The sequence below is a fragment of the Trichocoleus sp. FACHB-40 genome, assembly GCF_014695915.1.
Classification (GTDB): Bacteria; Cyanobacteriota; Cyanobacteriia; order Cyanobacteriales; family FACHB-T130; genus Funiculus; species Funiculus sociatus.
Map to the genome: position 1 here is coordinate 1 of NZ_JACJPF010000068.1, position 57671 is coordinate 57671.

Consider the following 57671-nt stretch of genomic DNA (forward strand, 5'->3'; position numbering starts at 1 on the left):
GGCTGTGACTGACCTCGAGGTCATGGACATCTACCGATGCCGTTGGGGAATTGAGTTGTTATGGAAATTTTTGAAGATGCACTTGAAACTCGATAAACTGATTACCAAAAATCTCAACGGAATTGCTATACAGATTTATGCAACATTAATTGCTTATTTGATACTACAAGTTATAGAAATTCCTCAACAATGGGGGCAAAAGCTACTTGATAAACTTCGCTATCTTCAGGCGTGTATGTGTCAAGAAATCAGCTATGTACACTGGATGACTAAGTTAACTAAATGTTAACTCAAAGCTCTTAGATAGGAAGAGTCTATTCGACTATGTAAAGTTTTGTATCTAGATTCAACATTTCTGGGTAATTACCTTTGTCTAAGTGCACTGAGATTATTAGGACTTAGGCAACTAGCTACGATATCTAGTAGATGCAAGGAAATTCCTGAATTCCCTTGCATCTAGTGTGAGAATTCAGCCAATCCTTGCGTTCTCGCAGAGCAAAGTTCCAGACTTTCCGGCACACCGTTAAGGTGTGTTCAATCATCTCGACTTGTTCTGGCGTTGGAATCGCCTTGTACTCGAATGTCAGACTTAACACGTTAACTCACCTCCTACAAAGAATTTCGACTCCGCGATCGCTACGGCACAGCATTAGGTAGAGGAGTTCGCCAGTTCTGCCGAAGAAGCGGCGATCATTGGTTATCTGAGTGCCACTGATCTACAGCCCACATACTAAGGTGAAAACCTTTGAGTATTCAGTTTCTAGGGTGTATCTTGAGAATCATTTAGTAAATTCAGTTAATCCTTATAACCGTTTCTTTTGACGTAATCATCAATGTCCATTGCGTTGTAAATCTCCTTGATCGCAACAATGGTTTTAGCTGTGCCGTGAACTGGATTCCGCCACAGCTTATATCTGCGATGCCATGTTTCAAACACCCTGCCAGTGAGGTCTTTAACTTGAATTGTGTTTTTGTCGCAGCCTCGCGTGTTACGAAGAGTTATTACAGTTAGGGTGTAGTCCAATCCCTGAATATCTCTAACATTCATAGCCTTACTCCCCTCTACTGGCAGAAACATCAAATATGATGATGAATTTCTCTGTAGGAGAGAGACGACGAAGGACTCTCAAGCACTCATCAGCATCATTCCGGCAGCGAAATCGCTTCACCACGAGATTCTGCATATTCGGAAGCTGACGAATGATTACCCAAGGATAAAGAAGTGTTGCGTAGCTCATCGAGTTCGACTCCCTGACACTGGGAACTAATTGGCTGACAAATATTATACAGTGATGGAAGCCAATTAGTTGCCATTTACACTTTCATGCTTCTCTGACACGATCAGAAGCATGGGAAAAGCAGGTAAAGTTTTAGGGCAAGTCTTAGCGAGCTATGGCATCAGCCAAGGCAACTTAGCGGCTGCGCTTGGCATAGCACGATCTAACGTTCATCGATGGGTGAATGAGGTTAGAGATCCAAACTCGGAAACTGTGCAAGGCATTATTACGGCGCTTCAAGCAATCAACCCTGATGCAGCCGAAGAGTTTATCAGCTTGTATGCTTCAGATTTAGCTCTAGGACAAAATTCTGTATCTTCTGTCAGTTCACAAGACATATCGGTTAATCCTGTTCGCGTAGGATTTGGACGGCTACCTGAAACAGCAGGTTTGAATGTTGCTGCTTTGTCTAGACTTTTTGATAAGACTACAACTTCTTATAAGTACGTCTTCTTCCTGTCATTACTAGACATTTTGAGAAAACGGAATTTTGATGCTGCTTCTCCGATTAGCCTCAGAGAACTGGTTATTGAAATGTTGGTTAATGCTTGGTATCCGCACACTTATTTTAAGTTGTCGTTTGGCAGAGAAGATAAGATCACTACTAAGCTAGACTCTTTAGAATTAGACCTTGATGAACCAGCTTTTGATGAATCGGAAAAGGAAGCACTTAGAGAAGAAATATCAAAGCGAAACCTAGAAAGTGTGTTGGTCGGTAAGGAATCCTTAATGAGATATGTCCCTTTTCGATTGATTACACCTTTTCTATCGCAGGAACTGAAAGCCTATAAAAGCCAAAACAGAGGTACTCCAAGAAATGATGATCTTGAAAATGAGCTCATAATTCTTTTGGCTGAACGATATTTTGATACAGTTAAGCCTCTATATAAATTTGATGGAGATTCCCCTAAATCTTGTAAGTCCATCTACTTATGCTCTCAATGGGTTTCCTACATCGGGGTTAACTATTCCATAGTAAGAGGCTGGGTTGCTTGGGAATGGTTACAGTATATGCAAAGCCGTAACCCTAATACTCCGGCTATCTCAAATAAATTGTTTCCTCAAATTAGAAGAAATGCGCTGACATCACACACAAAGTATTGGCAGGTAGTTCTAGAACATACCACTGAGATTAGCTGTATCTATTCAAACCGACCTTTAACAGTAGATTCTAAAATTTCCCTTGATCACTATCTTCCCTGGTCATTTATTGCACACGATCAAATCTGGAATTTAGTTCCAACCTTTGGTGATATTAATTCATCAAAATCAAAAATTATACCCTCATCTATATATTTTGATTCTTTTGTGAGGGTACATTATCTCGGCTTAAAAGTTTGGAAAGAAAAAATGAGTAGAAGTGGAGAATGGAATAAATTTATTGATGCCTATATTTCTGATCTTAGACTGCATACACGAGATGATTTGACCGACTTTGAGACACTGAGTAAAGCCTTTAATTCTACATTTCAACCTCTAATCTCTTTAGCTACGAGCTTAGGTTTTGAAGCAGGTTGGATCTACTCTCAAAGTTGTGGGAATCCGATCGGGTAACTGAGCATCCATCCAGTAGGCAATCAGTCCATCATAGCTGGCAATTGAACACCGTAACTCTGTCAAATTGGTCAAGCTATCTACAAATCACTGCTCAAAATAACGCAATGTCCCTGTCGTCGTGTAGTGACGCTCAGCTACTAGCGGCTTCAAAGGACGAATTGCTGAAAGTAACTCAGCCAGAGGAGTTCGCTCCGGCTCGATAAACGAGTAGATAGCAGCTTCAACGTTAAAGTCCGAACCTTCCCAAATCCGTAACTCATCAAGCTGGCTTCGGTACGTAATCAGCCCATTCTGTTGGAGCTTTTTAATGATGTCTTGCCAGTGCTTCTGCTCCGTCTGGTCGTCTGCTCGGTTACACAGTGCCAATGTTACAAACTGAGGCGTGGCTCGCAGAACACCTGTAGACGTGACCAAGTAGTAGCTTCTGGTTTATCCGAGAAGTCATGCAGTATGCGCCAGACTGTGTGGTGGTGTCGCCGGAGCCCGTGCGCGAACGAGTAAAGGAGGAATTGCGATCGCTCTTGGAACAGTACGATATGCAAATATAACCTTTACTTTAACCGCCGCCGCCACACACCGATCGCGATCGCTACGACAAGCGTCAACAAAGCGATCGCGATTGGTGTATGCAGGTCAGCGCTACTCCCCCCTTCTTTATCTGCCAAGCTATTCTGGGCAACTTGCTGCGTTGTCTGTTGACTAACTTTTGGCACCTTTGCCCCAGCTGCCACGGTGACGGTAAACTTCAGCTCAAACGGTTTAAAATCTGCCCCAGATGCTGGTGTTCCACTCAGTTGCAACTGATAAGCCCCAGGAGATGGGAAGACAACAGAAGCACCAGGAATCCCTTGATAACCTTCTGTTGAAATGGCTTTTAGTGGTGGTGAAAGTAACGGCGTTGTCTGTTGGGTGCGGGGTTGCGAGTATACGGACAATTTGCAATTACACTCTTGCAAAGGGATGACTTGACCGCCTTTGCGTGTAAGCGCCACCCAAGCTAGAGATGGTTCGCCAGCTTTGGGGTTGTCGTTGGGTTCGATATGGAGAGTACCACCCACATCTTCTGCTATCTGTACTTTATGGGCAGATGCGGGTGTAATCAGCAACGTTAGGAGTATTAGTGTTTCCGCAATTGTTGGCAACAACCTTTGATTCCCCCTGGGAATGCCTACTATGAGGTGCCTCAATTCCTGGGCTTTGTTAGCTATTGTAGGTGCCTCCAGAATTCGTTCCCAATCTCTGACTGGGAACGAGGAAGCGAGACTTTTATCGGGATTGGCTAGGGGGGACATATAATTTTTCTAGAGATAAAAGTGACCAAATCCCACGGTAGCGCAGCAGCAAAACCAAGAGCGTCACAACTCCCAGTAGCACTGTCAGCAGTTTGTTACTCCAAATTTGTTGCATTCCGCCAAGGTAATGAGAACCAATTAGCACTGCATGAACTGCACACAGGAGAAAAGCTGGAAGGCTTAACAGATGAATTTGTCGCCAGCGTTTCCCTAAAAGCTGCTGCATCCGGTCAAAACTGGTGAGTGCAGCTGGAGTCATCAATACTAAACCTACTGCTCCTGCACTCATTCCCAGTTGATGCGTCGGCAGCATAAAAGGTATCGCTTGAAAATTCCAGTTCAGAGTATGCTCTAGCATATGTGCCGTATGAGCCAAAGCCAGCACGTATGCGCCTACTCCCAAGACACGACGATAACGTAATGGGGCGCTAAAGAAGCGGCTGATGGGGCGCGCAATCAGCGCTAAGATTAAACACAGCAATGCCGCGTGTCCAGTGTAATCTACCATTGTGTCGCCAGTTCGCAGCAGCGCGATCGCTCCAATGGTGAGTGTCACCCAACCGCCCAACCGAAACAACTGGCTGCGTTTATCAGCACTAACTCGGTTGGCAAAAACGCCGACACCGAGCATTATTGGTAGCGTTCCCAGTCCAAACGCCAACATAGTTGTCGCACCTTGAACAAGATTTCCGGTTTCAGCTGCCTTGATTTGGGCAGCATACAGAAAACCGCAGGGAATTAAACCCCAGACCAGTCCTAATAAAGCTGGTGTCAAAAAGTTAGATTTCAGCGACAGCTTCATCATCGCCGCACTGAGTCGATTGTGCAAGCCGCCTTCTTTGAGGGGGTGTAACACTGGCAGACGTGGCAGGAAATCTGGTTTTATTTGCACTAAGCCAAACCAAATCAGCATGATTCCGGTGAAAATAGCGATCGCTCTTCGCAAGTCACTCCCAATTCCCGCCAGCTGTCCCCCAGCAATTAACATCGAACCCATACCGCCCAGAAATGCACCTGTCAAGGCATAACTTGCAATTCGCCCCAAGTTCAGCAAGATGTGAAAATAAAATTGTTGTCGCCAGTTAGCAGGAGTCTGTTGCTGATGTCCAAGGGAAAATGCCACGGTAAGAGGGCCACACATTCCCGCGCAGTGACCAAAACTCCCAAGGAATCCCAAAGCCATGATTAGCAACAAATCCAGCATTTTTTAATTATTAGTCCTTAGTCCGAACGGGCGGGACACCTGTGAATTCCCAATTCTCAGCAGTCAGTCTCCCTCAGTCGTTATTGTAGGACTGGAACGGGGGTGGTGATAAAGGAATGGAAATTTAAGGTACAAAAAATGAGGAAATGGATATTTTCGGTGGTTTTGGCGCTGTTAGCGATCGCAGTAGTATTAAGTAGCAGCAAATTTTTCCAGCCGCGTCCGGAGCTAGTAACTAAAAGCTCTGTGGAGAACATTAGCGAACCGCCGACTCGTTTCAATGTGGCGGTAGCATCTGAAGAACCAGTCAACGCTCCTGATGTAGACTCAAAGCGACTAATGGCGCACGTTCAGGCGTTGAACTATCAGCGGTATACACAACAAGAACGCGATCGCGCCAAAAATTACCTCACCCAATCCCTGCAAAAACTGGGATGGTCGCCAAATTTACAACAATTCGAGGGCGGGGTCAACATCCTTGCAACTCGCCAAGGCACCGACAAACAAGCCGGAACAATTATCGTAGCCGCGCACTACGACAGCGTTCCCGTCTCCCCTGGTGCCGATGACAACGCCAGCGGAGTTGCCGTAGTTCTGGAACTGGCGCGTCTTTTCGCCTCCCGTCCCACACCCCGCACCTTGCAGCTAGTCTTCTTTGACCAGGAGGAGGCAGGACTCCGGGGCAGTATTGCCTTTACCACTAATAAAGCAAATTTGCAAAACCTGCACGGTGTCATTGTCATGGACATGGTAGGTTACGCTTGCTACACCGCAGGTTGTCAAAAATACCCGCCCGGATTGCCTGTCACCCCGCCTACCGACAAAGGGGACTTTCTGGCGGTAGTTGGCGACATAGAACACTTGCCATTGCTAAATGTCTTTCAAAAACCGGGTAAGCCTGGTTTGCCAACCGTTGTGACGTTGCCAATTCCCCTGAAAGGAATGCTGACACCTGACGTTTTACGCAGCGATCATGCGCCATTCTGGTATCAGGGAGTAGGCGCGGTACTCGTCACCGATACGGCAAATCTGCGTACACCCCACTACCATCAGCCCAGCGATACCCCAGAAAATCTCGATCGCTCGTTTTTCCAAGGAGCCGCCCAGATTGTGATAAATACGACCACAGCGCTGCTGGAAAGCCGAGAACTTTTAAAGTCACCTCCATCAACCACTCCATAGTTAGTGAAAAAAGCAGCAATTGGCATTTCCTGATGCCGACTCTATTAAGGACTGTGCCTCTATAAGAATATAAATTTTGCGAAATTTATATTCTTATATCCAAAACCAGCTAATCCAAAGATTGGGTACACAAACTAACCTATAATCATCTATCTAAAGGGTGAATAAAACCCCAAGCCTCCATAAAAGCTTAGCCGGGTAGAACTTATGAGTCAGTTGAGCGTGGAAAATATGGGTGTTGATGAACTTGTCAGACTATATGCAGCCGGACAAAGAAATTTTCATCGGGCAAAGTTGGTTGGGGTAGACCTGAGAGGCTTAAACCTGCGTGGAGTAGATTTAAGTGGAGCCAACCTAATTGCGGCAAACTTGGCTGGAGCTGATTTGAGCGAGGCAAACCTAAGCCAAGCAAACCTGACTTTGACAGATATGAGTCGGGCGCACCTGAATCAGGCAAACCTGTGCGATGCACACTTGAGCGCTACAAATCTGAGCCGAGCCAACTTGAGTGGAGCCGACTTGCGTGGAGCAACTCTCAGCCGTGTAGACCTGAATGGTGCAAATTTAACTGGGGCGCAAATGCCTGAGAGAAAACTTGTAACGTTCTCCCCCGCTAGTTAGCTATGACGGGGGTGATTAGTTTCTGGCTGTATTTCCAGTCTAAGCTGAGCGCAGAGATTGGGAAAGCCAATGGCGCTGTTGTAGCTGGTACATATGGTTAAACAACTGCCAGCAATATTGTTCTGGGAGTCCGCAGGTTAAGGCACCGCGCAGAACAACGTTGAAGTACCAGTCGTTGGGCGCGAGTTCTTCTGTTAATTTGTTGACGACGACGTAAGTACGGACACTTGTGTAACTCTGTCCCTGACAAGAAACATTTACCATTTCCTGACGGTAGCCGCCTTGGGGTACTTCTTCGCGTTCATCTAAGCGATCGCTTAATCTCCAGGGTAATCTATACAAGACCCCTTCCACTGAGGCTGATGAATCTTTTACCATATCGAGTACGCCACAGTCTCGAAGAGCTGAACGACGATAAAAGCCTAGTCTATACCCCTTGAGTGTTGCATTACCAACCACATAAACATGGGTATTCTCGCCCAGCGTCCGCTTCAAATCCACTGGACACATACAAGAGCCATAGGCAAAGTAGTAAAACTCAGGCTCGGCTTTGCTTCTAGCAATTTCCAGAGAAGCTTGTGTCGGTAAATCTTGTAAGTGTTCAGACTGAACGCTCATGAATTGCCTTCAAATGCTACTTGTTGTCTATTGACTAGGCATTCTAGCAAAGTTACTTGTAGAATACAACATATCCCGATAGGGAAACCGTAGATTAGGGACTGGGGACTGGGGATTGGGGATTGGGGATTGGGGATTGGGGAAAAGGAAGGCGGTGATGGTAGTTGATATCAAAGGGATTGGGGACTGGGGACTGGGGATTGAAGAAGAGGGCGGCGGTGATGGTAGTTGATATCAAATCCGGTTGATTGCCCATAATATAAAGAACCCTAAGAGAGCCACAGCCGCAGGCGGTGGCTCTCCTCTAGGTTCTTCGGGGAAGGGCTGGGGTGAGCTGAGTCTTAATTGTGGGTAATTACCGAATTTGATATGACTTGTCTCAGGTTTGGATTCTTTCCCAATCCCCAATCCCCAGTCCCCAATCCCCAGCCTCCAATCCCTAAGCTCTGATGATTTGGTTCCAACCTTGGATGACTTCCTTTAAAGGCTCAGGCAAACGGTCTTGTACCATATCCACATAGCGGGTTGTACCTTGCTTGCTGGAGATGGTGACGGTGATATAGTCAGCAGCACCTTGGGAAGCAGGGTAACTGAGTTGGTTGAACTTCGCTAATTGCGCCTGATTGAGTATCTGTTGAAACTGTTGCAGTTCGCGGCGGGAAATTTGGTATTTTTGTTCCGCAGAGGTAGCGCCATTGGAGCTAACCTGTTGGCGAATCATCCGCCCATCATTAAATAGAATAGTTTGATAGGTGCGACCAGTTATACCGCCACTAGAGATGGTGCGAAAGAGGACATCTTTCCCCAAAGAGGGTGGTAGTTCGCTTGTAGAAATCTTTGTCGGATTGATGGTGTTAGCATTGCCTATCTGGCTAGCAGCTCTATTCAACCGGACGGTAGTAGCATCTTGATTAGCGTGATAAACCAAGATTTGTTGACCTGCTTCTACAGTTACCTGCCAACCGCGTATTAGGATTCTAGGACAAGCTACATTGCGATCGCCCAAACCTAGACAACCATCCCAATTCTTTTGTTCAGCCTTGAGTACGCGCAGTTGAGAAACTGACAACCTGGTTTGTCGGGAAGCCCTCTGCAACACAGCATCTTTAACCGGGTTTGGCAAACTAGCTGTCTGATCAAGCTTGACGATAGAACCACTGGAATTAGTACGATAAAACCAGCGTTGTTGATTGGCTTCTACAATCACCTGCCAACCTTCTACAGTTGCTTGAGAACAGAGAATGTTAGGCTCATATAGGCCTAGACAGCCATCAGACCATGTTTTCTTGTCAGCCTGGACGATACGGACTTGATCGGTTGTCAAATTTAACCGCTTGGCTGCGTCCTGTTTTACAGGGGTGGCAACGGATTGGGGTAAATTTGCAGGTAAGTTGGTGACAGGAGAAGTGGAGTTTTCTTGGCGTATAGTTCTTCCGGTGTTATCGGTGCGATAAACCCAAGTTTTGCTACCGTCAGTCACAACAACGCGCCAACCTGGGACTATAACTGCGGCACATAATTCAGCGGCAGTGCCAAGTCCCAAACAGCCATCTGTCCACTTCTGGCGACTAGACTCTTTAATGCTGAATTTTTGAACATTAATGCCAGTTTGACGCGACAAATCGACAAGGACAGCATTGGCGACGCGGGGGGGTAAGCGATCGCTTTGTTGCTGCTTGAGAAAAGCTTCCCCGCCAGATAAGCTTTGGGCGAGGCTAACATCTTTCACTTTGACGAGTTTAGCGCTAGACTCAGAAAGTGTTGCTGGAGCAGCAAAAGCTGCTTGCAACAGCGTCATACTAGCGCCCAAGGACAAAATGCCAGTTAGCACCATAGCAAGTGTTTGACTTCTGGTTACTGGTATGGAGTGATTTTGGAAAATGCGTTTCATCAGAACCTCAAAAATTTTCTAATTCCATTGGAGAGCGCACTAATTGAAACGAGCGGCACTCCAAGGGTTATTTGTTGCGTGTAGCAGACAATAGGCTAGACGCTGCTATCCTGCTATTTAGTTCCAGGCTTGGCAGTAATAGCTTGCTTATAGAGAATTAAGGAATATGACTTTGTTAGTAGTCGCTACGGGAAATCCAGGCAAGCTGCGGGAGATGCAGACATATCTAGCTGGATTGGACTGGGAATTGACGCTGAAGCCCGATGAATTAGAGATTGAGGAGACGGGCGACACCTTCATGGCTAATGCTTGCCTGAAGGCTTCCCAGGTGGCACTCGCTACTGGGGAATGGGCGATCGCAGATGATTCTGGTTTGGAAGTGGATGCCTTAGATGGCGCACCGGGTATCTATTCGGCTCGTTATGGAAAAACTGACCCAGAGCGAATTGAACGCTTGCTCAACGAGTTAGGTAATGAACTGAATCGGGAAGCTCAATTTGCTTGCGCGATCGCCATTGCTCGTCCTGATGGTGCGATTGCGATCGCTAGCGAGGGTGTTTGCCGGGGCGAAATCCTCCACTCCCCCCGCGGTACTGGTGGTTTCGGCTACGATCCGATTTTCTTCGTCCCACAAGAACAAATGACTTTTGCAGAAATGTCCCCAGATTTGAAGCGTCACTGGAGTCATCGGGGACAAGCCTTTAAAATTTTGTTACCCCAGCTTCAAGATATTAAATTTTAGATTTTGCGGAGGCGAAGCAGTTTCCCCGCCTCCGATGATTTTAGATTCAAGAACAATCTAAAATCACGCGATATTTTGGGAAGAACGGGAGGTTGGGGGAAGAACCAGTAATGGTTCAACTCCCTCATCAATCTCCCCAAAAATCGCTTCAAAATCCAAAATCCAAAATCGTTAAACTGCTTCCAGATTCTTTTCTCCCGTGCGAATCCGGATCACTTGTTCAACCGGGCTGACAAAAATCTTACCATCGCCAATTTCACCTGTTCGGGCGGCAGCGATGATTTTTTCAATCACCATATCAACCTGGGAATCCTCAACAACGATCTCAACTTTGAGTTTTTGCAGAAACTCAACCGTATACTCAGAACCGCGATAGCGTTCAGTCATTCCTTTCTGCCGTCCAAATCCTCGGACTTCAGAAACCGTCATTCCCACAATCCCTGCATTGACCAGCGAGATTTTAACTTCGTCGAGTTTGAATGGCCGGATAATCGCTTCTACTTTTTTCAAGCTCTTTACTCCTCAGTTTGTTGTGAATTTCGTGTATCTGTACAACCAATTTGTACAACCAAAAGTATCAGTGTGCGGCGGCTATTTTTTATCACTGCTCAAACAAAGATTTTGTATTCTATGATACATATGTTTGGGAGCGATTGTTCTGAGAAACAATCGTGCTGTAGCGGCTGCTTTGCCGCGAAGCGATGGCTGTGAGTGTAGTAGTATTTCGGCACAGAGCTTTTTTAACCTGTTAATCCCCAACCCCCATGACTTAGGAGCTACGATATCGGGTTAAAAAAGAGCAATGTTCCTTTAACCTCTAACCTCAATGCACACTTTATCAAAACAGGTAGATTTTTCTCAATGTCCGCCCATTACAAACTAAAGGGTGAATTGGCGATGCAAGCTTAACGACTATTATTATTTAGAAGCGGGCGCACAATCAAAAAGCCCGTACCAAATGCCGTCGCCACGATGAGAAAAATGACCAGCAATAACCACCACCCACTAACATCTGGGGAACGTTCTGGTGGGGTTGGGCGACGATACCTACCTTCTTCGTGTTCTATAACCAAGTTTTCAGGAAAGGTGGATGAGATTGGTTCAGATTTGGGAGGAGGTAAGACTTCCACGGATCTCTCCACCCCAGCAGGACGAGGAGGACGCGGTTGCGAACGCCGCTTAGGTGATTTTTCGTCTCTAGTCCGAACTTCCGGTTCGACTAGAGGCGGAATGAAATCAACTCGGTTCCCGGTGGAAAGGGAATCTACCACCTGTTGCGCGTGCAAAGAAACTTGGGCAACTTTTTCTATTTCTTGTCGCAGTTGTTGATTTTCTTGGGCTAACTGCTGATTTTGGGTATTCAGCGAGTCTAGCATCGCTTGCGCTGCTTGCAACTCAGCGGAGAGTTCCTTGTAAACAGAAATTGGCACAGACGGGCGATAGGCTGTGGATGGATGGGAGGCCTGCTCTGGGAAATGAGCAGTTTGCATGGGCGATCTGGTAGTAGGATTGGACATTATTGGTTTAGCCTAAGTTCTGTAAGGCAACAATAGTGTAAAATTGCGCGACTCTGACAGCCATTTTTTAACAAATTTGCTCTAGTTACAACCACACAAGCCTGTAAATTTAGAAATTTTAGATTGTCAACCCGAAAGTGTCTAGACTCAGGGTGTCTTTCCTTGCAGGAGGGGAAAAAAGTGTCCTACGGGGCCCTGACCTTGACCAATGGCTAAAGAGTATCTTAATGCAGTGGTGACGTAATCTTTGGCTTTTTGTACCGCAGATAAGCGATCGCACCCTAGAGCTAGATTAGCAGCGATCGCAGCTGCCAGAGTACAACCCGTCCCATGAGTATTGCTGGTATCCACCACCGCTGTTTTCAAAGTTTCCAATTTGTGACCATCAAACCAAACATCAACGCCGCGTAAATTTCCCTCCATTGCTCCTCCCTTGACCAATACAGCCTTTGCTCCCAGCTGATGGATGCGTTGGGCAGCAGCCCGCATATCATCTAGAGTATGAAGCTGCAAACCGCTTAATAGTTGAGCCTCGTAGCGGTTCGGTGTCACAATCGTTGCCTTGGGGATCAAGACATTCTGTAAAGTTGCTACAGCCTCATCGTTAATCAACACAGCGCCCGTGCGCGATACCATTACCGGATCTACCACTAAATTATTAAGTTTCAGAACTTCTACCTGCTGTGCCACAGCCGCGATAATTTCCGCTGTGAGCAACATTCCCGTTTTCACTGCTTGCACGCCGATATCCGTCACCACAGCCTCAATCTGAGCGACAACCGCATCTACTGGTAGAGCATCAACCCGCGTCACCAAGACCGTATTCTGAGCCGTCACGCAAGTTATAGCACTGGTGCCATGAACGCAGTGAAAGGCAAACGTTCGTAAATCAGCTTGAATACCCGCACCGCCGCCGCTATCGGAACCAGCGATGGTGAGAGCAACAGGAACGCTTGATTTGTCTATAACACTCATATTAGAAATTGGTAATTGGTAAATAAGGTAATTGGGGCAATCAAGTACATCGTAAGTAGCATTCATTACCTGTTACCTATTACTTGTTACCTCATATTGCAATTAAATTGACCCGATTTCGCCTAAAAATATAGATTGTGCAAATAGCTAAACCTACAGCGCTCTTGGCAGTGTCCAAGAATGCCGCATCCTGCTAATAAATTTCCCACCAATTATTAAAAATTAAAAATTAAAGATTAAAAATTTTTCATTTTTAATGCTTTATTTTTAATTTTTAATTCCTCTAACGTTGTGGTGGACGGCGTCTGCGGAGAAAGTCTGGAATATCCAATCCGGAGCCAGCTTCTGGTCTAGGTTCATAAATAGGCGCGGGTGGAGGAACTGGTGTTGGTGCAACTGGGCGCTGTTGTTGTCTGGGGGTGCGCGTTTCTCTCGCTGCTGGTGTGGACTGAACTTCTCCACTAAATCCCGTAGCAATAACGGTAATTCTCACCTCGCCTTGCAGCCTGTCATCAATCACTGCTCCAAAGATGATATTAGCGTTGGGATCGACAACCTCATAGATTGTTTCCGCTGCGGCGTTCACCTCGTGTAGCGTCAAGTCGCTGCCGCCTGTAATGTTAAATACTACACCTCTAGCTCCTTCAATCGAGGACTCTAGCAAGGGGGAAGAAATTGCGGCAACTGCGGCTTCTCTGGCTCTTGATTTCCCAGAGCCAACACCGATTCCCATCATCGCCGATCCCGCATCTGCCATCACTGCGCGCACATCGGCAAAGTCAACATTTACTAGGCCGGGGATAGTAATAATATCAGATATCCCTTGCACACCCTGGCGCAGGATGTCATCTGCCATTAAAAAGGCTTCTTGTACTGGGGTTTGTTCTTGAATTACCGACAACAGCTTATTGTTGGGGATCACGATTAGGGTGTCTACCCGACTTTGCAAAGCGGCAATGCCTTCATCTGCCTGAGAAGTGCGGCGGCGTCCCTCGAAGGTGAAAGGACGAGTGACAACACCCACCGTCAATGCTCCCATTTCTTTAGCCACTTCCGCGACAACCGGGGCGGCACCAGTACCGGTACCGCCGCCCATACCAGCGGTGATGAACACTAAATCGGTGTTTTCTAGGGCATGAGCGATTTCGTCCCGCGATTCTTCTGCTGCCTTTTGCCCGATGGCAGGATTGCCACCAGCACCCAAACCTCGTGTCAATTTTTGTCCCATTTGCAAGCGTCTGGGGGCTAACGAGTGCGATAGTGACTGGGCATCTGTATTGATTGACCAAAACTCAACGCCACTTACATCACTGGCGATCATGCGATTAACCGCATTGCCTCCACCCCCACCAACACCAATCACTTTAATTTTGGCGACGCTACCTGGCACGATGTTGTCACTCCTGGTTTCTTCCTTGGGTGTCTTGCTGGCATCGTGTTGACCTAAATGTAACCCAGCGTTGTTAAACGGGTTGGCGTTGTCCACGGAGAGTGGACGAAGAGCGTTTCCTGTGGTGTGTGAGCTTTGATTGTCAAGCCCTGGTTTACTATTGAGCGTCATTGCAAATAGGAAGGGTCAATAAACAGCTTTTTCAGTTTAGGGAAGCGATATGAGTCAACTATAGGGTAAGTTGACCCTTAAAACCAACGAGTGTTATAGGTGCATTGACGTTCCTAAAGAGGTCTGGCGGCAACTGTCTGAAGGCTGATGCTGTTCTTAAAATGCAGTATAAAGAATTAATTAATTTCGGGGGACGATTTCTGGGTTAAGCATGAGTTAGTTGTACCTATGATTTTAAGGGTTGTTGGTTGTCACCGGGGCGGTGACTTTTTTCATTTGAATGGCTGGAGAATCCGGGTTTTTCAGGTCGATATAGGCAATTTGGCTAGTGGAAAGATGGGCTGGCAAATCGCGCATTCGATCGAGGACAGCCAGCTGATAGGCAAATCGGGAACTATAAGAACCAAAATGTACCATTCCTTGCTCAGTACGAAGAATTAAATTGGCTGGTTGTTGCCAATTTATCTCAAAAACTTTGACTGGGGAGCGGCTTACTGCATGGTAAAGTGCTGACCAGTAGGGGCGATATTCATCTCTATAGCCAATGATTTTTAAGGTGGGTAAGGGAAGAGTTGGCTTTAGTCCGGCGTAGCTTTCTAAGGGCATCCAGACGCCATCTTCGTCCAACAAACCAGCTGATAAGGGCTGGGGCGGCGATCCCGCACGAGGTGTTGTTTTGGTTGGGGAAGAAGTGCGGGCTAAAAGAGCGATCGCTACCGGATGTCTCTCTTTAACTTGTACAGTCAAACTGGGCGGGAACAGTTGCCGGGTAACGGTGGCTTGTTCTATGGCTGGCTGCAATTCCAACTTTTCGGCAATGACTTCCGGTTGCAGGCGCAGCAAATACTGCGGGTAGGAAAGCGATAGCAGCGACTGAATCGCTTGTTTTGAGAGAATTTTATTGCCTTCAATCTCAATTTGATCTGGTTTTAGGATCACCCAGGCGGGTAAAGTCGTTACCCAAACTAAACCGCCAGCCAATCCAGCGATGAATAGACTTCGCCAAACCGCCTGAAAAGATTTCATCCGTCGTTGGCGACGTAATTTTTGCCGTCTTTGGGTCAATTCTGTCTGAGATACTGATGCGATGCTTGTCATCCTAACTTCTCAATCGGAGTTTTTGGTGCGCCAGACGTACTGCACTTAACAAAAAAAATTCTGTTTGGGGAGTTATCAAGCTTGATAACCCTACGTAACTTTAACCGAGATATCAGGAGTCGATCCCATTCCCACCTGAGAGGGAGATATCGCGGCACAAGTATCTGACCGTTGGCAAAAAATAACGATCACATAACCCATGTAATCCCAGCTTACATCTAGGTGATGTGAATCTTTTTCACCTTTCAACACGGGCCGTCAGGAAGTGTAGCGGAATATTACAACGTCTAAATATTAACGTGTGACAGCCATCATGGAATCACTTTAGGAAGATTATCAAGAAAATTTTGGATTGATCCCCAGACAAAATCCTTTTTTCTTCTTTTGCTTGCGGTACCAGAGGGGAACTGGGAACTGGGGTAGGTATGCAAATTCACCCGATTGTCCTCTCACGCCAGCCTCTTGCCGATGCCCAAAGAGTAAGTAGCAAAAAAGACAAACTTTGTCTTTCCGGCTGGAGGATAAAAGCGATCGCGTTTAAACTTCGCCCCGCCATTCCTATCTCTAATAAGTAATCCGCTCTCATAGAAAGGGCATATATCATACATTTTATACGCAAAAAGAATACCAGAACGAACACATTTATGTGCAGGGGGGTGCTACCCTCCAACCCATAGAGGGGAAATTTAAGGGAAGCTATCCGGTAGAAGTAGAAGGGAGGTACCCAGAGGGATGCCCTTAACATAACAGAGGTCTAAATGAAACTGGACTTAATTAGATTTTATAAAGCCTGTAACCCAGCCAAGACCCTAATCTTCTCGAAGCCGGAGGATCGTTCGTACTATATCGATTTTTCCTCTGTACGGGGCGGAAAAATCATTGAGGCAATTGGGCGAACCATTACCCGAATTTCGCCCGACGATCCCACCAGCCAGATGTTTACAGGACATATCGGCTGTGGGAAATCTACAGAACTGTTTCGCCTGAAAGCTGACTTGGAGGCACAGAAATTTCATGTAGTTTATTTCGAGTCTGGTCAAGAACTAGACATGGCGGATGTAGATATCAGCGATATTTTACTGGCGATCGCGCGTCAAGTCAGCGAAAGCCTCGAAGAAATTCAGATTCGGCTAAAACCCAGTTACTTTGCCAATCTGTTCACGGAAATTAAAGATATCTTACAGACCCCCATCGACGTTTCAGCCGAAGCCGAGTTATCCATCGGTATTGGCAGAATTACCGCCAAAACCAAAGACAGTCCCAAACTCCGGGATCAATTGCGCCAGTATCTGGAACCTCGAACCGAAGGCTTTTTGAAAGCTATCAACGAAGAATTGCTAAAACGGGCGAACGAGGAACTGAAGCGACGCGGTAAAAAAGGGTTGGTGGTGATTATCGATAACTTGGATCGCCTGGACAATACTCGCCCCTTAGCAGGTTCGCAAAAACTTTTGCCAGAGTACCTGTTTATCGACCGAGGCGGACAGTTACGCCGCCTGAATTGCCATGTAGTTTACACAATACCCCTGGCATTAATTTTTTCAAACGATTACGAAACCCTGAAAAATCGTCTGGGGGGTGGAGTTGCTCCCAAAGTATTGCCAATGGTACCAGTGCGAAACCGAGATGGTAGTGACTGCGAACCGGGAATGACTTTGCTGCGAAAAATGGTGATGGCGCGTGCTTTTCCAGAGGTAGCGCCAGAGCAGCATCATTTGCTAATAACAGAGATTTTCGATTCTCCGGAAACCCTTGCCCGATTGTGTCGCGTCAGTGGCGGTCATGTGCGAAACCTTCTGGGATTGCTCTATAGTTGCCTTCAGCAGGAAGATCCGCCATTTTCGCGCAGCTGTTTAGAGAACGTGATTAAAGAGTATCGCGATGACTTGGTGCTGGCCATTGATGAAGAGGAGTGGGATTTGTTGTTTCAAGTGGTGCAACTGCAAACTCTTAAGGGTGAGAAAGAATACCAGAGTCTGCTTAGAAGTATGTTTGTCTTTGAATATCGCGACGAGCAGGGGCGCTGGTTTGGGCTGAATCCGGCTTTGACAGAAACGCCCAAATTCATGTCTTTCGCGACTATGAATGAGTTGCAGTTCCAAAAATAAAAAGGCAAAAAAAGAATTTCTTCTCTCCTTCCAGTCTCAGACGGGGAATGCCTAATGTGTTAGCTTCGCTTAACATATTAGGCGTCAGTTTTTTTTGGCTGTAAGAGGGGAGGCGTAGCCATGCTGCATCCGTTCCCAGTCGGAGGCTGGAAGAATACGAGGATAACAGTATCTGGATTCGGAGCGCGGTAAACTCTTTAAACTGGCTTGTAACCCAAAAGCCCCTGATAGTTAAAGAGATACCGCTTTGACATCCTTCCCGCACCTAAAAGGTACGGGAATTCCAAGAATCACTTCTTAGACCTTTCTGCTTCATAGCAACCGCCATCAGACTTATGTCTATCCGGTCTTACGTTCGCTCCACAGACTTTCACCGCAAGCCCTGCGGCAAGAATGTTGTTGGCAGCATTTACATCTCGGTCGTGATGGGTGCCGCATTCTGGACATTCCCAAGACCGGATATTGAGCGGCAACTTTTCAACGATGTAACCACAATGCCCACAGCGTTTAGAACTCGGAAACCATCGGTCAATCTTGAAGAGACTGCGACCATACCACTCACACTTGTACTCAAGCTGCCTGACCAATTCACCCCAACTCGCATCACTGATGGAAAGGGCAAGTTTCCGGTTCTTCACCATGTTCTTCACAGCCAAATCTTCGACGGCAATGGTTTGGTTTTCACGCACCAATCGAGTTGTCAACTTGTGAAGGAAATCGTTTCGAGCGTCGCTAATTTCAGCATAGACTTTAGCGACTTTAAGACGGGCTTTGTAGCTATTACTAGAACCCTTCTGCTTGCGGCTCAACGCCTTCTGCGCTTTTCGCAGTTTGCGACGCTTAATAGCAAACCCTTTAGGATTAGAAACTTTTTCGCCCGTACTCAGAGCAATCAAGCTCGTGATGCCCAAATCAATCCCAATTTGATTAGGAGATTCGGGCAATGGCTCAATCTCGACATTCACCAACAAAGAAACAGTCCATCGTCCCGATGGCGAGAGCTTTACCGTAATGGTGGATGGTTCGCACATATGAGGGAGTTGTCTGCTCCAACGTATGTTGAGTGGTTCAGAACACTTAGCCAAGTAAATTTGACCATCACGCCATTTGAAGGCGGATTTAGTGAATTCTGCATTACCACCGTTTCGTTTCTTCTTAAAAGTTGGGTATTTTGTCCGTCCTTCAAAGAAGTTGGAGAACGCTTTTTGGAGATGCCTCAATCCTTGTTGAAGTGGAACACAACTGACTTCGTGGAGAAAGACAAGATTTTCATCTTTCTTCCACTCAGTCAGCATCGCAGAAGTCTCGTTATACCCGACTCGTTTCTTGTGTTCATACCAAGCTTCAGTCCGAAGGGCAAGGGCGCGGTTATACACAAGACGAGTACAGCCTATCGTTCTCCTCAACAAGGTTTCTTGTTCAGGTGTTGGATAGAAACGGTACTTAAAGGCTTTGTGTTTCATGCCTCACATAATAATTATCTTGTAAAGTATGTAAATTATATTGGCAATTCCGCGGCATTGAGCCACTCAATTGCCGCTCCTATCCCTCCCTGCCCTAGAACGGCAGGGTTTCTCGGAGGTTTCTGATGAGTACGTTTTTATTGGAAGTTGGTACAGAAGAATTACCTGCAAGCTTTGTCGATAAGGCGATCGCGCAGTGGCGATCGCGCATTCCTACAAGTCTTACTGAAAATAGCCTCACTAGCGAGAAAATTGAAGTTTACGCCACCCCCCGGCGTTTAGCGGTGCTAATTGCAGGTTTGCCGACGCAGCAACCGGATCGGGAAGAAGAAGTTAAAGGGCCACCAGCACAGGCGGCGTTTAAAGATGGCAAACCCACCAAGGCAGCAGAAGGGTTTGCGCGTAAGCTGGGGGTGGAACTCGATCAGTTGGAAATTCGCCCCACCGATAAAGGGGATTTTGTCTTTGTTCGCCAAACCATCCCCGGACGACCAACCGTGGACATTCTCACGCAGCTGGTTTGGCAATGGATTTTCGGATTAGAAGGGAAGCGGTTTATGCGCTGGGGGGATGGGGATCTGAAGTTTCCCCGTCCGATTGGCTGGTTGGTGGCTTTGTGGGATGACCAAGTGCTGCCAATTGAGATTGTAAATGGTTCCGAGACGATTAAGAGCGATCGCACAACCCGCGCTCATCGCGTCTTGCATCCGGAACTCGTGACAATTTCCCAAGCTTCAGATTATGTCAATGGTCTACGTTCTGCCTTTGTGGAAGTTGACCCCCAGGCGCGGAAAACCAAAATTCAAGAACAAGTTCAGGCTGCTGCTAAAAAGCTCAATGGCTACTGTGAAATATACCCGGATTTGCTGCAAGAAGTCACTAATTTAGCTGAATTGCCTACAGCAGTTATTGGTAACTTTGACCCAGAATTCTTGAGTTTACCGCCAGAAGTAATTACTACTGTCATGGTGACTCATCAGCGTTATTTTCCAGTATTTAAAGATGAGAACAAAGCCGAGCTAATTCCCTATTTTATCACCATTTCTAATGGCGATCCAGCAAAATCAGACATTATTGCTGAAGGCAATGGTCGAGTGATTCGCGCCCGTTTAGCTGATGGTCAGTATTTCTACAAAACTGATTTATCTCAGCCTTTAGAAAGTTATTTACCGAAGCTGGAAAAAGTTACTTTTCAAGAAGATTTGGGTTCGGTACGGGAAAAGGTGGAACGGCTGGGCAAAATTGCCAGCAGCATTAGCGAACAACTGCAATTATCAGAAGATGAGCGACAGAATATCCAACGCGCCGCCTTACTTTGTAAAGCTGACCTTGTGACTCAGATGGTGGGAGAATTTCCAGAATTGCAAGGTGTAATGGGCCAAAAATATGCTTTGGCTAGTGGCGAATCAGAAGCGGTAGCAGCAGCAATTTTTGAGCATTATTTGCCACGGGGAGCCGGGGATAAACTTCCTCAAAATCTAACAAGTCAAGTTGTGGGCTTGGCAGACAGGTTGGATACTTTGGTGAGTATCTTTGGACTGGGAATGTTACCAACAGGTTCTTCAGATCCGTTTGCTCTGCGTCGGGCGGCAAATGCTGTTCTTAACATTACTTGGGCGGCAGATTTAGCTAACATTACTTGGGCGGCAGATTTAGCTATTAATTTGCATCAATTGCTGCAAGGAGCTGTGGCAGATTTTGTGGTAAAACATCCGAAAAATCAAGGTGAGAAGTTGTTACGTAATTTGCAGGAATTCTTTTTACAGCGCATCCGCAACTTGCTACAAGATGAGCGAAATATTGACTATGACTTGGTGAATGCGGTACTGGGAGAAAACGATCCGGAGTATACAGAACGGGCGTTAAAGGATTTATTGGATGTACGCGATCGCGCTCTATTTCTCCAAAGTATCCGCAATAATGGCAAGCTAGATGAAATCTACGAAACTGTCAACCGCTCTACTCGTCTCGCTTCCCAAGGCGATTTAGATAAAGTTGAGTTGTCACCATCGGCTGTGGTGCGTCCAGAATTATTTCAAAAATCATCGGAGCAAGCTTTCTACGATGCAATTGTGCAGCTAGTTCCCGAAACTAAAGCATCTCAAGAGCAGCGAAATTATCAGCAGCTAGTAGATGCTTTAAGTAAGATAGCTCCTACTGTTAGCGCTTTCTTTGATGGTGCTGAAAGTGTTTTGGTGATGGATGCGGATTTGGAAATCCGCAAGAATCGTTTGAATTTGTTGGGGTTATTGCGGAATCATGCGCGGGTTCTGGCAGATTTTGGCGCAATTGTGAAGAGTTAGTAGGGGAAAAAAGAACCGCGTTGGCGTAGCCTGCGTTTTGCGCTTAGACGCTAAGCGCGCGAAGTTAAGAAAAAGAAGGAAGTTATTGGAGGGAAAGAGGTTTTTAAATACGATTATTGCGGTATGATGAGGGGTTGCGAAACTAGGGAATTTGTACGGCCAAGTTAGCTATGCCCATCGCTCATATTATCGGTTTGGGAAAGTCGGGAATTGCTGCTGCACGATTGTTAAAACGCGAAGGTTACTCGGTGACGGTAAGCGATCGCAATACCGCCGAAAGCCTGCAAGAACAGCAACAACAGCTTGAGGATGAGGGAATTACTGTTAAGCTTGGCTATTCCCTGGAACTGGTTGATACCTTACCCCAGATGATCGTCGTCAGTCCTGGCGTACCTTGGGATGCACCTTTATTAGTCCAGGCTAGAGAGTTGGGGATCGAGACAATTGGAGAAATGGAACTGGCGTGGCGATATCTCCAGTCTTGTCCTTGGGTGGGAATTACTGGTACTAACGGCAAAACTACGACAACGGCTTTGATTGCGGCGATTTTTCAAGCCGCTGGTTTTCATGCTCCGGCTTGCGGTAACATCGGCTATGCTGCCTGCGAACTGGCGTTATCCCAAACTCCTCCCGACTGGGTAATTGCTGAAGTTAGCAGTTATCAAATTGAGTCTTCTAATTCTATTGCTCCTAGAATTGGCATTTGGACGACTTTTACACCAGATCACCTTAGCCGCCATAAAACTTTAGAGAATTACTACAACATTAAAGCGCGTCTGTTGCGTCAGGCGCGCCAGCAAGTAATCAACGGCGACGATGCTTATTTGCGAAAGAATGCACCCGATAGCTTTCCCAATGCTTGCTGGACGAGTGTGAAAGGCAAAGCTAAACTAATTGGCGATCGTGATGGGGGAGTTTACATTGAGGATGGTTGGGTGGTCGCTGATGGCGAACAAATTGTGATGACATCAGCTTTAAGAATGGTGGGAGAACACAATCAGCAAAATCTGTTGATGGCGGTAGCAGCAGCAAGATTGGCGGGGATTGAGAAAGAGGCAATTGCGATCGCGATCGCTAATTTCCCCGGCGTTCCTCATCGTCTAGAATACATCCGCACTCTGGCGGGAGTTGACTTTATCAACGACAGCAAAGCTACCAACTACGATGCTGCACAAGTCGGGTTAGCTTCTGTCAACTATCCCGCCATCCTCATTGCTGGTGGTGAAGCCAAAGCTGGAGATGATACCAGTTGGATAGAGACAATTCAAGCTAAAGCCGCCGCTGTGTTACTAATTGGTAGCGCCGCAGATACCTTTGCAAAAGCGTTGGCTAGAGTTGACTATTCCAGCTACGAAATTGTAGAAACTATGGAGAGAGCTGTACTCAGAGGTGCAGAATTAGCCGAGCAGCATGGTGCTAAAGTTGTTCTACTTTCTCCTGCTTGTGCTAGTTTCGACCAATATCAAAACTTTGAGGAAAGAGGCGACCATTTCCGACAACTTTGTCAGCAGCTACTTTAGTTAAATTATCACCTTAAAAACCGTCGCACTGAGGCGCTGATTAAATCTACCGAAAAAGTGAGAACGAGAAAGACAATTAAAGTGGTGAGAAGTCCTTTGTAGTCAAAGCTACTCAGTTGTTCCGCCAGCAAACGCCCTAATCCGCCAGCACCTACTAACCCGACAATGACGGTAGAACGGATGCAGACTTCCCAACGGTAAAGGATGTAGGCGACAAATCGGGGGAGGGTGCGGGGTAAGATGCCATAGAGGAAGACTTGGGAATCAGTAGCGCCCAATGCTTTAAGGGAGGTTATTGGACGCTGTTCTAAATTTTCTACCACTTCCGCCATCAGACGACCTAGTATACCCAGGTTGTGCAGGGAAAGCGCGATCGCTCCCGGCAAAATCCCCGGAAACAACACAAATAGAAAGATTAATGCCCAAATGGGTTCGGGGACAGCACGAGCAACTAACAGCAGGAATCGGGTAACAAACAGCACAACGTTTCCCCGGAGCTCCCCCCTTGCCCCCGACAACAGGAAATTATTTGCTGCTGGGAAAGAAAGAAAAATTCCTCCTAATCCAGCCCCAGCCATTGCCAGAATAGACATAGCCAGCGTTTTAGCAGAAAGCTCGAATAGCTGACTCAGCTGGCTGAAATCGGGTGGCAAAGCATCCTGAAACACTCCTGCCAAAAGTTGAAAGGTTCGCGGCGAGTAAAGTTTAGAATAATCAGCTTGGACGTACCAGAAGGAGAATATTGCTAAAACCACGGTACCCAGAAATGACACCTTCACCACTGGGTCATTTTGGTAGAGAGGCTTTTTGCGCCCAGAAAGATTTAAGACGTTCAAATCTAGGCGAGAAGGCGCACCCAAGCGGCGACGCAGCATCGCACTCCAGAAATCGGTAGCACCAGTTAGTAAAATTAAGGCAATTAAAAACGTCCACATCTGTTCATAGCGTAGGGATTGGAGGCTGAGAAAAATTTGATACCCCAATCCACCAGCACCGATAATTCCCAGTACGGCGGCGGAACGAATCGAACACTCGAACCTGTAGAAAGCGTAGGAAAGCAAATTTAGAAAAGCTTGGAGAATCAGGCTATAAATAAAAGCATTCAGAGGTGGAACGCCGCTATTGAGGAGTGCCATTAGTGGCTGGCGAGGCGTTTCGTCTAGAATTTCTGAAAATACTTTTGCAGTTATAGCACCAAAAGGAATAGCGATCGCTAGCACCGCCACCAGGGGATCTAGTCCAAAAATATTGACGAAAAACAATCCCCAAATTAACTCGTGAATTGCTCTTGGAATCGCCAAAACTCCTCTTACCACCAGCCAAGGCGATTGAGTTATTAGCTTCCTTTTTTGAGTTTTGAGTACAGATTCCCACCAAACTTCAGAGGAAAGAATACCAGCAACCAAACCGATCAATACGCTGAAGAAGGTGCCGCAAACCGCGTAAGCTAGTGTTTTAAAAGTGGCATCCAAAGTAAGTTGGAGAAATTCCGGGCTGAAGTCGGGATGGACAGCAGCAACCAGAAAACGCCAAACCAGGTTCCAGCCTCCTTCGTTGATTAAATCTCGCTCAAATACGCCAGCTGAGTGCAACGACCAAACGAAAGATGCTAAAAATAGCAATCCCCACAAAGTACGCCAGTTAAAAATGGAAGGGCGCTTGGGGAGGGTAGTTGGTTTGCGATTTAAAGTTTTTTTCATATCAAATCCAAGAACCCTCTCTTGTTTAAATGGAACTGACATAACCACAAGTCTTGTGTTATAACCTCAGTAAATCTGTAGCTGAAGCTATATAATTCCCCCGTAAGTCAATACCATTCCTCTGTCAATACCATGTATTTAACTTATAAGCTTTGTATCAAAATTATGAATTTTGTTATTCCTAATTTTGAGGTTTGTTGGTTTAGGTAAAAGTTAGGTATTTTGCTCTATTGCCCATCTTGATACCTCGTGCATCGATCTAAGCCTTCAGGGCGTTGAGTATAATAAATATGTAGAGTCCTCTTAGAGCATATTTTGCAGTGCCTGGGTCACAGGTTCGTTCTTCCGAACCACGTAGCCATTGGTAAAGACGTGGAATTGGTTGTACTCTGCACAAACTTAACTACACAGAACTTCGTCATAATTAGCTTAACAATCGTGAAACTTCCCATTCAGAAAATCCTCTTCGGTAGCCCCGGAACCGGGAAAAGCTACAAAATTGATCACGAAATTATCCCGAATGATTTAGAAATAAATAAATTGCTAAATCCAGAGAATATTATAAAAACAGTTTTTCATCCAGAATATACCTACGGTGATTTTATGGGGAAACTGGTGCCAATAACTAAATTTGGAGGAAAACCTGAATATAATTTTTATGAGGGACATTTTCTAAAAGCTTTAGGACAGGCTTACAAAAATATTCAGATAACAAAGCCAAAATTTTTTGAGCAAATTAACTGGGATGATGTTAATAATGTCGCTTTAGTTATTGATGAAATTAATCGAGGCAACTCTGCTTCAATCTTTGGTGTTTGTTTTCAATTGCTTGATAGAGAAGAGACAGGATGGTCAAGCTATAGTGTAAATCTTACAGAAATTGAATTTTATAAATTTATCGAGTTGATAGGAGTAAAAATATCTCTAGTCGATGGCAACCTCAAATTTCAGTTTCCCGGCGACAGTCATTTTGTTTTTTTCGATGCTTTAAAAGACAAATTTACCCCATTAGGAGTAAATACAGAGACTAAGACAATAATGCTCCCGCCAAATCTGTCAATCCTTGCCAGTATGAACACCTCCGACAACTCCATTTACTTTATGGACAGTGCCTTCAAGCGGCGTTGGGATTGGGAATTTATTAACTGGGATGGTAGTAAGCCTCCTACTGCCACATACGGAAAAGGGGGAACTTTAGAGGAGAAGGACTGGAGAAAACTAATCAAAAACCTTAACGGCTTCATAAAAAGTCATCACGCCTCCGTCCGTGGGATTGAGGACAAGCAGGTTGGTTATTATTTCATCAAACAGCCCGTAACGGCTGAACAGATACAAAATAAACTAATGTTCTTCTTGTGGGATAGCGTTTTTAATCGGGATAAAAAACCACTTGAAGAGCTTCTTAAGGTAAAAAGAGATGAACTTGTCACATTCGGAGATTTCACTAAATTACATAATATTTTTATTGAAAGTATTATGAATCTCAAAAGTTGATTTCCCTCAATGTTGTCAATCGAAAATACTAGGTTTTATTCTTTTATGAGCCGTGTTTGACTTTAATAGCCTTAAGCTGATAAAAGGTTCCAATGATTTTTTTGTTGGCATCCGTAAGTCTGTATCCGGGGATGGTTTTGAGTTTTGTCTGCCAAACGGCTTTGATAACTTTCCGGAGGGGGATTTCGACGAGGTGCGAGATTTATTTTTCAAGATGTACCGCACGTTTCGCAAGTTTGAGCGCCACAATAAAGACACCAATCGATTCAAGATAAACACATCTGAATATCAGCGAGATCAAGATCAGACAACCCTTTCCTCCGGCGGAATTAGTATGCAGACTGAGGAAGGAGAAGTTTGTGTGCTATACAGCAAGATCAAGATGATCGAGCAGGTGCTGGAAGCCTACGATGACCTTGCTATCAACTCGATCCAAAAGAAAGTTAGGCGCAGTGAGGACATTGACTATTTTCAGATTCACAAATACTTAGATCGTGCTATCTACCTAGATAACGATGCACTTTACGTCGATGTGATGGATTTGCCGCGTCCGACGTTACGCTATGAAAGCACTGACATAGTGAATCTGTATTGTTACATTCTTGATGAGATTGTACAGCAGTTGCAGGCCGATGTATCGGAGAACATTAAAGCACACAGTCAGGATATTCGCTTTCTTGCCCAGCGCTTCAAGGACAACTACTTGACTAGCAATCAGTCTATTTTTGACAAAGACACTTTCGTAGAGACCATCAACATCCTTAAGGAAACGTTCGACAACATAGACAAGAACACTTATTACAAGGACGCTGACTATTGGGGACTTTACGAAGCCATTGAGATATTCTTGTACGGCGAAATCAATCCCAACCAGAACGATGGTAACTATTGGGGAATGAGAGGATTTTCCCTACTGTGGGAGGATATGTGCCACACCTACTTCTTTAAAAAACACCGCGACGAAATCTGCTATGCGGATACGGATATACCTTTGGAAAATCCTCCAAATCCCTCACCTAAGAGGCAAAGCGAAGAATTGAAACGGGTTGGTAATTACCAAAACCATCATGGGAATGGGTTTGGTAATCAATGGATTTATCGGACAGAATCGAATATTCCATACCCCAAAAAAGTAGGAAAATTTGGATGGAATGAACTACTTTGTATTGAATTTGATACCCAACCAGGAACTTGGGTTTACTCAAGTCCCAAGTATAATGAGTTACAGCACCGAGATAGAAGTCAAGCTTTACGTCGTTTTCCGCGTCCTGACTTGGTTTTAAGAACTGATCCAGAAAATGATTTTCAGTTAAAAATAGTTGATTATAAAGATGTACCACTTGATTTTTATGTCCATCCTAAATCATCACCAAAATCTGCGAAGAAATATAGAGATGATATTATCAAACAGCTAACCTATGAATTCGCATTGCAGCAAAAACATAACATATTAGAAAACGTGTTTTTAATTCCTTATTATTACGAATCAGATTCAATTCGTGAGCCTTTGGGAGAATTTGAGGCGCTTGAAGACCAAAAGCTTAGAGGAATCAAGATATTCAAAGCCAATTTTTTGCTAATTCAAAAAATATATTTAGATAAAAATCCATGAATTCCGAAGCAGACATTATTGGAATATCCTCAAACCATTTAAACTTTCAGAGTAAATATGTTCCTTTTCTATCCTTTACGAACCAAGACCAAAAAATAGTAGCCGAAAATTACATTTATCAAGAAGTATCTGCTTTTTTTGAAAAAATATTACCCGGCCAAGCTGTAATCCCAATTGCTTATGCCAAACTCATCACAGAAGCAGACTTTAAAAAAATTGAAATTAGCTATTTTTATGAAAATCTATTCCACGACTTAGAGCGCAAACCTAACGGTCAATTAGAACCAAAAATTAGATGGGTCCTTACTTTCGACGAAAAATGCGCTCCACTTCAGCTAGCATCGACTCCTCTAAACCATACGGGTTATAAAAAGCCTAGTCTATTGTATAAGGATACAAAAGGTCGCCCGCATCGACGATTTGGCACTATAGATATCAATGGAACTCCAGTTTTTTACTACATTTACTTCACACTTCAAGAAATCTTGGATGTTATTAAAGGACTACCAAGATATTGAATTCACTTTATCTCATCCCAGGAGTTTTATTCTATATAGAACTCAGGTTGTACAATTCCTCAATCATTGCGTCGGACAGTGCTGCTGCTTGTGTATCAAATAGAATACGCCCCTGTCGCAAACCGATAATTCGCTGATAATGACTGCGGGCAAATTCTATCGCGTGAACACTGGTAACTAAAGTTTTCCCCGTTTCTACACTCAACTGGCGCAATAAGTCCATAATCTCGCGGCTGCGTTCGGGGTCGAGGCTGGAAATTGGTTCATCGGCAAGAATAGCGGTAGGATTTTGCACGAGGACGCGCGCGATCGCTACCCGTTGCTGTTGACCGCCAGAAAGTTTATCTGTGCGTTCATAAAGCTTTTCAGGAATACCCACCTGTGCTAGTGCTTTTACCGCTGTCTCGACTTCCATTGGATAAATCAGCGAAGCCGCAGCTTTTAGAAATGACCAGCGCCCCAGATGCCCTGCATTGACATTATGAATCACCCGCAAATTATCCACCAGATGAAATTGCTGGTAAATCGTACCAATTTGGCGCTGAACCTGACGCAACAATTTTGGGCGAAGCTGGGCGAGGTTGCGACCAAGTACCCAAACTTCTCCTTGAGTGGGTAACTGGGTGCCGTTCAGCAAGCTAATCAGGGTGCTTTTCCCCGCGCCACTGGAACCAACCAGCGCCACGCGATCGCCTGCACGAATCTGCAAGTTAATCTCAGCGAGAGATTCAAAGCGTCCAAATTGCTTAGAAACGTTTTTCAGTTCAAATACTGGCGCAGATGAGTTCATTTCTCTGCTTAGTTTGCTATCCATTTAGTCATAAGATAGCGATCGTGATCTTTAAAACCAACCTTCCGATATAAGTTTTGTGCTGCTGTATTTTTCTGCTCAACTTCTAAATGAAGTGCTTGAATTCCCAGAGAAGGGCAAACAGCTTCTATAAACTGTATTACGTTCATGCCTACCCCTTGCCCCCGATAACTTTCTCGAATATAGAGTTCATCAATAAAGGCATCGCGCCCTCGAAATTCCAAACTGTAGCCAAAGGTAAGGACAACGTAGCCAATCGCTTCGTCGCCATGCTGGATCAGCCACACTCGTCCTAGAGAATCATCATGCAAAATATTCGCCAACGCTGTGCGAACAATGGATTCATCAAACTTTAGGTGTTCAAACTCGTAGAACTCTTGTATAAACTCCACAAGAGTTTCAGTATCTGATCTTTCTGCAATTTTAAAGTTTGTTTTTGTCATTTACATCACTTTATTTTGCCAATTTTCCGACCAATATCCTCAATTTGAGCATAGTTGGAGTTTTGGGTAGGAATAAATTTAGTTGCTTGTAAAAGGTCGAGAATTTCTTTTTGCTCTGGTACGTTGGGGTCTAGTTTTAAAAAGGCGTTTTGCACTTTTTTAACAAAATCCTCGCCATAGCGCTGTTTGACATCGGGGTGAATTACCCAGTGATAGTCGTAGTAGGCGGGTGTCTGCCAAAGGACTTCTACTTTGTTCAAATCTACTTCTTTCGCATCAACTCGCTTTTTCCAGACGCTTTCGTTGACAGCACCAGCATCAAAACTACCTACTTCCACTAATTTTATTGTCTTATCGTGGTCGCCGGAAAAGCCAACTTCACCTTTAAAATCTTCCAGTTTCAAACCTGCTTGTTGCAGGAAATATTGCGGCATCAAACGCCCCGATGTGGAGGATTCGCTGCCGAAGGTTAAAGTACGACCTTTGAGTTGTTTTAAATCAGAAATATCTTTAAATGGCTTCAGCCCGGTTTTTTTGTTAGCGATGAAGAGACTATGGAATTTCTCGTCAATATCGCGTTGCGCGATCGCTGCCGCACCTGGTACTTGCAACCGTGCTTGCACCCCAGTCAATCCGCCAAACCAAACTAAATCTAAATCCCCCACTTTAAATGCGGTGACAGCTGCGGTATAGTCTGTGACAGGCTTATATTCTACTGGCACACCCAATTCTTTCTCTAAATAGGTGGCTAACTTGTCATATTGACGCTGCAACTTTTGCGGATCTTGATCTGGAATTGCCCCAATTTCTAGAGCTTGTTTTGCCTGATTTGAGCCAGTCGCCACTGTTCCAGATGGGGAGGGCGAACAAGCCCCTAGAGACAGCACCAACAAACCTGACAACAAGACTTTTTTCATATCTGATTTGAACTTCACTCTTTGCCAGAAGATAGTGTAAACGATGCTGGTAGCTTTATGCCAAGATTAACCCAAGTGTTCCCATACTTTAGTGTTTTTTTAGGGCAGGCAGTATGCCAAAATTAACCCAAGTGTCACAGATTTAAGCAATGGTTTGGGCAGATGGGCATCTGTTGCATGGCGGGCGATATATTATCAAGCGGGTGCTGGGAGAAGGTGGCTGTGGCATCACTTATTTGGCTAGGGATAAAAAAGGGAATGCTGTCGTCATCAAGACGCTGAACGATAGAGTATTAAATAAACGCCAATTTACGGCGTATCAAGACAAGTTCAATCGAGATTTTGAGAAAGAAGCGCTACGCCTAGCCGTGTGCAGACACCCGCACATTGTACGGATTGAAAATGCTTTTTCTGAGGGGCAACTGCCTTGCATAGTGATGGAGTATGTTCAGGGAGAAGATTTATGGCAGCGCGTTAGTCAGCAAGGCGTGCTGTCGGAAACCGAAGCATTAAAATATATTCGGCAAATTGGTGAGGCGCTAACTTTCATTCACGATAGAGGCTTTTTACATCGGGATGTGAAGCCGTCTAATATTATGGTGCGTACTGGAAAACTAGAAGCGGTGCTAATTGATTTTGGCATTGCACGAGAATTTATTCCAAATTTGACGCAGACTCAGACGCAAACTTTTACTCCCGGTTTTGCACCTATCGAACAGTATGCACTGCAAGCGAGACGTGGAGAGTATTCGGATGTTTATGCACTCGCGGGAACGCTTTACTATCTGCTTACCCAAGAAGTGCCGCTACCTGCTCCCGCTAGGGCTGCTGGCATTCCCTTGGATGCACCGCAGCAAATAAATCCCAATATTAGTAATATAGTTAATCGGGCGATTCTTCAAGGTTTGGAGTTTCAGCCAGAAAATCGTCCTCAGTCAGTGCAGGAGTGGATAGAATTGCTGACTTTAAATACTCCTACTTCTGGACAACAATTATCAAATATTAGCCCAATTTTAAGACAATCCAAAGCAAGTTACACGCCTACTAATCAGAATATTCTCACTCACAGGCAAGGTTCATCGTCCGGGATAGATTACCGTAATTTACAAGCTCATTTAGCGCTAGGAAAGTGGAAAGAAGCCGATGAGGAAACTGCGGCACTCATGCTAAAAATAGCTTGTAGAGAAAAGGAAGGCTGGCTGAGAGTTGAAGATATTAAAATGTTTCCCTCAAAAGACCTTCGTTTAATTGACACTCTTTGGATAAAGCACAGTAAGGGACGCTTTGGTTTTAGCGTACAAAAGCATATTTGGGAAAGTATAGGCGGGACGAAAAATGCCAATTATGAAATTATGTGTAATTTAGGCGATCGCTTGCAATGGCGGATAAACTGTTGTTGGGTTGACTACGAGCAATTTATGTTTGATTGCGCTCTAGCTCCTTTGGGACACCTCCCCAGTGGCTATGTTTTTTGTGAGGTTGGTTGGTGGGTGGGTTTGCTAAATCTTTTTTATCGTCTTAGTTCTTAGTCAATTGTCTAATTCCCACTCTATTTTGCCGTTGAGGGAGGAATGAAAAAGGGGTGCATCCCAGTTTGGCAAAAATACCGGGCGATTGGAAATCGCGGCTACACAAACTAAGTCCGCCTGCGCGGACTCAATTCAGGCTGGGTCAGTAGGCTTTGTTTGTGGAGCATCGAGACTTTCAGCCTGTAGGCGATTTGCAAATACGGGATGCTCCCTGAAAAAGGAAGGTTGTGGTTTGTTCCTTGTCAGTTTAAAAAGTTGAAACATAACAACGTTTGATGACTAATAACTAATAATAAAATCAAACAAATAGTGAGCCATCTGTAATTTACTACAAGGCTCAATTTCTACTTTGCGTCCTTGGTTGTCTAGAAATATAGCTTGATTCTTGTCGCTGCCAAAACCACTATCCGGTTTATCGATAGGATTGGCAACAATGGCATCTAATTTTTTCTTGTGCAACTTTTCCAAAGCTGGCGTTACAATATCTCCAGTTTGAGCCGCAAACCCAATTAACTTTTGATGCGGCTTTTTAAGAGTTGCCAATTCTGCGACGATATCCGGTACGGGTTGGAGAGGTAAGTTTGTTGGAAGTAAACGTTTCGGCAATTTCTCTGCACTATACTCGGCTGGTTTCACATCCGCCACAGCTGCCGACATTATTATTACATCGGCATTGGAAAAATGCGATCGCATTTCCTGTTCCATCTCTTTTGCACTGGTGACAGAAATCGCTTGCACCCCCAATGGTACATCCCAAGCGGCGGGTGCGCGAACCAGTGTCACCACTGCGCCTCGATGCAGTGCAGCTTGTGCCAATGCTAATCCCATTTTGCCAGTGGAGGGATTGCCGATGAAGCGCACCGGATCTAAATGTTCTCGTGTTCCCCCAGCACTAATTAAAACTCGCTTCCCGGCTAAATCTCGCTTGCCTTTTGCGTGTAATAATGATGCAATTGTCGGCAAAATTTCCGCAGGTTCTGCCATCCGCCCAGCACCAACGCGATCGCAAGCCAAAAGTCCGGCACCAGGCCCCACACTGTGATAACGTTTATCTGTCAACAACTGTTGCCAATTGCGTTGCACCGAAAGTTGTTCCCACATATCCGTATTCATTGCAGGTGCCAATAGCACGGGACAAGTGGAAGCTAACACGGTATTGGTGAGTAAGTTGTCAGCTAAACCATAAGCCAACTTACCTAAAGTATTAGCTGTCAGGGGAGCAATAAGAAAAACCTCTGCCCATTCCCCCAACTCAATATGCAAGGGGCGTTTGTGTGGTTGCCAAAAGTCCTCATCTGTATAAGCAGGATGACGAGACAGGGTTGCCACTGTCAAGGGCGTGATAAATTGACAAGCAGCATCAGTGAGAATTGCTCGAACTTCCACCCCAGACTTAGCAAGCGTTGAGATAACCTCACAAACTTTATAGGCGGCGATACCGCCGCCTATACCAATTAGAACCCGTCTACCTGACAATTTTGGATTTTGGATACTCTCCTTATCCAGGGGGGATAGGGGAGGATCAGATTTGGGATTGTCGGGCGATTCCATTTTGGATTAGACAAAGGTACGACGTTAACGGCGATTATCTTTGTGATGACCATCCAACCCCACAATCTAAAATCTAAAATTGTTAAGCTTCATCGTAGGGTTGTAAATCCAAGAGGTAGATGTATGGTTCAATTAACTCTGGACGCTGAAATGCGATCGCTCGCAGCAAATGCCAATCATCCAACCCTTCAAAAGGATTGTTGTATTCATCTCGCTCCAAACGGACAGCCAGTTGTTCCACGTCTGTCGTCGTCAGAGCCGAAATTTCCCGTTCAGAAATGCTAACAGTTGCCATTGACCGCGCCTCCCTCAACTTACACCTGTATTCGCATTGTACAGATGAAACATCCCATTTTATCTTAACGCTCTTACGTATTATTGACAGATGCAACGAAACTTCAAGTTTAAGAAACCAACGACGATTGGGTATTTGTTGTCACAAAATTTCGGACAACGCCTAAGACTTCCGGTAGAATTACGTGTCCCATGTTAAATTCATGATATTGCACGGATACGCCCAGTGCTGTTAAAGTATCCCGCGCTTTCTGGGCAGCACTCAGAGGCACTACCATATCTTTTGTACCATGCACAATTAATACTGGTGGATAACCTTGTTTAGATGGTTGAGAAATGGGATGTAAATATCCACTTAGAACCACCAAACCAGCCAAAGGCAAATTGAGTCCCACATCCAGCGTCATTGCGCCACCCTGAGAAAAACCCATCAAAATCGTGCGCGACAGGGGAACGCCAGTGGTACTCTCAAGAGATTTCAACCAGTCAGTTAGCTGCGTCTTGCTTTGCTCTAAGCCGTTCTGCTGCTCTTGGAAATAGTACCAAGCTCTCCCCGATGACATTTGGGGATGAGTAGAGGGAGCATTGGGAACCAAAAACTGATAAGAAGGTAAATTCAACAACGGGGTTAAAGATGCCAACTCTTGGGCATTACCACCGAAGCCATGCAAAACGACAATCAACCCAGCTGGTTGCTGTCCCTGAGATGAGGGAACGGAAATTACTGATAAAGACAGAATCTTACTCCTAAAAAAATGCGACCGATCAATCCGAGATGCCAGCGAAGCTCTCTTCTTTTAGGATAATGTGGCGATCGCAATCTAGGCTAATCCATCCTTGACCCTGGAGTTTGCTAAGGAGTCGCGTAATCGTGACTCTAGTAGTACCGATAGCACTGGCAATATTTTGATGTGTCAGGCGGACAGATAGACGAGTTCCGCCAGCTACAGGTTGCCCGACTTCCTGTTTCAATAACAGTAGTAGCCGATGCAAGCGATCCTCTACACGCCGATGTCCGACTATGGCTAAAAGCGCCTCTGTCTGTTGCATCCGTCGTACCATTTGCGGCAAAATTATCTGAGCCAAACGCCCCGAAGCTTCTATCTCTAGAATAGAAAACCACTTCAGGTAAACATCGGATAGGGCGTGGTATATTATTGCCGCGTTTGGTTGAGCTAAGGGATGAATTCCTTTCAGGGATTGAAATACCCACTGACCAAAGAACATGGAAGGTGCTGCCCAACCCAGCAGCACTTCGTCACCGTTAGCGCAAATTGTACTCATCTGCACCAATCCCCGATCTACTTGCCAGATACCCTGCGGCACTAGGGGAATTTCTTCATTTTTGGAGTAAAAATGCAACCGACGGGTTTCGTTCGGGTCGTATTGGTCTATTTCTAGAACTGAAGAAGAAAATGGGGGCATGGCTGCAAGAATCTCCAGCTATGAAAAACTGGCGTATTATAGCCAGCCCCACTCTAACCCCTGAAGGTAAAGATTAAGTAATGACGAGATTAAGTTAATGGCTAATTGTTTAACAATTAGCCATTAGCTATTAGCCATTAGATTTTGGTGCCGCAATCGGGACAGAATTTGTTGCTGGCGATGTTTTTGGCACCGCAGCCGCTACAGTAAATTAATTCTGTAGCTTTTTCCAATTTGCGGAGTTCTGGCAAGCCAATCATCTGAGCATTGCTCTTGCCAGGAGCTACCATTGGGTAACAGTTTTCGTCCTTTTTGACTCGGACATCCAAGAGAACTGGGCCGTTGTGGGCGAGCATTTCGGCGATCGCATCTTTCAATTCATCTCGACTACGAACAACCATCCCCTTAATCCCGAAAGCCTGCGCCAGCAGCACAAAATCTGGCATCCCCACTTGCATATTCGAGGACGAGTAACGCTCTCCATAGAAAGCTTCCTGCCACTGACGCACCATCCCCTGCCAGCCATTATTGATAATTACTGTCTTGACATTTATGTGATGTTGTGCAAGGGTTCCCAATTCCTGTAAATTCATCTGGAAACTGGCATCGCCGCTGATACAGATGACTTCATCATTTGGCAGAGCTACCTTGACACCCATCGCGGCAGGCATCCCGAAACCCATCGTGCCTAAACCAGCGCTAGAAATCCACTTACGCGGGCCATTCTTCAAGAATTGCGCCGACCACATTTGGTGCTGTCCAACGTCTGTGGTGTAGTAGGCATCTGGAGCCTGACGAGTTAGTTCCACAATCACTTCCTGCGGTGCCAGACTATCGGGATATTGGGGGACAATTAGGGGATAGTCTTCCCGCCAGCGATTAATCCGTTCTAGCCATGCTTGCGTCTGGATTGGGGTTCCGGTATCTGTTTCCTGACATCGGCGCAGCAAGTCAATCAAGACATTCCGCACATCGCCCACAATTGGCACTTCCGGAGCGCGGTTTTTCCCGACTTCAGCGGGGTCAATATCAATATGGATAACTTTAGCGCGGGAGGCAAACTCATCCAATTTGCCCGTCACGCGGTCATCAAACCTGGCTCCCACTGCTATCAACAAGTCGCACTCGCTCACCGCAAAGTTAGCGTAGGCGGTGCCGTGCATCCCCAACATTCCCAGTGCTAGGGGATGGTTTTCGTCAAATGAACCTTTGCCCATCAGGGTTGTGGTGACGGGGATTTGGAAACTTTGTGCTAGCTGTTGAATTTCTGGATGAGCGCCAGCTGCGATCGCGCCTCCTCCCACATACAATAAGGGCTGTTTGGCTTCCCGAATTAAATTTACCGCCGCATTGATTTGGCGAGGATTTCCCTTGACAGTGGGACGGTATCCCGGCAACTTCACTGAATTCGGCTCTACTGGATAATAGTCAAATTGCCCTAATGCAACATCTTTCGGCACATCAATCAAAACTGGCCCCGGCCGCCCGGTAGTGGCGATGTGGAACGCTTCTGCCACAATCCGCGCCATGTCTTTTTGATCGCGCACTACATAGGAGTGCTTTACAATTGGCAGCGTAATTCCGTAGATATCTGTTTCCTGAAACGCATCGGTGCCAATTGCTGCTAGAGCCACCTGACCCGTGACCACCACCATTGGAATCGAATCCATGTGAGCGGTGGCAATACCTGTCACCAAGTTGGTTGCCCCAGGGCCAGATGTTGCAAAACAGACACCCACCTGCCCCGTAGCACGAGCATAGCCATCGGCGGCGTGTGACGCACCTTGCTCGTGTCTTACCAAGATGTGCTGAATACCACCTCTAGCTTCTGCCCGATATAACTCGTCGTAAATCGGCAGAATTGCACCACCTGGATAGCCAAAAATATGCTTTACACCGTGGCGCATCAAGCTGTCAATCAAGGCATATGCACCTGTTTGACGGTTGTTGCTCATTTGACGTGTGGCTTCTTTTTCCGAGATGCTTTGCGATCGCACTTGTAGACCTCTCACTATAACTAACTGGTTTTTCTTAACTCTCGTATCTTTTGTATTTAATGAATGATGCCAACTTGGGGGTTAATTCTTAAGTCTAATTCCTTCTATCAGTTCCTGTCGAGCGATCTCTCAAAGTTGGGCATTGGGGAGGAGGTGACTAGGGACTGGGTAAGACTTATTTCCAATTCCCATCTTGCATAAGCAACCAATAAGTCAGTATTTCAGCTGAAGACATTAGGTAATCGGTAATTAGCCAACTTCATTACTCCCTACCTTGCACAAACAACTAATAAGTCAGTATTTCAGCTGAAGACATGAGGACTCTGCTTAGAATAATCTGCGCGAATCGGCTGAATTTTGGTAGAAGCAACAAACATTAAGTCGCCTAGTATACAAAAGAACAATCCCTAAATGCTAAGTTGTGTTACAAAGCATACAGAGCAGATAAAACATCCTTGACAAAGAGAATTGCTATCAGCTCCAGAAACAGCAATGAATGACACCAGAAAATAAGCTCAATGCTGGAATATATCACAAAACCTTTATTTTTAATCCAATTTATCCCCCATGGCCATTGCTATCTCTGGAAGCCTGGGTTGGTATCGCTGCATATAGCCTCCGACTTACTGATAGCGATGGCGTATTATTCAATACCCCTGATGCTAGTATATTTCGTTAAACAGCGTCGGGATATACCGTTTAACTGGATATTCCTGCTCTTTGGTGCCTTTATTGTTGCCTGCGGCACCGGACATTTGATAGAAGTGTGGACGTTATGGCACCCGGATTACTGGGTTTCGGGATTTGTGAAAGCGACAACAGCAGGAGTTTCCGTTTATACAGCTATGGAGCTAGTACCGTTAATTCCGCAAGCGCTGGCTCTCCCCAGTGCCGCACAACTAGAGGTAGCCAACCACAAACTACAAAGGGAAATCAATGAGCGCCAGCAGGCCGAGTCAAAAATCCGCTTTCAGGCGCGACTGTTGAATGCAGTGCAGCAGGCAGTAATTGCTACCGATATAGATGGAACAATTACTTATTGGAACCGTTTTGCACAAACGCTTTACGGCTGGTCAGAAGCAGAGGTAATAGGTAGTAAAATCGCGGAAATTATCGCACCGCCCTGTGTGCGATCGCAAGCACTTGAGATTAGATCCAGCCTCCGCACTGGCGAAAGTTGGTCTGGAGAATTTTTGATGCAGCGCCGAGACGGTAGTACCTTCCCGGCAATGGTGACAGACTCGCCAATTTATAACGATAAAGGTGAATTGATTGGAATTATTGGCATTTCCACAGACATCACCTATCGCGTACAGGCAGAAGAGGCATTGCGCGAAAGCGAACAACGCTACCGGACACTTGCCGAAAACAACACCGTGGGAGTCTGGCATCTTAGCGAAGATGGCTCCACAATTTACATCAATCCCACAATGTGTTCCCTGCTGGAGATAGAGGAAGCGGGAGAACTGGCAGGCAAAACCTTCCACGACTTCTTCACCCCTGAAAGCCTGGAGAAAATGGCGAACAAACACAGCAAAAGCCTGCAAGGACAACCCTCCAGCTACGAAGTGGACATCATTGGGAAAAATGGTTGCCAGCGCACAACCGCCTTCTCTTGTGCGCCCCTGTTCTCAGCAACTGGTCAATTGCAAAGCTTTATTGGAGCCTTCACTGATATCACTGAGCAAAAGTGGGCAGAAGCACAACTGCGACGGAATGTTTTTTATGACAGCCTCACAAACCTGCCTAATCGAGCTTTGTTGATATCTCGTCTGAAAGATTTAATTGAGACTGCAAAGGGGCGTCCTGACTATCGATTCGCTGTACTATTTCTGGATTTGGATCGCTTCAAACTTGTGAACGACTGTTTGGGACACTTCCTGGGGGATCAACTGCTAAAAGCGGTTGCTCAACGGCTGCAAGAGTGTCTGCGCCCGATTGATACAGTGTCACGTTTTGGCGGGGATGAGTTTGCAATTCTCCAAGACAACATCCAAGATGTCAGCGAAGCCGTCCACCTTGCTGAGCAAATTCACTCGGCGTTAGCATCACCATTTTACCTGGATGGACATGAAGTATTCACCTCCGCCAGCATTGGCATTGCCATAAATAGAGCTGGGGTAAAAAAACTGACGATGCAAGCAGGCTTGAGAACTTCAGGAGTGGTAGCGCAGCGGTACGAAGTACAGACCCAGTTAGAAAATAGCGGCCCGATACTTAAAAATTCCTCTAGTTCCTCTTCACTCAACCCTCAGCCCAGCCTCTGGGAAGGCGAAGCGTCTACATTACTTAGCACTCCTCTGCTTAGAACTGAATACAATCAGCCAGAAGACTTTCTCCGGGATGCTGATATCGCCATGTACCGCGCTAAGGGAGAAGGTAAAGCGTGCCACGTTGTGTTTGACTCAACTATGCACGAGAGAGCGATCGCTCACTTGCAGCTGGAGACGGATCTGCGACGGGCAGTTGAGCAATTAGCACTCGATCAACAACTGAGTGACAGGCCAGATGCGTATCTTACTAACTGCCAATTCCAGATTCACTACCAGCCAATTGTATTGCTCTCTACGGGTAAGCTGGCTGGTTTCGAGGCGTTGGTGCGCTGGATTCACCCAACACAAGGCATGATTTCTCCAGTCGAGTTCATCCCCATTGCCGAAGAAACTGGTCTGATTGTACCCCTTGGCTGGTGGATACTGCGCGAAGCCTGTCATCAGATGCGGACATGGCAGCAGGCAAATGGCAATAGTTGCAACTCCCTAACTATCAGCGTTAATCTTTCCGGTAAACAGTTTCTGCAACCAGATTTAGTTGAGCAAATTGACCAAATTCTCAAGGATACTGGTTTGCAAGCAAGCTGTTTGAAGCTGGAAATTACTGAAAGCGTTCTCATTGAAAATGCGGAAGCTGCAACTGTTAGTTTAGAGCAACTGCGATCGCGTCAGATTGAACTATCCTTGGATGACTTCGGTACAGGATACTCTTCCTTGAGCTATCTGCACCGTTTTCCCATCAATACCTTGAAAATTGACCGTTCTTTCGTAAGTAGACTGAGGACATCTGGCAATAGCAGACAGGCAAGACTGCCTCTACAGATTGTCCAAACAATTGTAACCCTTGCCCATAATTTGGGAATGGATGTAGTCGCCGAGGGAATAGAAACTCCTCTTGAGTTAGAGCAATTGCGACTTCTTGGCTGCGAACATGGACAAGGATATCTTTTCTCTAAGCCACTCAATGCCGTAGCAGCAGAAAAGTTCATTGATTTTAGATGAGGGGCTGGGGACTGGGGGCTAGGGACTAGGAACAAGGGACTAGGGACTGGGTACTAGGAACAAGGGACTGGGTAAGAATCCTCCCAATCCCTAATCCCCAATCCCCAATCCCCAATCCCCAATCCCTAAATCGCATCTTTCAAAACATTGCGGGTATTTTGCCACGCCCAAATGCCCACTACACTAACAACGATACTCATTGCCAGAAGAACGCCTCGCAGACCAAATTTATCCGTCAGAGGGCCTGCGATCGCTAACGGCAAACTTAGAGCAATATTAACCACATTATTCTGAAACCCAAAAACTTTACCCCGCATCGATTCCGATGTTTGCTGGTGAATCAAAGTTTGCATCGGTACGCCGATTAAAGATGCCCCTAAACCCAACAAAGCACTCAGCCCTAAACCCAGCCAAAGTCGGTGTGTAAAGCTAAACACACCCAAAACAAACGCCATACTGAGAAAACCAAACAATGGTAACGGTTTTTGGTGAAAGCGATCGCCCCAGTGTCCCAATATCCCCGCACCTAATACCATCCCCACCCCAGCAGATGCCAACAGAAAGCCAAACTGTTCTGATTTCAGTCCTAGCTTCTCGGAAAGATCGATCGCCAGCACCGTTAACGCCGCAAACACTGAATACAAAATCACCAACTGGAACATTGCATTCCTAACCAGGCGGTTTTGCCACAGATAACGCAACCCCGCTTTCAAGTCGCTTATCGGATTAATTGCTGCCTGTGGATTGATAACCGCAGGATCTTTAATCTTAACGAACATACTAATAATCGCCGCTAACAGGTAGAATCCGCCAACCAAAAATTCTTGACTAGATTCTCCACCCAAACTTCTAGCCAAACTCAACACAGGTTCCCCGACAGCGAACCCCACAATCAAAGAACCCATCATCGTCGTGGTGAACAGCGCATTAGCCGTCATCAAATTTTCGCGCCGCACCATTAACGGAATAGCCGCCTGTTCTGCTGGGGCAAAAAATTGAGTTACCGCAGAACTCAAAAACGTAATTACCAACAAGATGCTAAACTTCTGTGGCAATAAGGGAATTAATATTGTCAAGCCAAAGCGCAGCAGATCGGAAGCAACCATAACTTTCTTCTTAGGAAAGCGATCCACAAACACGCCAGCAGCTGAGCCAAACAGAATCGCGGGTAGCGTAAAAGCGACCATCAGAGCTGATCGCATGGAATTTTCCATTTCGGGAGCGAACTGATATTCGCTCAGCAAAGCAATCAGCAAAACGAAGAATACTTTATCTGCTATTTGGGACAATATCTGCCCAACCCACAGCACCATAAAGGGTCGGTTCTTCAACAGAGCGTGAAATCCGCTCCCAGATGGAGGGGGGTCAGATGGAAACATAGCAATTGTTCAGGAGCTTCTTATCTACAACCCTAGTTTGCGCTCTAGAAGGTAAATTGTGCCACTCTAGTAGACACTTTTTGCTTAATTTAAAAAATTTCACAGACTCGCCAAGCATTTGCCTAAGTTTATATGCTACATGGTGCGTGACACCTTCACGGCTGGCACAGCTCATTGGGAGGCACTGCATCTATAACAGTTGGAACCGGATCTAACTGAAGTTGTTGCTTTATGTATAAATTCTTATTAATTTACCAATAATTGTCACTTCCTAAATTACGCAATCCTGCCCTTGACAAACTTCATGCTGTTTTAACTTTTCAATAAATACCTGAAGCCCGATCCTATGTTAAGTTAGTCACTGGGAATTTAATTCGGCTGAGCGAGTTTGTTGTCTTACATTGACAGGCATCTCTCCGAATCGAAGTCTCTACACCATCTGATGAAGTGAGATACTCCATGTCAATCTATGTAGGCAACCTATCCTACGATGTCACGCAAGAAGACCTCAGCCAAGTTTTTGCTGAATATGGAACTGTTAAGCGTGTTCAACTACCTACCGACCGAGAAACTGGTCGTCCACGCGGCTTTGGTTTCGTAGAAATGGAAACTGACGCTGAAGAAACTGCTGCTATTGAAGCTCTCGATGGAGCTGAGTGGATGGGCCGCGATCTAAAAGTCAACAAAGCCAAGCCTCGTGAAGATAGAGGGCCCTCCGGCGGTGGCAACCGCAGGCCTAGTGGTGGCTTCTCTCGCCGTTACTAAATCTTGAAATTAAGAATTTAACTCGGCTAGTCTCCCACAGATTGGCGCTTCCACTGCTAAAGGCTCTCCTTGGATCTTCTCAGGATAAACATTTTGGCAGTGGATTTTTTCTTGACACACTATTAACCTTAACAACCAGATTATTATCTCTAAGTTGGAGAAGGAACTATCAACCTTCTTTAGTTTCCGGTTTGGTTTCTTGTTTAAATTAATATTAGAATCCGGTGCAGACTTCGTGTCTTGCACCGGATTTTAATATTAGTCAGAACGCGGTGGTAGTTCAGAGGGTGAAAGGGAATCAGGATCGCTTAGTGAGGGGGAACCAGGGGCGGGTGATGCGGCGGCACCTGGAGCGGCAGGTGAGACGGCGGCACTCGGAGCGGCAGGTGAGACGGCGGCACCAGGGGCAGGAGGAGGGGGAGATCCTGCACCAGTATTCCCAGCTGACGCACCCGCAGCAGGGGGTGGAGCAATCGGTAGCGGTGGTGGAATGGGTGGAGCTGGGACTAACGTTGGTGCGGTTGAACCTTTAGCGCCTGGAGCCGGAATTAAAGGTGGAGGAGCTGGAGGAGGCGGCGGCTCAAAGGTTTCAATAGTAACTGCGCGACTAATTTGTTCGCCAGCAGCATTTGTTACTTGCAAGGTAAGAGTTTCGCTACCAGGTTTTTGGCTGATGGTGTAGGGGAGACTACCAGAAGTCGGGACGTTTCCAGGTGAGGGAAGCAGCTGCACTTTTATATCTTTGCCGCCTTCTACTTTCCAAGAAATTCTAAAGATTCCCCCAGGTTTGTTCTTATTAATTGGAACAAGATATTTCGCCAGAGCCTCTTGATTATTGATTTTAAATTCTACAATTTTGGAGGGCTGAGCTTGAATTTTAATAGCATCAGTTTTTTTGGTATCTGATGGTTCCTCTTGTCCGTTGTTGGGAATTACTGCGAGTTCAAAAATGTAGTCTCCAGGTTTACGGGCATCTGTAGGTACATTTTTGCATAAGAGTCCAACTTCGATGGAACAATATTTCTTCAAACCTACAGCAATCCCTTCGCTGAAGTTATAACGCTTCAAAACACTTGTGACTTCACCTTCAGGCGATCGCCCGATTAGCTGTAATTCTTTAATTTGATCTCTGTTGATAATTCTCCAGTTGAGGAGGATTTTATCGTTGGGTGTGTTATTTGGTGGAACTGCTAATCTTTCTTGGTAGACAGGTAGGCTAGAGGAAAACTCGACAATTTTTGGAGGAGCTATCGGCTCGATTTTAATTACGTTAGTTTTTAAAATATTAGATGCTATGTCTTTATTATTCTTGGGAAATGTTTTTAGTTCAAAAACATAGTCACCAGGTTTGCGGGCATCTGTACGCACATTTTTGCAGATTAGTATCTGCCGAATAGCGCAGAAGGACTTAAGCTGATCTGGGACTCCTCGACTAAAATCATAAGATATTGGTTCAAGGGCAGCTGTACCATCAGGTGATTGACCAGTGATGGTTAGCGAGTTTAGTTGTTGCGGGTTGCGAATTTGCCAAGAGAGGCGGATAAAATCACCTTCAGCGGCTTGATAGAAATTGTCTTGAGAGCCGAATTCAATAACTTTTGGTGATGGCTTTGGCTTAAAGAATAGCAACCAAACGAGGAATGCGATCGCAGCGACAGTTCCCAACACAGTGAGCAACACCAGCAAAAACTGCCACCAAGGACGCGGCTCCCAATACAAAGTCCCCTGCGGCGCATCATTAATTAAAGGCAACTGCTGCGTATCTTCAATTTCAACGCCGAAGTTGATCAGCCGTCCGCCCCCATAGATTGGGCGACGCCACCACTTGAGCGGTTTTACCTTAATTTCCGCCGTAGCTAAGGAAAAAGGCGCTATCCGCAGCATAGTCGGCAACACTGTGTAACTACACACATCCTCCTCATCTAAACTTTTAGCTCGTACAATGACTTCCCGCGATATGTTACCCGAATTGTTCAACCTAACCTCATACAGCCCGGCTAAACGCCGCACCTTGCCCACCAAGCTGCGAAATTCTACAGTCAGCAGGTAAGTCGGGAGAATTTGTAAGTACACCACATCCAGCAACACCAAGTCTGGATTGTTCGCAGAATATAGCCGCACGGTGGGAAAGTAAGTTCCCGCCACAGCGTCCATTGGCGGATTCAAAAACAGGAGGATGTCGCCCTTCTCTCCGGGGTTAAGGTCTAATGCAGTGGCAGTTGTTACTAATCCAGGTGAATTTAAACCCTCTGGATAGCGCACGGTATACCATTTTTCATTGAGTTCAGGACACGTCAGCCGAAAACGGTCTACTCGGTCAGAGCGGTTATGTATGCTCACCGCAACTTGCAACAGCGCTCCGGGTTGCAGAAGGGCAGGTGCAGCAGAACTCGTAGGCGGCGAAAGACTGAAAGTAGGGTCGCTGACTCGGATAGCAGCCTCAACTGGCGGCAAAACCTGAAGTCGGCTGTTATGTCGAATCGGAGTATCTTCTGGGTAGTGCAGTGGCGCATCAACCACTAACAGGTAGTTGTAAGTGTTGGGTTTAGCCTCCAGCGGCACCTCAAACTGAAATATAACCTCACTGGTGGAGTTGGCACCCAAAGCCAGCCGCTCATGGGGATTAATACACCAGTTGCGGGGATAGGATACTTCATCGATAAAAATATCAATTAAGGCGCTCTGATTGCCCTTGTTACTTACGGTGACGCACAGATCGAAGTTACTCCCGGCTACGAGGGCATAATCTCCACTGGGATTGAGGATAACTGAGAGGGGATTACCAGGAGCCAAAGCCTGTTGAATGGTCTGCTGCTGGGTTCCTCTTTTGGCAGCAAGACGAATCCGGTAGCGTGCCTCGCCTGCAATTTGCATTTCTTGCACGAAGCCTTGATCTACCAACTCATCCATAATAGCGATCGCATCTGACTGTGTGAAGTCAATGCGCTCTGCTACCTCAGCCAAGCTGACATCTGATTTTTTTCGCATCATCCATTGGACAACCTGCCGCTGCTCCTCCGGCAGCGTCAGTATATCCACCACATTCAGACCGCCGGAGCCTTCCGGCTCTTGTCTCCCCGTCTCTGCCCCAGAAGGGTTTAAGTGCTGCCTCGTCATGTTTCCCCCTCTACAAAAAAGTAGCGATTGGGGGCTAGGGACTGGGGACTAGGGATTCCCAATTCCCAATCCCCAATTCCCAATTCCCAATCCCCAATCCCCAATCCCCAATCCCTATTCCTGGTTCCCGCACTGCGCGTTACGTGGTCGCTCCACACGGTCTAATTTCACCTCATGATCATCGCTTCCACTAGCCACTAAAATATATTTCCCTGTCTGCTTAATATCAACACTATTGATCTTTTCAGACTCCTTCAAAGACTGATCGATTTTTTTCCCTTTCGAGAATTGCGGATCGCGCTTACCTTCAGCCGTCAGATACCAAAGCATCACTTTTCCATCATCCCCGCCACTTGCTAGGTAGCAACCATTAGCGCTTAGAGCCACCGAACGAACTGGTTTGCCGCCGTGACCATCAGACCATTCATCTAAAACCTCACAAAGCCCCTTTTCGGCAAGGCATTGTTGCATATTCCACAAGGTAATGTAGCCTTGGTTATCAGCAGTTACCAAAAGATTAGGGTTGTATTCAGCACTATCCAAGCTGACAATATAATCTTCCTGACCGCCTTTGCGGGGATAGGACACCCGCCCCCATTTGTCTTTTTCTAAGTTCCACGCTACCAATTGGTTATACCGTCCGCCAATCATCAGGTTTTTACCTGCTTTCCCCACCAGCGCTAAAGAATTCACCGCAAAGTCAAATTTCTTGCCCCGAAGAGGTTGATTGTTAGGCGTGTTAATGTTGGTGCGTTCCACATCCCACACCAACACCAAACCGCTACCGTGACCACTGAATAGATAGCGCGAGTCTTTCGAGAACTCTAAAGCCAAAACCCGGTCATCTTTTTGGTAGGAGAAAGAACTTATCGGGTCTTTCCCATTACCCAACACATCCCACAGTTTTATTTCCCCATTTTCCAATCCTGCCGCCATCAGATCGTTGTCTACAGGTTTATAACGAACAGTTCGCACTCCCTTTTCGTTTCTCCCAATTACTCCCATCTGTTGGTTGATTAATGGATTGAAAAAGCCTGCACTCAGCCATCTAATCGTAGTTTGGTCATTAGAACCGCTGACAACTTGTTCGCCTACTCCATTGAATTGCACAGAAGTAACAGCTTCCTTATGACCCCAAAATGGGTTTTTAGGGTTAAGCCACGAGAGCCACCAGAGCAGGAATAATAATAAAAACCCACCTACCAACTGCATCCAAATTGGTACAACAGCTAAAACACGCAATTTCAGGATTTGAGTGTCGTTGCGTACATCCAATCTATCGTCCGATACCACAGCCTTGACTTCAAACAAAAATCTTTGCGGCAATATCCCCAACCAGCGCCGCCGCTTCTTGTTAGCCACCAGCAACAACTCGGTTGTCTCACCCGGAGCTATTTGCGAACTTTCAGGAATCACCTCTAACTTAAAGGCACGCGGCTCTTCTGCGTGGACTTCAACACTCACCTGCTGAGTTAAATTGCTGGCGTTGTCGAATTGAATTTTATAAGTTGCAGCGTTTGATTTCCAGTTTTTAAGTTGCCAGCGGTTGCCAATGGGTATCTGATGTAAAGCTGGGGTACAAAGGAAGTCCATAAACCCCCCAGGAGCAACCATTATCGCCCCTTGGATACTAGATGAGGGGCCGTTTACCTGTTGGCATTCGATGGTAAAAGGGTATGTTCCACTGGGAGCGAGTCCGGCGCTCGGTAATTGGCATAAGAAAATTGTCTCTGTTTTGGTGGCAGCAGGAACTAGCAATTTTCGGTCAGTTCCCTCTATCAACCAGCTGCGTTCTACACCTAACAAATGCAGTACAACATTCGCGGGTGATTGACTGGGATTATAAACGCGGACCTGTATTTCTAGCAGGTCTGTCGGATGAGTTTTAAATTCTCGGACTGGCAGTTCCAGCTGCATGGGTATAGAGCCGATTCCCTGCTCAACCGCCAGACGCAAAAGTTGTCTTTCTTCCTCCCGCAGTTCTAGGGAGAAAATGCGTACTGTGATGTTCATTTTGCCGACAAACCCCGGAACAGGTGTATCGGTAATAGTTACATAAAACTTTGTACTATCTCCTGGCGGTTTTTTAGCGCTTATTCCTGGTGAAAGGTTGTACCAGCGAGAACCTAAGTTACCATCGGTACCAGCGGCTATAAGCTCTACTTGAAAAGTAGCAAACTGTTCGCTTTCATTAGTAACACTTACTTCAAATGAAGCTGTGTTTCCTCCTGGTTTTAATCGGAGTACCTGTGTGGAGATACTTGCACTAATAAGACTCTTTGCCATAGTTCTTTGTTAGTAAGAATTGCCTAATAACTCAGGCAACCTGCCAGGGTTATTTATGATTAATTTAAAATTGGAGTTTGTCAAAAATAGCTTGCTTTGTAGAAACAGGCGTTTCCGGAGCGATCGCTACTACACTTCCTGCTTTTATTAACTGCGTCATTTGTCTTCGAGCTTGGGCAAAATGTAGCAGGTTAATTCCTAGCTCTTGGGCGGTACGGATGGTTTCTCGCGACAGGAGAAGCTTGTCATCTAATCCCCAAGCTGGTGACAGTTCGCCAATTACTAAAATGATTCCTCCCCCATAACCCATTTGAATTTGCTGATTATTCAGTGTGGGTAGCGCTGCAAATAAAAAAGGCTTGGTGCGTAAAGGGTGATTTCGACTCAGGCGTTTGATATCTTCTAGAGGTGTTCCTAGTTGTTGGGTGATAGCCATGACACTTTCTATCAGATTTATGGCATCTGTAGGAGCATCTACTAGCAGAATACCGCCTGTATCTAAATAATTTCTCAAAGCTTCAAATTCTTGTTGGTTCAGATTAAGAGATCGCTTACCAGCTAGGTAAAGTAGGTCATAATCTGAAATTTTAGAGTCTGCTAAAGTTACTCGTCCAATTGTGTCTTCTCCCTGTAAACTTGGGTAAAGAGCAGCAACAGCATCTACCAGGTAGGAAAGATTAGTAAAACTGCGCTCGTCGGCGGGTTGCGATCGCATTATATGGGCAACTCGGACAACTGCTGCTGGACGCGATCGCGCAACTGTTCGGTAGCGCAAATCTAAACTATTAACTGTGGGGAAAAATACATCCTTGGGATTCTCTAATTGTTCCGCCTCTGGTTGCAAGAGAATTCGACACAATTCAACTTCCAAATCACTTGGCGGAGTCATTTTTTCGTCAATTCTAAAAGTTTCCCTTTCAAATTCACGCGACTCTTTCCGGCGCAATTTCTCTGGATCTACATAACTAACCACCAAATAAACCATTTGGGGATTTTGTGCCATCTCACCCGACACCCGAAATTCAATTGGTTCGGGAACTACAATCGGATTTCCCATTAAATCTATGGCAATTCCCGGCTGAATTTGCAGCCAACGTCCATCCCGAAATTGCGGCGCGACATCTGCTGGTGGTGAAATCAAATGTACCCCTAAACCAGAGACAATTCCTGGCTGATTCAAAGACTGATAATGAATATTTTGGCGTTGTCGATGGTACTCATGCGATCGCCGCCAGCGGTCGGCGTTCATTAGTAGACCGTCAGTGACGTGTAAGCGCTCTAAAGGGTTGGTGGATGGTGGGGGAAACATAGTTGCTAAATTGCTAGTTGCTAATTGCTAATTGCTAATTGCTAATTGCTAATTGCTTTTTTATTACCATTAGCCATTAGTAATTAGCGATTAACCTGTTTCGATAGTAAGTTCGTAAGTACAAAAAGCTGGCTTTTCCTGTTCAATGATGTGGCGCACTAATCCTTCATCAATTTGTTCGGGTCGGTCAGAACGCAGACGTACAACAAAGTGATAGGGTCGCCCGCCGCCTAGCATAGAATCTTCGCTAAGGTGTGTTTCTCCTAATACAAAACCTCTACCAAAGATTTCTTCAATACAAATATGTTTCTCAGCTTCTTGGGGTATGTGGTCGTCTAAGGGCAAATCTGTGTAGAGATGCAGATAGTGCCGCAAACCTCGCCTTGTCCCGCGCCAGCGGTAAAGTTCCACAGCTTGTCGAATTAGATAACGCTGCCTGCTTAAACTCCAGCGGGGGTTCATGGGCCAAGCTACCCAATGGGCGAGAAAGGGCAGCATCGCCGCAGGCGCAGTCAAGGGGTCTAGGTAAGCCCACAGAGCATCCATAGACTGCACTGCGGGTTCAAAAGTCTCCTCAAAAATTTTCAAGAAGCGACCAATAAAGTCTACTTCTTGATAGAGTGCTGGCAAAAAATTCAGGTAGAGACTGCGGGGACGTATATAAAGGTTAAAGGCTGCGGATTCAATTTGTTGCCTGCCACTACCTTCTTCTACGTAGTAAACATAAAGACGACTCTGATAATCAACTACCAGGGTTTCATCGGTCGCCAAAGATTCATTATTTTCAAAGAAGTTTGCTGGAACTTGGAAGTATAAAACTGCATCCATCTGCTGACCGGGAGCAATTTCGTGTCCTTCCATACCGATGCGACACCACTGTGGCGGGAAGCCCTCAATTTGCAGGTTCACTTGTAAGTTACGCCTTCCCAAGTTTTCTAGCTGCACAACCATTTCACTTGGTTCTTTGGGATGCACAACCAGATCGCAACTGGTAAGCCTGCTATTTACGCCGCCACTCATCAACTGCGGACGATCAAAAGCATTTCCCACGGGCGCGATCGCTTGACTGATCTGCATGGGGGTGAGTTGCAGGCGGAGAATTTTACTGTGGGAAGTGCTTTGAGTCATGGTCAGAACTGAGTAAGGAGGAGTGAGGACTGAGTGAAATAGTACAAGGGTGAGGAATAAGTATAAATTTCGATTTTTTTACTTTTTCCTGTGTTGCTTTTAACTTTCCTTGTTCATACTCATTCCTCATTTCTGATACCTTAATCCTCTTTGCACTATAAGTTGAGGTATTTACTGGATAATATTAACAACGTGACCAGAGCGCAGTAGATTATTCTGCCAAGAACAGGCTAAACCAAGGGGGCCTGGATCGATGACTGGGTTTTGGGGTAATGTTCGCACCCAAGTTTGTTGCTGCTTACGCAACTCAAACAGCTGGACAACACCTAAATAACGCACACCGGCGATTTGCTGGAATAAGGTGACAATATCTGAAGGATAGACGGGACGACCGAAAGGCCAGCCTGTGCCATCCATGCCTCCGGTAAGTGGATTTAAAAAGCGGTACAAAGCGACGCGCAATTTTAAGAGAATGTCTTCTTGGGCGCGGGGATTTTTGTATTCTGGCTCTAGTGCGACTTCGGTTTGAACTGCAACTCCGACATATTCGGGTGCTTGCAATTGTACATGGACTCCCAGTAGTCGGCGTTCGTCCAGGTAAGCGTGAATTTGTTCTTTGAGTTGGGGAGTGAGGGAAAGTAAATCGGGGTGAATGCCAACGCCTTGCGCGATCGCATCTGTATTTGCTTGCGGCACCAGCAGCATCCGTACTGTCCCGGCTTGTTCGCTGGTACTTGGTGGCAAGCACAGGGTGCGGGCAACGGCACCGCCACCAGCTTGTAGCGTCAGTACCTCGAAGTCTTCTGGGGTAACGGCGCGATCGCGAGTTCGGAGCATTGCAGGCACTCTGATTACCGCATCTTCCAAAGATTCGGCATCGGCTCCGTTGCGGGCGGGTGTATGATTTATTACTCTGGCAACGTAGGGAAGCGCTGACTTGGGTACGGTAATTGTCCCCCGTTGGACATTTCCTTTGCGACCGCCGCCTGTGCGATATGCAACCATGCGAATCACGGAACCTTTGGGAGGTACTGCGCCATATTGACGTTCTAGCGATCGCACGTCTGCGGGGATTGGGGTTTGGGCATTCAGCATTGGGGATTGGGAATTGATCGCAGCACGTCCCCAGTCTCCAGGGGTCTGCGTTCTAGCACGCAACTGCGTCTGCTGCTGAAGGTGGGCTGGCTCTCGAATCAAGGGGCCAAACTGAACCAACCCGGTACGCGAATCGATGGTGTAGTGCATATCCTGGGAACCAGATTCGGCAAAATCACTTACCTCTGTCCAAGTTTGGGGTAATGCTCCCGGCGGACTCACCAAAATGTATTCATCTTCCCGGCGAGTCAAGATGGGAACCCCCTGCAATTGGAAAGTCTGACCGGGCGAACCGTCACTCTCTCCCAGAAGTTCATTTCTAATTATTTCACTTTGAGAAGCGCCCACGCTGCCGCCAATCGCTCTGGCAGACAAACCCACAATTCGGGGGGAATTACTGTAACCTGGTTGCGTGGTGTCTATATGGCTGTATACGCAACGCAGCCACCGCCCCTGATAGGTGAGGAAGTGGGACACGGGCCAGCGCTGGGGCATATGCAGGACTACATCTGCGCTTTGGATGGGATTGCTGCCAGTGCGATCGATTTCGCTAAAACTGAATCCTTTGGTGCTATCATCTGATTCCTGCAACAGAACCTGCTGCCAATAGGCACCATTCCAAGCTTCCCAGCGACGGGGGGGAGCCTCCGGGTTAATGCCAGTGGAGGTAGCGGCTTCGCCTTTGAATTTGAGTGCTAGAACATTACCTTCGCACTCGTCCTCTGGGTTGAACACCAGATAAAAGCAATTTCCCGGCTGGGGTTGGTCGTCAAAGATGGAGAGATTTGTACCCGCCCATTCGCCATTAGGTCGGAATGTCCAGAGATTCGTGAAGCGATCGCGCAACATCTGGGGTGTATCTTCCACACTCTGCGCCGTCAGAAAGTGGCGGATGTTAGGCTTACCAATCACCAACGGACGATCGGTGCTGAAAACAATCGCCGGATCGGTTTCTGTCCGCAATGTTGCCAACTCCACCCCAGATGGAATAGTGTATGGATCGGGCAATGCAGCACTTAGGTAAAAAGTCAAGTCTGTCTGAGCCGGAACCGGAGCTTGCAGGCGAACCCCTAATAACTCTAGAAAAGCAACATAGTTGCGACGGGGAACCTGATTAAACCGCAGCAACATTTGGTCAGTCAGCCACGCAAATAGCTCAATCAGAGTAATTCCAGGGTCGCTGGGGTTGTAATTTGTCCACTCCGGACAGTAGCGAGGAATCCGCAGAATGCACTCATCTACTAAATCTTTGAATGTCCGATCGTCTAAATCGGACTTCGGTAACTTGGGTAAAAAATCAAAATCCATTATTAATAATTAATAGGTAATAGGTAATTGCTAAAAGTTAAGAGGCGAGGAATTAACACTTAATTAGTTATTAATTCAAAAGTCCTCATCTCCTAACTATCATTTCCCCCGTTCAGGTAGAAAGGATAAACCAAGCTCCCACGATCGTAACTGCCCTTAGCGTGGTACTCAATAATAATATCCACGCGGCCGCGAATTGGATCGGGTTCAGTACGCACCACGTCCAGAACTATGCGAGGCTCCCACATTTCCAGAGCTTCCTGTACGTGAAGGCGCAATAGCAGCAGGGTTTGGGTGTTCATGGGCGCAAAGACCATTTCCGACAGACGCGATCCAAAATTAGGTCGGTATACCCTTTCACCTATCTGAGTTTGCAGGATAATCCGAATCGACTCTTCGATGTTTCGCTCTGCCGAACTGAGTTGAAGCCCTCCCTGTACGTTCACCCGTAGTGGGAAAGACCAGCCCGTACCCAGGTGGCTGTGCTGCCTATCAGTTCCTTCTGGCATACAAGTGACTTTTTGCCTAGCATCGCAGTCACTTTACTCTAGCTGCTCTTTCCAAGAGTATTCGCCAAAAGTCGAGTTACTCTTAACAAGGCTTCAGAATTACTAAGTTGTAGGTTGGGTCATTGGAACGAAACCGAACACAGTGCTGGGTTTCGTTCCTTAAAAGGGGAAGTCAATACTTGGAAGAGAATAAATCGCAATCAGCGATTAAGGGATAACTAATACGGTAGCTCCGGTGGCGATAACAGGTAAAGAAATGGGAACTGGAACGGGGGCGGGGGGAGTGACTCCCACAGCCATAGTACCCATATGAGCTACTGGACGACCGCAAGCCAGGACGGTGACAGAACAAGGCATAGCTAGAACGCCAGTGGCTATTGTCGGGCCTGCGACGGCATCTCCCATACAAGCTATAGGTCGTCCCATAACTAGCACGGTTGGTGCGCCGGGGCCAATAATGGGACTACCGCCAGCGACATCACCGATTACTGCTACTGGTAACATGGCAATCTTCCTTCTGCTAATGGGGCTAATTGCTATTTGGACGATTGTGGGGGAATTTTTTATGATTAGCCATTAGCCATTAGTAGCGATTAGTAGGGATTAGTAGCGATCGCTCACCATATCACACCATATCAACAGTTCAGTCTAATTAAAGGCGCTGTCATACTAGCTGTGGCAGCTGCCACAATCGCCACCGCCGCACCCGCTTGCAGGCTCAGCGCCGCCGCAGACTGCACACTTACAGCCGCACCAGACTGCGCCGACAAAGCACCGCCAGATTGCAGCGACAAAGCCGCACCAGATTTCATAGTGGCAGCACCTCCAGACTTCAAGTCTAAGACTCCGCCTGCTTGAGCGCTTAACTTGGCTGCGGTTTGAAACTCTATGCCAGCAGGAGCCAGTTTTATAGTGCTAGGGCCTGATTGCAGCAAAATCTCCATTGGTGCGGAAATACTAATTTTTTGCACCGCCTCCATTTTGATACTATTGGTCATGTCATTCATCAGCACCTTCTGACCGCCGGTGGTTGTGATATCTAACTTCTTACCTTGATCGTCTATGAGTATCTTGTGACCGCCCTTAGTCTTAATTTCGATCTTCTTATTCTGATCGTCTAAGCGCACATAATGACCGTCAGTGGTTTTAATTTCCACAAATTTGTCGCTGTCATTCATGTGTAATTTATGACCGCCTATAGTCTCGACATAGACACCAGCTTTGCTGCTGTCTTTATCCTCTTCCACAAACTGCATTTTATGCCCGACACGGGTTTTAATCGTCCGTAAGCGTACCTTGCCTTCACCTGAGATACTGTTATCCACTGTTTCCGGCGGCGCATCCTTACCGTTCCAAACCCCACCAATCACATAAGGGCGATGGATGTCGCCGTGTTCAAAGGCTACCAGCACCTCGTCGTTAATCTCTGGCAGACAGTCGAAGCCGCGAGTGGTTCCTGCTCCCACCCCCACTACTCTCGCCCAGTTGCTTTCGTGGGCGCTGGCATTATCTTCTGGAGTTAGGGTAGGAAACTTTACCCTAACGCGCCCCCATTTTTTCGGGTCTTTGTTATTGGTAACAATCCCCACTAACATAGTTTGTCCCGGTCGCAGCCGAGTTTGCGGAGATAGAGTTGTCAGCAAATCTCCTCCCCGCAAACCTCTGACACTAAACTCCGTACTGTAATAGCGGTCTTGATAGTTTTGACGAGTTTCGGTAACGTAATATTTGCCGCTATACTTTCCCATACCTGAGAGTTCTACTACCCGTCCCGGTCGAATTCGCGGATCTCCCTCAGCTTTTGCATCAGCATAGACAAATTCTCCGCTAAGCTCGTTATATAAGGCTTGAGCTATTTTATCGGCTTCCTTCTGACTGTAGACTGCTTGATCTACCACAATCATTTTCGGTGCCTGATTCTCCAGCCCAAATTTAGTGCTGGTGGTTTTACCTTTGCCGTGTTCGGTATCAGTAATTACTACATCTGATTGACTATTTTTACTCGATGTAATTGCTGTTTTGTTTTGGTAATCCCAACCCCTCACTTCTACAGCACTTACCTGTTCAGCACTGGTGACTCGTACCTGAAAACTATGTATTTCTTGCAACCACTTAAGGGTTAAAGTATCGCCTGCTACAGGTTTGCGAAAATGTAGCTTACTATCTTGCACAAACAATTCAAAGCCATGCCGCGCCGCCCTTTCCCGCAGAAATTCCATGTTGGTTTGATTTTCTTGGAAAACATAGCCAACCGGATCGCCAAAACCATAAGGGCCGCCGCTCTCATCAATTGTGCCAGCGGTCATCCCCACTTCACCGATAATCTGCCGCACAATGTCAGTATCACTCATGTTTTGGAAAGAACGGTTGTAGCGTCCCCGGTGCAGGCGGTGGGATACGTCGTAACCGCGAATGATAACGGGTGCCTGAGATTGACTAGAAAAGTGAGTTTCGATCCCGGTAATTTCCCCTTTGAGAATATCTCCTCGCTGTGCCTCATCAAAGTCCAAATCTTCTGTGGTGCTGGAGGCTAAACCGAGCTGGACAGATTTACCAATCGTAAAGAGATTGTCGTACTTCCAAAGCTGCTCGGAGTCGCGACCTGGAAAGTAGTCATTGCGGACGACTAAAGTAAACATTGCCGGGAGATGGAGGCTTTCTTCGACGGAGATTTGAAGAATATCCTCTGCCAATCCCGCCGGAGCATCCTGTCCGTCAATTTTGATTTGGGGACGAGATATGTAACGAATGGTATTTTGTGGCATTTGTATACAAAGTGTAAATAATTTTTGATTTTAAATTTTTGATTTTGGATTTAAGGCTGAAGGGGAATTTTCTTATTTTGGTATTTGAACCTTCGGGGCGATATGAACTATTGTGGCTTAACCCGCACAGACATCAATCTAAAATCTCAAATTCAAAAAAGGAGCTGAGAGCCAGCTTAAAAGAGTCTCTACGTCCTCGCCAATCCTCCAAAGGTCGAATCCAAAGCTTTTTTCTTGTGGTTCCGGAGGAAGCGATCGCTTCCTCCCAGCAAATATAAGCCCACAGGCTAGAAGCCTCGATACTCAAAGAACAAAGCCTACCAACGGTTGCGTTGGCTGGCTTTGTTTGTTCAGCCGAGACTTTAGTCGTCGGACATTTTTACTACAGGACTGTTATCTTCGATACTCATCTCCACAGTCACCAATCGCCTGATACAAATCCCGCGACTGTCCCAGGACAGCATCAATCTGCTGATAATCTGAGTTATCTAACATCAAATTAAACACTCTGGCGTTGTCTTCTAAATGCTGCGACACGCTTAACCGTGCGCCGACAATTACACCTGCGATCGCTGGCTGATCCAGAATGTAACGAACCGCCACATTAGCAATACTCACAGCGTGTTTTTGGGCAATTTGCTGGAGAGTTGAAAGTAGTTCTTGAAATAAACTCCAACCACCCCACGCATCTACCATGTTTTTATATTTCCTCAAACTAGCCGTGTTTAGTTCTCCCCCTCGCGGTTCCGGTTTTCCCGAATATTTTTCTGACAACAAGCCGCCGCAAAGCGTCCCGTAAGCAAATAGTTTGATATCGTTTTCTTGGCCAAACTGCACCATATTTACTAAAGGACGGCGGTCAATTAGAGAAAACTGCACTTGATTGGAAACGATTTTGATTCCTGCATCAGTAATAATTTTTACGTGTTCCGTATCAAAGTTTGTTAAAGCCAAGTGCTTAATTTTACCTTCCTCTTGAAGTTGGGTCATGTACTTGAGCGCTTCCAAGTAGTTTTCATCCCGGTAATCCCACCAGTGAAACTGCATCAAGTCTAATGAATCAACTCCCATTCTTCGCAGGGAAATATTAATGTTATCTTCTACCAACTTGCGCGTCATTTTAGTTGGTCTTGGCACCCATTTTGTGAAAGCTTGCAAGTTAGGCAGCGCTTCGGTTCCACGGGTTTCCACCAATTGCCGCCGGAACTCGCCAATAAAGTCTTCTGCGGGGCCGTAATGGTCTGCCAAATCCCAAGTTGTAAAGCCTGCATCCATGTAGTCAAACATACTTTGGATGGCGGCTTTTGAGTTAATTCGTCCGTGAGCGCCTGATACTTGCCACATACCATTTAGTACGCGGCAGATATTCAAATCTGGGGTAAATTGCAGTCTGCTTGATTCGGGTAGATTCATTTTGACACTTTGTTATGTATAGATAAAATTATTGCCTATAGTGTCAGAAGTTGGCTGCGATACACAAACTTAACCTCTCCCCAAACCCCTCTCCTAGTAGGA

At 46.1% G+C, this 57671-nt stretch carries 48 protein-coding genes and 2 pseudogenes; 16 read left to right on the forward strand and 34 right to left on the reverse strand.

Features of this window, described 5'->3' with window-relative positions; all coding sequences use genetic code 11:
• Positions 1-289, forward strand: a 289-nt coding sequence (locus H6F63_RS15880; protein WP_190638556.1) for a transposase, incomplete at its 5' end; no start/stop codon positions are given.
• A gap of 175 nt (positions 290-464) precedes the next feature.
• On the opposite strand, the pseudogene H6F63_RS15885 reads toward H6F63_RS15880, so the two are convergent.
• The 3 genes and pseudogenes from H6F63_RS15885 to H6F63_RS15895 all read right to left on the reverse strand — a co-directional run.
• Positions 465-596, reverse strand: a pseudogene (locus H6F63_RS15885) (helix-turn-helix domain-containing protein); the annotation flags it as partial.
• Positions 597-796: 200 nt separating this feature from the next.
• Positions 797-1048 carry a hypothetical protein gene (locus H6F63_RS15890; protein ID WP_190638557.1) on the reverse strand — a complete coding sequence of 84 codons (252 nt, stop codon included), beginning with the start codon at positions 1046-1048 and terminating at the stop codon, positions 797-799.
• A gap of 95 nt (positions 1049-1143) precedes the next feature.
• Positions 1144-1314: a hypothetical protein gene (locus H6F63_RS15895; RefSeq protein WP_190638558.1), complete on the reverse strand. Its 171-nt coding sequence runs from the start codon at positions 1312-1314 to the stop codon at positions 1144-1146.
• Positions 1315-1349: 35 nt separating this feature from the next.
• Here H6F63_RS15895 and H6F63_RS15900 point away from each other — a divergent pair, with 35 nt between their 5' ends.
• Positions 1350-2831: an HNH endonuclease domain-containing protein gene (locus tag H6F63_RS15900; RefSeq protein WP_190638559.1), complete on the forward strand. Its 1482-nt coding sequence runs from the start codon at positions 1350-1352 to the stop codon at positions 2829-2831.
• Positions 2832-2918: 87 nt separating this feature from the next.
• On the opposite strand, the gene H6F63_RS15905 is transcribed toward H6F63_RS15900, so the two are convergent.
• Entirely contained in the window at positions 2919-3248 is a 330-nt protein-coding gene (locus tag H6F63_RS15905) for a hypothetical protein (RefSeq protein WP_190638560.1), read from the reverse strand.
• Between the two features lie 14 nt (positions 3249-3262).
• Here H6F63_RS15905 and H6F63_RS15910 point away from each other — a divergent pair.
• Positions 3263-3382 (forward strand): annotated as a pseudogene (locus H6F63_RS15910) (WYL domain-containing protein); the annotation flags it as partial.
• 3 nt (positions 3383-3385) lie between these two features.
• Here H6F63_RS15910 and H6F63_RS15915 read toward each other — a convergent pair.
• Together H6F63_RS15915 and H6F63_RS15920 are read right to left on the reverse strand one after the other, a co-directional pair.
• On the reverse strand, positions 3386-4126 hold the full coding sequence (locus H6F63_RS15915; RefSeq protein WP_199298071.1) for a hypothetical protein: 741 nt from the start codon (positions 4124-4126) through the stop codon (positions 3386-3388).
• The gene (locus H6F63_RS15920) at positions 4101-5330 is read right to left on the reverse strand and encodes a sulfite exporter TauE/SafE family protein (protein WP_190638562.1); all 1230 of its coding nucleotides are present in this window, start codon (positions 5328-5330) and stop codon (positions 4101-4103) included. Before H6F63_RS15920 ends, H6F63_RS15915 begins: the two co-directional genes overlap by 26 nt.
• 138 nt (positions 5331-5468) lie before the next feature.
• On the opposite strand from H6F63_RS15920, the gene H6F63_RS15925 reads away from it, so the two are divergent.
• The gene (locus H6F63_RS15925; protein ID WP_190638563.1) at positions 5469-6512 is read left to right on the forward strand and encodes a M28 family peptidase; all 1044 of its coding nucleotides are present in this window, start codon (positions 5469-5471) and stop codon (positions 6510-6512) included.
• Between the two features lie 207 nt (positions 6513-6719).
• Positions 6720-7133, forward strand: coding sequence for a pentapeptide repeat-containing protein (locus H6F63_RS15930; protein ID WP_190638564.1), 414 nt, complete (start codon positions 6720-6722; stop codon positions 7131-7133).
• Between the two features lie 39 nt (positions 7134-7172).
• Here the strand turns inward: H6F63_RS15930 and H6F63_RS15935 are convergent, their stop codons facing one another.
• The 3 genes from H6F63_RS15935 to H6F63_RS15945 form a co-directional block, all read right to left on the reverse strand.
• Positions 7173-7751 carry a gamma-glutamylcyclotransferase gene (locus tag H6F63_RS15935; protein WP_190638565.1) on the reverse strand — a complete coding sequence of 193 codons (579 nt, stop codon included), beginning with the start codon at positions 7749-7751 and terminating at the stop codon, positions 7173-7175.
• 94 nt (positions 7752-7845) lie between these two features.
• Positions 7846-8007: a hypothetical protein gene (locus H6F63_RS15940; RefSeq protein WP_190638566.1), complete on the reverse strand. Its 162-nt coding sequence runs from the start codon at positions 8005-8007 to the stop codon at positions 7846-7848.
• Positions 8008-8190: 183 nt separating this feature from the next.
• Positions 8191-9642 carry a hypothetical protein gene (locus tag H6F63_RS15945; RefSeq protein WP_190638567.1) on the reverse strand — a complete coding sequence of 484 codons (1452 nt, stop codon included), beginning with the start codon at positions 9640-9642 and terminating at the stop codon, positions 8191-8193.
• A 166-nt stretch (positions 9643-9808) separates the two neighbouring features.
• On the opposite strand from H6F63_RS15945, the gene rdgB reads away from it, so the two are divergent.
• Complete coding sequence (gene rdgB, locus H6F63_RS15950; RefSeq protein ID WP_190638568.1) at positions 9809-10384, forward strand: RdgB/HAM1 family non-canonical purine NTP pyrophosphatase; 576 nt, start codon at positions 9809-9811, stop codon at positions 10382-10384.
• A 171-nt stretch (positions 10385-10555) separates the two neighbouring features.
• Here rdgB and H6F63_RS15955 read toward each other — a convergent pair whose 3' ends face one another.
• The 5 genes from H6F63_RS15955 to H6F63_RS15975 form a co-directional block, all read right to left on the reverse strand.
• Positions 10556-10894, reverse strand: coding sequence for a P-II family nitrogen regulator (locus H6F63_RS15955; RefSeq protein ID WP_190427070.1), 339 nt, complete (start codon positions 10892-10894; stop codon positions 10556-10558).
• A gap of 395 nt (positions 10895-11289) precedes the next feature.
• On the reverse strand, positions 11290-11901 hold the full coding sequence (locus H6F63_RS15960) for a hypothetical protein (RefSeq protein WP_199298072.1): 612 nt from the start codon (positions 11899-11901) through the stop codon (positions 11290-11292).
• Positions 11902-12048: 147 nt separating this feature from the next.
• Positions 12049-12876 (reverse strand): bifunctional hydroxymethylpyrimidine kinase/phosphomethylpyrimidine kinase, encoded by an 828-nt coding sequence (gene thiD, locus H6F63_RS15965; RefSeq protein ID WP_190638569.1) that lies wholly within the window; start codon positions 12874-12876, stop codon positions 12049-12051.
• 283 nt (positions 12877-13159) lie between these two features.
• On the reverse strand, positions 13160-14437 hold the full coding sequence (ftsZ, locus tag H6F63_RS15970; protein ID WP_190444055.1) for a cell division protein FtsZ: 1278 nt from the start codon (positions 14435-14437) through the stop codon (positions 13160-13162).
• Positions 14438-14671: 234 nt separating this feature from the next.
• Complete coding sequence (locus tag H6F63_RS15975) at positions 14672-15535, reverse strand: FtsQ-type POTRA domain-containing protein (protein ID WP_190427062.1); 864 nt, start codon at positions 15533-15535, stop codon at positions 14672-14674.
• 425 nt (positions 15536-15960) lie between these two features.
• Between H6F63_RS15975 and H6F63_RS15980 the strand changes: the two genes are divergently transcribed.
• Both H6F63_RS15980 and H6F63_RS15985 read left to right on the forward strand, forming a co-directional pair.
• Positions 15961-16110, forward strand: coding sequence for a hypothetical protein (locus tag H6F63_RS15980; protein WP_190638570.1), 150 nt, complete (start codon positions 15961-15963; stop codon positions 16108-16110).
• A gap of 183 nt (positions 16111-16293) precedes the next feature.
• On the forward strand, positions 16294-17643 hold the full coding sequence (locus tag H6F63_RS15985; RefSeq protein WP_190427059.1) for a P-loop NTPase fold protein: 1350 nt from the start codon (positions 16294-16296) through the stop codon (positions 17641-17643).
• Between the two features lie 290 nt (positions 17644-17933).
• Here the strand turns inward: H6F63_RS15985 and H6F63_RS15990 are convergent, their stop codons facing one another.
• A complete protein-coding gene (locus tag H6F63_RS15990; RefSeq protein ID WP_190638571.1) occupies positions 17934-19106 on the reverse strand; it encodes an RNA-guided endonuclease TnpB family protein in 1173 nt (390 codons plus the stop codon).
• A gap of 125 nt (positions 19107-19231) precedes the next feature.
• On the opposite strand from H6F63_RS15990, the gene glyS reads away from it, so the two are divergent.
• Complete coding sequence (glyS, locus tag H6F63_RS15995; RefSeq protein ID WP_190638572.1) at positions 19232-21409, forward strand: glycine--tRNA ligase subunit beta; 2178 nt, start codon at positions 19232-19234, stop codon at positions 21407-21409.
• 170 nt (positions 21410-21579) lie between these two features.
• Positions 21580-22929, forward strand: a complete 1350-nt coding sequence (gene murD, locus H6F63_RS16000; RefSeq protein WP_190638573.1) for a UDP-N-acetylmuramoyl-L-alanine--D-glutamate ligase — start codon at positions 21580-21582, stop codon at positions 22927-22929.
• 8 nt (positions 22930-22937) lie between these two features.
• Here murD and H6F63_RS16005 read toward each other — a convergent pair whose 3' ends face one another.
• Entirely contained in the window at positions 22938-24629 is a 1692-nt protein-coding gene (locus H6F63_RS16005) for an ABC transporter permease subunit (protein ID WP_190638574.1), read from the reverse strand.
• Between the two features lie 438 nt (positions 24630-25067).
• Here H6F63_RS16005 and H6F63_RS16010 point away from each other — a divergent pair, with 438 nt between their 5' ends.
• From H6F63_RS16010 to H6F63_RS16020, 3 genes are read left to right on the forward strand one after another with little or no spacing between them, the layout of a single operon-like run.
• On the forward strand, positions 25068-26123 hold the full coding sequence (locus tag H6F63_RS16010; RefSeq protein ID WP_190638575.1) for a restriction endonuclease: 1056 nt from the start codon (positions 25068-25070) through the stop codon (positions 26121-26123).
• Between the two features lie 52 nt (positions 26124-26175).
• Entirely contained in the window at positions 26176-27735 is a 1560-nt protein-coding gene (locus H6F63_RS16015) for an LlaJI family restriction endonuclease (protein ID WP_190638576.1), read from the forward strand.
• Positions 27732-28253, forward strand: a complete 522-nt coding sequence (locus H6F63_RS16020) for a hypothetical protein (protein ID WP_190638577.1) — start codon at positions 27732-27734, stop codon at positions 28251-28253. The genes H6F63_RS16015 and H6F63_RS16020 overlap by 4 nt, the downstream gene beginning before the upstream one ends.
• Positions 28254-28284: 31 nt before the next feature.
• Here H6F63_RS16020 and H6F63_RS16025 read toward each other — a convergent pair whose 3' ends face one another.
• The 3 genes from H6F63_RS16025 to H6F63_RS16035 are packed head-to-tail and all read right to left on the reverse strand — an operon-like array spanning position 28285 to position 30424.
• Entirely contained in the window at positions 28285-29043 is a 759-nt protein-coding gene (locus H6F63_RS16025; RefSeq protein ID WP_190638578.1) for a phosphonate ABC transporter ATP-binding protein, read from the reverse strand.
• A gap of 8 nt (positions 29044-29051) precedes the next feature.
• Positions 29052-29507 (reverse strand): GNAT family N-acetyltransferase, encoded by a 456-nt coding sequence (locus H6F63_RS16030; RefSeq protein WP_190638579.1) that lies wholly within the window; start codon positions 29505-29507, stop codon positions 29052-29054.
• 5 nt (positions 29508-29512) lie between these two features.
• Positions 29513-30424, reverse strand: coding sequence for a putative selenate ABC transporter substrate-binding protein (locus H6F63_RS16035; protein WP_190638580.1), 912 nt, complete (start codon positions 30422-30424; stop codon positions 29513-29515).
• 149 nt (positions 30425-30573) lie between these two features.
• Between H6F63_RS16035 and H6F63_RS16040 the strand changes: the two genes are divergently transcribed.
• Complete coding sequence (locus H6F63_RS16040; protein WP_190638581.1) at positions 30574-31953, forward strand: serine/threonine-protein kinase; 1380 nt, start codon at positions 30574-30576, stop codon at positions 31951-31953.
• 279 nt (positions 31954-32232) lie between these two features.
• Here H6F63_RS16040 and coaBC read toward each other — a convergent pair whose 3' ends face one another.
• The 5 genes from coaBC to ilvB form a co-directional block, all read right to left on the reverse strand.
• Entirely contained in the window at positions 32233-33504 is a 1272-nt protein-coding gene (gene coaBC, locus H6F63_RS16045) for a bifunctional phosphopantothenoylcysteine decarboxylase/phosphopantothenate--cysteine ligase CoaBC (RefSeq protein ID WP_190638582.1), read from the reverse strand.
• Positions 33505-33586: 82 nt separating this feature from the next.
• Complete coding sequence (locus tag H6F63_RS16050; RefSeq protein ID WP_190638583.1) at positions 33587-33799, reverse strand: DUF2555 domain-containing protein; 213 nt, start codon at positions 33797-33799, stop codon at positions 33587-33589.
• A 109-nt stretch (positions 33800-33908) separates the two neighbouring features.
• The gene (locus H6F63_RS16055; protein WP_190638649.1) at positions 33909-34535 is read right to left on the reverse strand and encodes an alpha/beta hydrolase; all 627 of its coding nucleotides are present in this window, start codon (positions 34533-34535) and stop codon (positions 33909-33911) included.
• A 28-nt stretch (positions 34536-34563) separates the two neighbouring features.
• Entirely contained in the window at positions 34564-35223 is a 660-nt protein-coding gene (locus H6F63_RS16060; RefSeq protein ID WP_190638584.1) for a Crp/Fnr family transcriptional regulator, read from the reverse strand.
• A 137-nt stretch (positions 35224-35360) separates the two neighbouring features.
• Complete coding sequence (ilvB, locus tag H6F63_RS16065) at positions 35361-37220, reverse strand: biosynthetic-type acetolactate synthase large subunit (protein WP_190638650.1); 1860 nt, start codon at positions 37218-37220, stop codon at positions 35361-35363.
• A 635-nt stretch (positions 37221-37855) separates the two neighbouring features.
• On the opposite strand from ilvB, the gene H6F63_RS16070 reads away from it, so the two are divergent.
• The gene (locus H6F63_RS16070) at positions 37856-40495 is read left to right on the forward strand and encodes a bifunctional diguanylate cyclase/phosphodiesterase (protein ID WP_190638585.1); all 2640 of its coding nucleotides are present in this window, start codon (positions 37856-37858) and stop codon (positions 40493-40495) included.
• Between the two features lie 125 nt (positions 40496-40620).
• Here H6F63_RS16070 and H6F63_RS16075 read toward each other — a convergent pair whose 3' ends face one another.
• Positions 40621-41874, reverse strand: coding sequence for an MFS transporter (locus tag H6F63_RS16075; protein WP_190638586.1), 1254 nt, complete (start codon positions 41872-41874; stop codon positions 40621-40623).
• 459 nt (positions 41875-42333) lie between these two features.
• On the opposite strand from H6F63_RS16075, the gene H6F63_RS16080 reads away from it, so the two are divergent.
• Complete coding sequence (locus H6F63_RS16080; RefSeq protein WP_190427022.1) at positions 42334-42639, forward strand: RNA-binding protein; 306 nt, start codon at positions 42334-42336, stop codon at positions 42637-42639.
• Between the two features lie 258 nt (positions 42640-42897).
• On the opposite strand, the gene H6F63_RS16085 is transcribed toward H6F63_RS16080, so the two are convergent.
• The 9 genes from H6F63_RS16085 to H6F63_RS16125 form a co-directional block, all read right to left on the reverse strand.
• Positions 42898-45756 carry a hypothetical protein gene (locus tag H6F63_RS16085; RefSeq protein WP_199298073.1) on the reverse strand — a complete coding sequence of 953 codons (2859 nt, stop codon included), beginning with the start codon at positions 45754-45756 and terminating at the stop codon, positions 42898-42900.
• A gap of 114 nt (positions 45757-45870) precedes the next feature.
• The gene (locus tag H6F63_RS16090; protein ID WP_190638587.1) at positions 45871-48042 is read right to left on the reverse strand and encodes a hypothetical protein; all 2172 of its coding nucleotides are present in this window, start codon (positions 48040-48042) and stop codon (positions 45871-45873) included.
• A 64-nt stretch (positions 48043-48106) separates the two neighbouring features.
• Positions 48107-49351 carry a DUF4159 domain-containing protein gene (locus H6F63_RS16095; protein WP_190638588.1) on the reverse strand — a complete coding sequence of 415 codons (1245 nt, stop codon included), beginning with the start codon at positions 49349-49351 and terminating at the stop codon, positions 48107-48109.
• A 90-nt stretch (positions 49352-49441) separates the two neighbouring features.
• On the reverse strand, positions 49442-50479 hold the full coding sequence (locus tag H6F63_RS16100; RefSeq protein ID WP_190638589.1) for a phage tail protein: 1038 nt from the start codon (positions 50477-50479) through the stop codon (positions 49442-49444).
• A gap of 171 nt (positions 50480-50650) precedes the next feature.
• Positions 50651-52882 carry a putative baseplate assembly protein gene (locus H6F63_RS16105; RefSeq protein ID WP_190638590.1) on the reverse strand — a complete coding sequence of 744 codons (2232 nt, stop codon included), beginning with the start codon at positions 52880-52882 and terminating at the stop codon, positions 50651-50653.
• Between the two features lie 92 nt (positions 52883-52974).
• Entirely contained in the window at positions 52975-53391 is a 417-nt protein-coding gene (locus tag H6F63_RS16110) for a GPW/gp25 family protein (protein WP_190451391.1), read from the reverse strand.
• Between the two features lie 207 nt (positions 53392-53598).
• The gene (locus H6F63_RS16115; protein ID WP_190444035.1) at positions 53599-53895 is read right to left on the reverse strand and encodes a PAAR domain-containing protein; all 297 of its coding nucleotides are present in this window, start codon (positions 53893-53895) and stop codon (positions 53599-53601) included.
• A gap of 131 nt (positions 53896-54026) precedes the next feature.
• The gene (locus tag H6F63_RS16120) at positions 54027-56156 is read right to left on the reverse strand and encodes a VgrG-related protein (protein WP_190638591.1); all 2130 of its coding nucleotides are present in this window, start codon (positions 56154-56156) and stop codon (positions 54027-54029) included.
• A gap of 393 nt (positions 56157-56549) precedes the next feature.
• Complete coding sequence (locus H6F63_RS16125) at positions 56550-57569, reverse strand: aldo/keto reductase (protein ID WP_190638592.1); 1020 nt, start codon at positions 57567-57569, stop codon at positions 56550-56552.
• Positions 57570-57671 lie beyond the last annotated feature (102 nt).

Bases quoted from the DNA above. Each gene is read 5' to 3' on its own strand.
- H6F63_RS16060 (WP_190638584.1), bottom strand. From the start codon at position 35,223: ATGCCCCCATTTTCTTCTTCAGTTCTAGAAATAGACCAATACGACCCG.
- coaBC (WP_190638582.1), bottom strand. From the start codon at position 33,504: ATGGAATCGCCCGACAATCCCAAATCTGATCCTCCCCTATCCCCCCTG.
- H6F63_RS15945 (WP_190638567.1), bottom strand. From the start codon at position 9,642: ATGAAACGCATTTTCCAAAATCACTCCATACCAGTAACCAGAAGTCAA.
- H6F63_RS15985 (WP_190427059.1), top strand. From the start codon at position 16,294: ATGAAACTGGACTTAATTAGATTTTATAAAGCCTGTAACCCAGCCAAG.
- H6F63_RS16110 (WP_190451391.1), bottom strand. From the start codon at position 53,391: ATGCCAGAAGGAACTGATAGGCAGCACAGCCACCTGGGTACGGGCTGG.
- H6F63_RS16020 (WP_190638577.1), top strand. From the start codon at position 27,732: ATGAATTCCGAAGCAGACATTATTGGAATATCCTCAAACCATTTAAAC.
- H6F63_RS15990 (WP_190638571.1), bottom strand. From the start codon at position 19,106: ATGAAACACAAAGCCTTTAAGTACCGTTTCTATCCAACACCTGAACAA.
- H6F63_RS16100 (WP_190638589.1), bottom strand. From the start codon at position 50,479: ATGACTCAAAGCACTTCCCACAGTAAAATTCTCCGCCTGCAACTCACC.
- ftsZ (WP_190444055.1), bottom strand. From the start codon at position 14,437: ATGACGCTCAATAGTAAACCAGGGCTTGACAATCAAAGCTCACACACC.
- H6F63_RS16005 (WP_190638574.1), bottom strand. From the start codon at position 24,629: ATGAAAAAAACTTTAAATCGCAAACCAACTACCCTCCCCAAGCGCCCT.
- H6F63_RS15920 (WP_190638562.1), bottom strand. From the start codon at position 5,330: ATGCTGGATTTGTTGCTAATCATGGCTTTGGGATTCCTTGGGAGTTTT.
- H6F63_RS16025 (WP_190638578.1), bottom strand. From the start codon at position 29,043: ATGAACTCATCTGCGCCAGTATTTGAACTGAAAAACGTTTCTAAGCAA.
- thiD (WP_190638569.1), bottom strand. From the start codon at position 12,876: ATGAGTGTTATAGACAAATCAAGCGTTCCTGTTGCTCTCACCATCGCT.
- H6F63_RS15930 (WP_190638564.1), top strand. From the start codon at position 6,720: ATGAGTCAGTTGAGCGTGGAAAATATGGGTGTTGATGAACTTGTCAGA.
- rdgB (WP_190638568.1), top strand. From the start codon at position 9,809: ATGACTTTGTTAGTAGTCGCTACGGGAAATCCAGGCAAGCTGCGGGAG.
- H6F63_RS16125 (WP_190638592.1), bottom strand. From the start codon at position 57,569: ATGAATCTACCCGAATCAAGCAGACTGCAATTTACCCCAGATTTGAAT.
- H6F63_RS15890 (WP_190638557.1), bottom strand. From the start codon at position 1,048: ATGAATGTTAGAGATATTCAGGGATTGGACTACACCCTAACTGTAATA.
- H6F63_RS16120 (WP_190638591.1), bottom strand. From the start codon at position 56,156: ATGCCACAAAATACCATTCGTTACATATCTCGTCCCCAAATCAAAATT.
- H6F63_RS16070 (WP_190638585.1), top strand. From the start codon at position 37,856: ATGGCGTATTATTCAATACCCCTGATGCTAGTATATTTCGTTAAACAG.
- H6F63_RS16115 (WP_190444035.1), bottom strand. From the start codon at position 53,895: ATGTTACCAGTAGCAGTAATCGGTGATGTCGCTGGCGGTAGTCCCATT.
- H6F63_RS16095 (WP_190638588.1), bottom strand. From the start codon at position 49,351: ATGTTTCCCCCACCATCCACCAACCCTTTAGAGCGCTTACACGTCACT.
- H6F63_RS15940 (WP_190638566.1), bottom strand. From the start codon at position 8,007: ATGGGCAATCAACCGGATTTGATATCAACTACCATCACCGCCGCCCTC.
- H6F63_RS15895 (WP_190638558.1), bottom strand. From the start codon at position 1,314: ATGGCAACTAATTGGCTTCCATCACTGTATAATATTTGTCAGCCAATT.
- murD (WP_190638573.1), top strand. From the start codon at position 21,580: ATGCCCATCGCTCATATTATCGGTTTGGGAAAGTCGGGAATTGCTGCT.
- H6F63_RS16085 (WP_199298073.1), bottom strand. From the start codon at position 45,756: ATGACGAGGCAGCACTTAAACCCTTCTGGGGCAGAGACGGGGAGACAA.
- H6F63_RS16080 (WP_190427022.1), top strand. From the start codon at position 42,334: ATGTCAATCTATGTAGGCAACCTATCCTACGATGTCACGCAAGAAGAC.
- H6F63_RS15900 (WP_190638559.1), top strand. From the start codon at position 1,350: ATGGGAAAAGCAGGTAAAGTTTTAGGGCAAGTCTTAGCGAGCTATGGC.
- H6F63_RS15915 (WP_199298071.1), bottom strand. From the start codon at position 4,126: ATGTCCCCCCTAGCCAATCCCGATAAAAGTCTCGCTTCCTCGTTCCCA.
- H6F63_RS15975 (WP_190427062.1), bottom strand. From the start codon at position 15,535: ATGACAAGCATCGCATCAGTATCTCAGACAGAATTGACCCAAAGACGG.
- H6F63_RS16030 (WP_190638579.1), bottom strand. From the start codon at position 29,507: ATGACAAAAACAAACTTTAAAATTGCAGAAAGATCAGATACTGAAACT.
- H6F63_RS15960 (WP_199298072.1), bottom strand. From the start codon at position 11,901: ATGTCCAATCCTACTACCAGATCGCCCATGCAAACTGCTCATTTCCCA.
- H6F63_RS15935 (WP_190638565.1), bottom strand. From the start codon at position 7,751: ATGAGCGTTCAGTCTGAACACTTACAAGATTTACCGACACAAGCTTCT.
- H6F63_RS16040 (WP_190638581.1), top strand. From the start codon at position 30,574: ATGGTTTGGGCAGATGGGCATCTGTTGCATGGCGGGCGATATATTATC.
- H6F63_RS16075 (WP_190638586.1), bottom strand. From the start codon at position 41,874: ATGTTTCCATCTGACCCCCCTCCATCTGGGAGCGGATTTCACGCTCTG.
- H6F63_RS15980 (WP_190638570.1), top strand. From the start codon at position 15,961: ATGCAAATTCACCCGATTGTCCTCTCACGCCAGCCTCTTGCCGATGCC.
- H6F63_RS16105 (WP_190638590.1), bottom strand. From the start codon at position 52,882: ATGGATTTTGATTTTTTACCCAAGTTACCGAAGTCCGATTTAGACGAT.
- glyS (WP_190638572.1), top strand. From the start codon at position 19,232: ATGAGTACGTTTTTATTGGAAGTTGGTACAGAAGAATTACCTGCAAGC.
- H6F63_RS15925 (WP_190638563.1), top strand. From the start codon at position 5,469: ATGAGGAAATGGATATTTTCGGTGGTTTTGGCGCTGTTAGCGATCGCA.
- H6F63_RS16050 (WP_190638583.1), bottom strand. From the start codon at position 33,799: ATGGCAACTGTTAGCATTTCTGAACGGGAAATTTCGGCTCTGACGACG.
- H6F63_RS16035 (WP_190638580.1), bottom strand. From the start codon at position 30,424: ATGAAAAAAGTCTTGTTGTCAGGTTTGTTGGTGCTGTCTCTAGGGGCT.
- H6F63_RS16090 (WP_190638587.1), bottom strand. From the start codon at position 48,042: ATGGCAAAGAGTCTTATTAGTGCAAGTATCTCCACACAGGTACTCCGA.